The sequence below is a fragment of the Acidimicrobiia bacterium genome (assembly GCA_018057765.1).
In the GTDB taxonomy this organism is placed as follows: domain Bacteria; phylum Actinomycetota; class Acidimicrobiia; order IMCC26256; family JAGPDB01; genus JAGPDB01.
Map to the genome: position 1 here is coordinate 1 of JAGPDB010000007.1, position 57,671 is coordinate 57,671.

A 57,671-nucleotide genomic window follows, 5' to 3' on the forward strand; every position below is an offset into this window, starting at 1 on the left:
GTGGTGGTAGGTCGGCGTATTGTTTTTTGTTTGTTGTAGTAAGTTTTGGTATTTTGTTTTGATGCGTTATGGTGTGGTGCTGTCTACATAGCAAAACCAAATTGTCGAGTGATGTTGTACCGCCGTCTATCCAGTGTTTAATGTGGTGAGCGTCACACCATTTTGTAGGTGTTGTACATCCTTTTATGGTTCAAGTTTGGGTTTCGAGAACTAATTGTTTTTTTAGATGAGTAGGTGCTGTGCGTACTTTTCTTCCTAAATCATAATGGCTTGTTTCTAGTTTTATTGGTGTAGAAATTTCACAGTCACACAGTATTTGTTTTAGTTGATTTTTTGAGTGTGTTGAAACTATTGGTGTTTGTTTCTCTAACATTGCTTTCAAAAATGTTGTTGTAGAATTACCGGGTGTAATGTCGTTGATGTCAAACACGATGTCTGCTGTTAAAGTTGGAGATGAAAGTGTTTTATCGCCTACAAAGTTTTGTGCCAACATTACTAACGCATCGGCACGCATTTGGCTAGGTGAATATTCGTGACGCAATTGTGGTTCTGTTTTATTCCAGAGTTTTTGTGATACTTGCTCTAATGCTTTTTTTATTATCTTTCCACTTATAGGATCGAATTGTCCTTGGATAAAATATTGGCCATCGGCTAATTCACTAAAAAATAATCTGCGTGATTCAAAAGATTGTTGGTCATTAGTGTTATCGTCGCAGACTGCGTCGACCATGTTTTTCCAATGGCGCACAACATTGTTAAAATCTTTAACACTTAAAGTACATGCAATATCGCAAAGTAGTTTATGGTCGTCATCAAAAAACTCTATGTAATTATCACTCAATAGCGGAGTGACTAATTTAATATGTTCGCAAGTAATTTTGCCATCAGAAAGTTTTTTCATATAGCAAGAATATTTAGACAATACTTTCGCACAAGCAATATCAACATCGACTTTTTTACGAGACTGGCCCGTTTCATGAACTAACGCTGATTTACCTGTTAGATAGTTATCGTTAGCCCACGAATCACCATTAACATATTCACTCATTGCTAAAGCACAAACACCATCCAAAGAATCACGTAATTCAACTAATAATTTTACCAAACTCGAATCAACCTGAAAAGAATTTGATTGTTTAGGTTCAGCCAAAAACTCACGCAACAAATTAATATCAGAACGTATATTATCTGTTAAAACTCTAGCATTTACCTTAACGAACATATGTATGTATATTATCAAATAAACTCAACAAATACAAGAGGAAATCCAAAATGTTTATAATATTATTCAATAAAAAATATTGATATATTGATCCACGTCTACTCGGACGTTTCCAGCTAGATAACTTAAGTGAATAAAAGCCGAAAATACTTAAATCTAAAAACCGAAGACTAATCTGTGAAATCACTTAATAAATTATCTTCATCGTAATAACAAGATCAACTGCTTGAGATTATTCACGCTATAAGTCGCATTTGTAGATACTAAACCACAATAATAGTTAAGCACTATTTTTGTTTAACGATTCGGAAGGTAAGCAATTGAACATAAGAACATCAGCAGGATTTAGGCTTTATGTCAGCTTTCATGCAAATGAGAAGCATCACCCAAGCGAACATAATATTTTAGAAGTAGTCATTGAGAGCATCAAAAGCGTAGGGGGCAATATTCGTTCTGTAGATGAGCAAGAAGATTTCGAGTATGTGATGCATATCGATGCAAGTGGTGTCGAGCATCAAGAAAAAATCAAAGAAAATTTTGAAAGCATAGAAGGCATAACTATAGATTCCATTGTAGACGGCGTTGAAGAAATCCACAAAGGTGGAAAAATCGATGTTATTAGCCGTACGGAACTAAAAGATGGTGATGATTTAGCAATGGCATATACACCTGGTGTTGGCCGAATATGTACAATGATTGAACAAGAGCCAGAAAGAGTATGGGAGCTAACGGGTCGTAGAAATGCAGTGGCTGTTTTAAGCAATGGAACTGCTGTGCTTGGGTTAGGAGATATTGGACCCCAAGCAGCAATGCCCGTTATGGAAGGAAAAGCTGTCCTATTTAGAGAATTTGCTGGTATAGCAGCATACCCAATTTGTGTAAATGCGCAAACAGCAGACGAACTAGTTGCTATAGCAAAAGCACTAGAGCCAACATTTGGTGGTATAAATTTAGAAGATGTTGCTGCACCGATTTGTTTCGAAGCTGAAGAGAGAATGAGACAAGAACTCTCAATTCCTGTATTTCATGACGATCAACATGGTACTGCAATAGTTACGCTTGCTGCTTTAATAAATGCTTGTAAAGTAGTTAATAAAGACTTCAACAAAATTAAAGTTGTCATGTTAGGAGCTGGTGCTGCTGGGGTTGCCTGCGCAAAATTATTGATGCAAGCAGGTGTTGGCGATGTTATTGCTTGTGATCGCAAAGGCATTTTGAGTAAGGATAGAGAAGACTTAAAAGACGAAAAATTATTTTTGGCAACAATAGGAAATCTAAATAATATCAGTGGAACAATTAATGATGCACTAGAAGGTGCTGATGTATTTATGGGTGTTTCTGGACCAAATCTAATAACACCACAAATGTTAGAGAAAATGTCAAATGATGCAATAGTTTTTGCAATGGCTAACCCAGTGCCAGAAATTATGCCTGAGATCGTTCCTGATAATGTGAGAGTAGTCGCTACTGGTAGAAGTGATTATCCGAATCAGATTAATAATGTGCTCGTATTTCCTGGCTTTTTTAGAGGACTTTTAGATGCAGGTGCCAGCAGAGTCAGCGAAGAAATGAAACTTGCTGCTGCTTTTGCGCTCGCGGGAGTTATCGATGATGCTGATCTAAATGATGAAAATATTATTGCATCACCTTTTGAAAAGCGTGTATGCGAAGTTGTATCAAAAGCCGTTTACGATATAGCCATAAAGCAAAAATAGATCATGCTTGGCATATTAATTAAGCCAAAATATTTACTAGGCCATATACTCATACTTTTGATTGCTTTGACTTGCTTTCTTTTGAGTTCGTGGCAATTCTCTCGTTTGGATCAACGCAAAGCACTTAACAGTAAAATTTCTTCACGCATGGAGGCAAATCAAAACTCTTTGTCTAAATTGGGTAATGGATACGACAAAGAATTAAACGATATTGATTTTATTAAGGAAAATGAATATCGAAGAGTAGTGATTAAAGGAAAATATAAAAAAGAAGGTAGTGTCCTTATTCTCGGTCGTTCATATGATGGTGACCCGGGCTACAACATAATGACACCTTTTGAAACAGAAATAAATAATTTGCAAAAAATTATTTATATAAACGTAGGTTTTATTCCGACCACCTTAGGTGAAGCAATATCATTTGATGACACTCCCATAAGTGAAGCATTTTCAAAGATTGGAGATGGAAAAGAATATTCCATAGAAGGATTATTGATGCGAAATGAGTCGAAAAGTCTTTTTGGCTCAGATAAACAAATTAAACCGAATAAAACAACCAACAGAATTGATATAAATACTTTTAAGAAACGTATTGGTCGAATAGAACCGTATTCTCTTACGAGTACATTTTGGGTACAGTTAATTAAATACCAAAACAGTCAATCCCCAGAAAGGTACCCGGAAGCATTAAGACTTCCAGAACTATCTGAAAAGAATCATTTCTCATATGCGCTACAGTGGACATTCTTTGGATTTGTTGCAATTATAACCTGGATCATTATTTGTATTAAAGCAGCTAAATCTCCTAGAGTTAAAAGCTAATACAATATAAGAGGAGAATTAATATGGCGAATATACTAGATAAAATAAAGGGATGTCTTACAGGAAAATCAAACAATGCAGTAAAAGCAGATTCCGTGATAGATAAGGCAGCAGATTTTGTTGATTCTAAAGTTGACGATAAACATGATGATAAAATTGAAACCGTTAAAGAAAAAGCAAAAGAAGTAGTAGATAAACTAGATAAATAATTTCTATCAATTTAATGATTAAATTCCAAAAGATTAAAGCCACAACAATAATAGTCATGATTGTGGCTTTTCTTTTTATTCTTTCGGGCTCGATAAAATCAAACGCATCAACAAATACCTTAGATACTAAAAAAATAAAAAACCGTGTACTTGTAGTTTCCTTACCAAGAGTGACCTGGGAAATATTACAAACAGTAAGTACACCAAATATAGATAAATTAATAGATGTCGGTAGTGTCGCTGACCTAAGTGTAAGAACACTAGGAGGTAGTTCGAATGCAGACGAGGGTTATGCCACAATTTCAGCTGGTTCAAGGGCTGTGGTTGATAAATCGCTAGATTCTGATTTCGTTAATAGTGACGAGATTTTTGACGGTATGAAGGCAAGAGAAATTTTTATTGATCAACGTGGTGTAATAAAAAGTAAAAGTCCTGCTGGCTTAGGGTTAGGTTTTGAAAAAACTATTAGAGCAAATTCAAAGAGCTTGAATATAACAGAAGTTGGTACTTTTTCTGATGCTTTATATAAGAACAATAAAAGTATTGCTGTATTTGGTAACGCAGATAGTTGCCTAAGTGATGATCCTAATTGTTTTAATAGGTCAATTGCGTATGTAGGTACCAACTCAAATGGAGTCTTAGTTAACGGCGATGTGACGCGAGGTCTACTAAAAACCGCCAAAAATAATACAACTCAACTCAGTCTTGATAATAATGCCGTTGCAAAAAAAGTTAAAGAATCATTAAAAATACATGATATAAACGTTGTTGAATGCTCAGACTTAGAGCGTGTAGAAGATTTACGTACAACAACGAGAAGGTCTATTTCAGATGCAAATTTTATTAATGCAATAAAAAAATGCGATGAATTAATTGGCTCTATAATGACCTCGATATCGCTTAAGGATGATCAGGTTTATCTTATTTCTGCAAGCTCACCTAAAGCATTGCCAGAGACAACCATTTTTATTGCAGCTGGTAAAGATATTCCAAGAGGATATGCATCTAGCTCAACTACAAGACACATTGGTTTAGTGTCACTTGTAGATATAGCTCCAACGATTCTAAAATCACAAGGAATAGCAACTCCTGATGCAATGGGCGATACCTTATTGGATTTTCACTCAAATAAACTATCGAGTCACGATAGAGAAAAATCTTTACAAAAAATAAACAGTCAAGCAGTTGCAAGAGATGCTGCTTTAAAACCTGCGGTTTGGACTTTATTAATAATATTCATCGCGACTGTTTTGGTTTCATTGATAGCATTTACCCGAGCTGGTAAATGGAGAAAAGTAGCAAAGTACCTATCACTAATTACATTAAGCTACCCTTTGTCTACTTATATAATGCAACCATTTACACTGGTAATTAATGGTGCATATGGTTTTTTAATTGCAATTGGATTAGTGTCAATATTATGTGCAACATTATTAGGCTGGCTGATGTCAAAATGGAACCTGATCAAAGTAATCTTATTTTTAAGTACAACATATTTAGTGGTTCAAATAGTAGATATTCTCTTCGATGGAAAACTTCAATTTAATTCCATATTTGGTAATGCAACAATCAATGCAGGTCGTTTTGCGGGATGGGGGAACTCAGCTTTCTCTTTTGTTGCAATATTTTCATTCATATTTGTAGCAATGGTTAAAGAGTCAACTCTGAAAAATAATACCAAGAATTATATCAACTTATATCTAATATTATTTTTAATCATTGTGCTCGCAATAGATGGTGCGCCATTTTTTGGTTCAGATGTGGGAGGTGTCCTAGCGCTGACTCCAGGCGTTTTTGTTTTATCAATGATGTTGTACAAAAAACGCGTCGGTATTAAATCTATAATTCTTTCAACACTAATAACATTGGGAGCAATTTCAGCGTTTGCTCTTATAGACTTATCTAGACCAATTTCACAACGAACTCATTTGGGGCGATTTGCAGATAGTTTGATTCAGGGAGAAGCATTAATCACAATAGAAAGAAAGATGGCTGCGAGTATTAAGAGTTTTAATATGCCTACCCTCTATCTGACAACAATAGTCGCATTACTATTTGTTGTTTATATAACATTATCTAAACAACAGCTTTATAAAAAAATGGTCAATAAATATGATGGTATTAATTTAATCATTTTGCCAGGCATAATTGTCGCAATCTTAGGTATGTTATTAAATGATTCAGGTCTTTCTATACCTGCATTGATGCTCACGATTTTTGTTCCATTTTGTTCGTTGTTTGTACTAGAGACAATTGAAAATGAAAATTAAACAGTCCTCATATAAAATATTTTTTATAAGTATTATCTTTCTATCTCTATTTATTGATTTGGCACCAAGTTATTCGTCCGAAGAATCTAATCCTAAAGTTGTCATTATTTCAATACCTAGAGTTACATGGAAAATGTTAGATAATATTGAAGTACCAAATATTAATTCTTTGATTGAAAATGGTTCTACTGGATCACTAAGTATCCTAACTCCTGGCAAAGCAAGATCACTTGAAAATGGATATATCTCTATATCTGCTGGTAATCGAGCAAACGCAGCCCCAGCTTCGTTATCTACTTTTTATAGTCCCGATGAGATTGTAGATGGTCAAGTTGCGAGGAATATATTTATAGATCAACGTGGTTCAATAAAGCATAATAATACAGGTGCAATTGCACTTAATTTTGAATACACTATTGTAAAAAATTCAAAGAGTTTGTACGAACCCGATGCTGGAGCATTTGCTACAGCTTTAAAAGCAAATAATAAGACAATATCAGTAATTGGAAATGCGGATTATTGTTCTAAGTTGATTATGTCTTGTAATCAACGTGCAATTGCATATTTAGGTAGTGACAATAATGGTGAAGTAGAAAATGCGGAGATCTCACGAAAAATATTGAATGATGATTTGACAATAAACAATAAGATTGTCAAAGAGAAAACAATTGAATCAATAAAGAATCACGATGTCACTGCAGTTGAATGTTCAGATTTAGAAAAATTAGATGCGAAAAGAATATCAACATCAGAAGAATTAGCTAATGAGCAAATGTACAAAGCAATAAAATCATGCGATGGTTTAATAGGATCAATCAAAAGTGAATTAAACCTAAATAAGGATCAGATTTATATAATATCTCCCGTCTCGCCAAGGATAAAGGAGCAACTAACAGTATTTGTTGGTAACGGTAAAGGAATAAAGGCTGGGTACGCAACAAGCGGTATAACAAGACGTGAAGGAATAATTTCATTGGCTGATATAGCGCCATCGATATTAGATTTTTATCACATTGAAATACCAAACACTATGATTGCCACACTGTTAAATTATAAGCCAAGCAGCGACACAGTGGCCGAAAAAAAAGACATGTTAATAAGTGTGAATGAACACGGATTATTACGGGATAGCTCATTTGTATATGTTGCAGGATCATTCATATTAATAGTATTTCTATCAATTGTATTTTCAATAATTTCATATAAGAAAATTCCAAAACTTCGAAGATTTACAAAATATTTATTATATGCATCAATCTCGATGCCTACTATCACATTTTTAATTGCACCATTTATGATGATGTTAGAAAAACCAGTATATATTTATATTGTTTTTGCATTTTTAACTGTATTTTCATCTATGCTCGCGTATCATTTTGCAAAAAAATATAAAAGCCAAATGGTCATACTTGTCATATCTACTATTACTTTAGCCGTGCAGTTATTAGATATTATTACAGGTGGAAATTTACAATTAAATTCATATTTTGGTTATTCGACTGTTGTTGCTGGAAGATTTGCAGGTTTTGGTAACCTTGCGTTTTCGATTGTGGCAATATCTTCAGTAGTTATTGTCGCAATGGTCAAGCAGTTAGCAAAATCAAAACAAATATTGAATAAAAGATGGGTAAATATCTTTTTATTAAGCATATTAATGTTTGTATTGATAATGGATGGGCTACCATATTTAGGATCTGATGTCGGTGGCGTTTTAGCATTAACACCAATGGTTTTTACTGTTGGCTTAATGTTATTCAATAAACGCATTGATTATAAAACAATTTTTATTTCAGGCTTTATCACAATAATAACACTATCGATATTTTCGCTATTTGATTTATCTAGACCACTTTCTGAAAGAACACACTTAGGCAGATTCATTGAAGTATTAATTAATGGTGAAGGAAAAACAATAATTGAACGCAAAATACTATTGAACATAGAAATACTATCGAACTCTTTAATAGCAACATTAGTAATTTTTATAACAATATATATTATTTTCTTATTTTTAAAACCAGAGAGATTTATAAAGAAAATGATACTAGAAAACCCTGCATATAGATATATAGTGTATCCTGGGCTCATAGTTGGAATATTAGGTATGCTGTTAAATGATTCAGGTGTAGCAATACCAGGTATGATGCTTTCAATTGCAATGCCGCCCTTGGCATTGTTAGCATTTGAAAAGCCTGTAAAGCTATAGCAGTTTATTAATTGTAAAATTAGCTTAGGTACAATATTGATTTGATTTAAATAATTATTGATTCAGAATATAGTTGAGAACATCTACAGCACCATAATGTCCACGATTATCTCCGAGTGTAGAAATCATCTCTGTTAAATCATCACCAGATGTCACCAATGTAGATTCAGGAGTGCCATTGCGAAGTTGACCTAAACCAATATTGCTCATCAAATGATTACACAAACATTTTTTACCTTCTGTTTGTTCAGTTGTTCCACCTTTTCGTAGGAAAGTGCTTAGAGGCTCAGCAGAACACCTATACCCTACGCTACCATCTTCTTTTCGGTAACAAGATCGGAGATAACTTAAGTCACATACCCGTTTACGCTTTAAATATACTTCTTCTACAGAAGCAGTACCATCAAGTTCTACAACCTTAAAAGGAAACCCGCTAGGTGATGCAACAGGATCGGTAAATACTTTTACTCCACCATTCTCAACTTGTTTAAACACTTGTTGCTTTACTTCTTTGCTGAATCCTGATTCATCAGAAAATGCAAAAGCAGTACCAACTTGAACTCCACGCGCTCCTAGTTCTCTAGCTTTTTTAAGCATCTCTGGCTTACCCCAACTTCCTGCTATCCAATATGGCAAACCAGCATTAGTCATTTGTTCAAAGTTTGGATGATCACGATCTCCATAAATTGGTTGACCTAACTCATCTAGTTTTAATACACCGCGAGGTGACGCATTGTGGCCTCCAGCAGTAGGAAGTTCTACAATCAAACCATCAGGGCGTGTTTCGGGATCTTTAATTAAATAAGTTGCAAGAGTATTAGAAGTAATGATGGCTATAAAAGCTGGTTTTTTAAGCACAATATCTGGACCTAATAATTTAACTGGATCTTGACTAATAATAAATTCTTCACCAGCCAATGCCTCTTCAACTGTTACCTTATATTCACCGACTTTATTTTGACTTAAATCTCTTATTAATTTCGGCATTTGTTTCGGGATACCTGCACCCATAATAATTGCATCAACACCAGCAAGCATTGCGCCAATAGTTGAACAAACAACAGGTAGCTGAATTTTTTCAAGATAATTAATGCCAACAGGACTATCGTGGCCTTCTTTGGCAAGAAAGACTTCTCCAAAATTCGACACTATACAAAGTTCAATCAAAGATTCAGATGGATCAACTGCCCATGCAGGTACGTTTTTATAAGGTTTCCCTTCTTCTCGGCCACCTTCTATGAAGTATCTATCTAAGACTCGTTGTGCCATCTCGGGAACTGGAAAATGTGAATATGCTCTACGCAAATGACCGCCAGGATCACCATCACCAAGTATACGAGTATGCACAACATCGATAACAGTGCCAGAAACAACACCCATTTGGCCAGCTTTACCTACAGCATTTGCGAGCTTCCAACCAGAAACAGCAATACCCATACCGCCTTGGATGATTTCAGGGAAATTAGAAATACTTATACCCGAATCTGAAGGATCAGTTACGGACGAAGTCATAATGATTACGCACCTGTAGAGTGAAAACCACCATCAACATGAATCATTTCACCAGTTGTTGAAGGGAAAAAATCTGAGAGTAGGGCCACTGTAGATTTTGCGACAGGTTCAGTATCAAAAACGTCCCAACCCAATGGAGCTTGAGGGTTCCAACCATCTTCAAATTGTTGAAATTCTGGGATTGACTTTGCAGCTATAGTTTTGATCGGTCCTGCAGCAATAAGGTTAACACGAATATTTTTTGGTCCAAGTTGTCGTGCAAGATAACGTGAAGTTGATTCTAAAGCAGATTTAGCAACACCCATCCAACCATATGCAGGCCATGAATTCGTCGCATCAAAATCTAGCCCTACTATTGAACCACCATTTTGCATTAAAGGAACAACTACATCGGCAAGTGCTTTGAGTGAATAAGTCGAAATATGTATAGCCGTACTTACATCTTCCCAATAACAAGCCATAAAATCATCGCCAAGACATGCAGGTGGCGCATAACCAATAGCGTGAAGCGCTCCATCTAGAGTTCCCCACTTTTCTCGCAATTTATCACGAACTGATTCAATATGTTCTGGGTTTGTGATATCAAGTTCTAACACGTCTGGCGCTGTTGGAAGTTTACGAGAAGTTCGTTCAGTAATACTCAAACCTCGACCTGCACCTGTTAATACAATTTCTGCACCTTGTTCTTGAGCTAATCGTGCAACACCGAAAGCTAATGAAGTATCAGTTAGTACACCAGTAATAAGTATACGTTTTCCATCTAAAATTCCCATTTTACCAGGCTACTTCAGAGTGTATATTGGGGGCCTATCCAATGATAAATATTGCAAGCAAAATTAAATTGTATAGATTTTTACCATAGTTATTAGTAACCTTCGAAAAGTATGTAAAAACACAATAGGATACGTGATCATATGTCAAATATGTGTAGAATATTAAATCGATAAAAACACCTGGGGGTGTAGCTCAGTTGGCTAGAGCACCTGCTTTGCAAGCAGGGGGTCGTGGGTTCGAGTCCCATCTCCTCCACAAAATTTTGTCATGCTCCTAGAGCACTTGCTAGTGTACTTTTAACAAGCAAGGGTCGTGGACTCATTCCCATATCCTCCACAAAATTTATATTTATTGTAACGGTCTAATGAGTTAGGTTTTTTAAATGAGAATTGCTTTAGGCGTCATAGCAGTAATTTTAAATGCTATTGGTTACTACCCGTATTTGCGTGACATTATTCGTGGCATAGTCCAACCTCATCGCGTAACGTGGGGTATCTTTTCGATTTTGACAGCTATAGCATCAGTTAATCAAATAGAAAATGGTGGAGGGTATTCTTCATTATTTTTTGCAAGTACCTTTATATTGGTTTTTATAACATTCTTGTTCTCAATTAAAAAAGGGCATGGGGGTACATCAAAGATAGATATAACTTGCGTAGTGTTAACAGTATTACTTTTGGTTTATTGGGTAACTGCTAAAGATGTCAGAATTTCAACATTACTTGCAATAATGATTGATGTCATAGCTGTTATACCTACATTGATTAAAACATACAATATTCCAAAGTCTGAAATATATCCACCCTGGATGCTTGCAGGAATCGGAGGCCTTATTTCGCTTTTGGCAGTTCCAAAATTAGACTGGGTTCTAATTATTTATCCAGCATATATTTTCGTTGCTAATTATATTATTGTGTTTACAAAATTTTATAGTGAACGAAAACAGATAGAAGAATCTAATTAAAATAGAAATATTATTTTATAATTAATTAATTAATTGCTTTAACATTAAGATCGCCTTGAGCAACACGATTCATATTGCGAAGTACACCAAGTGCCCCTGCACCACAAATAGTTAAGGTAATAGACAAGAATGAGTTCATCTGGAAAAGCCCCATGATGTCATGTCCGGACCCAAACATATCTGAAATACCACCAATAGCTAATCCACTTACACCTATAAAAACAATTACTGTAGAGCTAATAGCCACACTCCTTGAGTAAATTCCTGTTAGGTCATCATTTCGCCAACGTTCATATTTCCAGAATATTGGTACAATAAATGAAAGAACTACCATATAGCAACCAAGTACAAGTGCTCGAGTAGCCCACCAAGTACCAGAACCAACAATGGGTTCATTGATATTTAATGCCAATCTCACTACAGTAACTAAAGCTAAAGCACTTTGATGCCAACAGAATATAGTTAAGATCATCGAATTTACTGCTACCGTAATTTTCCACGGTTTTGGTCTTTGTAAAAATTTTTGTAGTCGATCTCTAAAAACTATTACTAATCCAATTTGTGTAATTGCTAAAAACATTATTGCAACAGTAGGCGGATTCATATTTGAAATTTTGTCGCTCGAAAGCCCAACCATTGATTGTGGATAAGGAAGATGATCGATATGTAAAAAGTGTGTAATATTTTTGAGGAATTTATATTCAGGAAAAGCTTGAATGCCTGAACAAAAGAATAACCCTGTTGCCCCGATTATTGTAACGAATAGGCCTGTGAATTTTTTCCACAATTGAGTTAGGTTTTTTACTTTGTCAACCGCGCTACCCATTAAAGTTCCATCTGCATAAGCAAAACCTAATTGGTGTACCCATATCCAAACAAATATATTAAAATATCCAAGTACTTTTATGTTTAGGCCAATACTTAACCAATCGATTAAAAATGGAATTGCCGAAGAAAAGATAAGGAATTTTGCGCCGTACTTTAAGTGCAAATTATACATTGGCCATGCTAGAGCAGTTACGAGAATATAGACAGCGATGAACCACAACGGCTGAGTGACAATTTTGGACAGAAGATTTGCAAATTTTTCGCTACGATAATTCATTAAATCTATAATAAAATTTACTGGGATCCAAATAAAAAGTAATGTTATTACTGGCTTTAACATACGTCGAATACGAGAAGTTAGAAATGCTGCGTAGCCTAAATTCCTTCTACGAAAACTTCTTACACCAACAAAATTCGCATATCCTCCGACAAAAAAGAAAATAGGCATAACCTGAAATAACCATGTCAGTAGCCATCCGAAATGGAAACCATTAATTTCCATAAATGGAATGGCATTGTTACCTTTTATTTCACCTTCACTATTTTGTGTAATGTAAGAGATAAGCCAATGTCCAACAACAACACTTAATATAGAAAAAGCTCGTAAAAAATCGACAACTCTTTCGCGATCTTTGGGTGTCGCATCTACAATTTCAGAGAAAGACTGAGCTTTATTAGTTGTTTCTTTGACAGAGCCAGACGAAGCCCTCACTTGCTCATCGTTTGCTTGCTGTGTTGGGACTTTCTTAGATATTTTTTTCACTCAATTAATTTAATGGAAAAAGTCGTTCTTCATCTGGTAATAATGTTAATACTTCTACTCCGGACTCAGTAACTAAGAGTGTATGTTCAAACTGTGCCGATCTTGAAAAATCTTTGGCTTGAACCGTCCAGTTATCTTTCCATATAACTGACTGCCATTTACCTATACAAAACATTGGTTCTATTGTAAAAGTCATTCCGGGTGTCATGATAACATCACATTGTTCTGAATCGTAGTGCAAAATTGTAGGAGTGGTATGGAACTCTTCGCCTATACCGTGGCCGGTATAATCTTCAACTACACCATAACCATTATCTTTACCGTATTGCTCAATAACTTTACCAATTTCTCTGGTATGTCCACCGGGATGAACTTTACTGATACCTAGCCATAGCGCTTCATTCGTGACACGTATAAGATCTTTGCTTACCTGATCAACTTTGCCTACTTCAAAAGTATAATTATGATCTCCGTGAACACCATTTAAAAATACAGTTACATCTAGGTTAACAATATCCCCATCTTGTAATTTTCTAGAATCAGGTATTCCATGACATATTATTTCATTCACAGAAGTACATACCGATTTAGGAAAATTATGATATTGCAATGGGGAAGGATATGCTCCACGTTCAACAGTGGCCTTGTGTACTGCGGCATCAATTTCATCAGTAGTGACACCAACTCCAATTGCTTTTTGTGCTTCTAGCATTACTTCACGCGCGCAGATTCCAGCTGTTTTCATACGATTAATTTTTTCTTGTGCAGGAATAGGTGATCTTGGAAGTTGGCTAGCGCCTGGAACATAGTATGGTCTGGGTATATTCTTAGGCACTTCTCTTAATGAACTAACAACACCAGGGAATACGCTCTGTGCATACTTTGATTTTTTCGTAAATGTTAACGGGTGCGATTTCTTCCTAGGCATTTATATATTCTACTTTGAATATCCATTCTGAATACAATAAAGAATCCGGATCTTTCGCTCTCTATAGGGTTGTGTCTAGTGTTAGTATTATTATCGTGCAAATAACGTTAGTGGCTGTATTAATAGCATTGTTTTTAGGTATTAGTTTTTATCTTATGTTTGCATCTATTTTGAAGAAGTTTTGGGTTGCTCCACCAGCAGAACCCGACCCAGATGACATCAAGCCTGTGGATATCTCGTATTACTGTGGAGTATGCGGGGCACAAGTTACAATGACTATGGCGCCAGAGGGCGAAATGCCTGCTGCGCCGAGACATTGTAGAGAAGATATGATCATTTCCACACCGATTAAATAAAGTTTTCCACTGTTTGTGGATAACTATGTGGGTAAACTACACATTTGTAATTCGAACTCGAAGTTACTCCCTTTTGGCGTAAAGAGGATAAATCACTTTATCTGTGTGGCTGCGATTAGCCCTAATGACAAAAACAACACACCAATAATAGAAAATTGCGTTTGCATAGTTTTCCCAGGTAAAACTTCCAGAAAGTTCAAGATTACAACACCAATTCCCGTGATTATAAATACAAATGTAGCAACAGGGATATATAATGGCGTCTTATCGTGTTTAGTTTGAGCAACAGCCTGAGCTTCTTGATCTGCCTTTTTGGCATTCTTTTTACGTGTTGCTTGTTTTTTTCTAGGTGCTTGTGAAACTGGCATAATTAAATTATAGTCCTAAATTCTGTTGACTGTTGCTATCTTTATAAACCTATGTGGTCGTTGTTGTACAAACTGCACCACAACTTACACTAATAGAAACACTAGTTGCTGGCGATTTATTTACCAATGTACCTGCAGCAGGATTTTGAGATATTACAATACCGTTAGGTACCGTTGGAGAACTTGACGAAGAAATTATTAACCCAAAACCAGCAGCTTGTAAAGTATTAGTTGCATCAGCTCTGGTCTTTCCAACAACATCAGGCACAGTTACTTGAGCCCTGCCACTAGAGACATACATCGTAACTGTAGATTCTGCTTGAACTTCAGTATTAGAAGCTGGATCAGTTTTTATGACTTTCCCAATAGGAACGCTATCGCTAGCTTCATTAACTGTAACAACATTAAATCCTGCCTTACCAAGTTGTGCAGCAGCTGTTGTTGAATCAATATTAAGAACATTAGGTATAGCTACTGTTGTAGAACCTTTCGAGAAAAATACATTTATTGTTGAACCGCGCTTTTGTTTAGTGCCAGCTTTAGGATCAGAGCGAATGGCTTTACCTTTTTCAACAGAATCTGAGAATTCTTCAGATGCTTTCATTGTGAATCCTAAGTCCTCCAAAATTAGACCAGCGTCAGTTGGGGTTTTCCCGACAACTTTTGGAACTTTTTCTTCACCAATACCAGCACTAACTTTTATAGTTACTTTATTGCCTTTTCGAAGTTTCGTTCCAGACTCCGGATCTTGTGAAAACACCAAACCTTTCGCAACAGACTCATTGATTGTATTTACCACAACAACTTCAAAACCCAGGTTTGTTAATTGACGTCTGGCATCTCCTAATGTTTTATTGAGAACATTAGGTAGAGTTATTGTTGAACTAGGCGAAGATTTTGTATTGGCAACTGCAAATAAAATACCGCCAACAGCTAAAACTAAGAGTACAACCATAGTTGTAACAATTACCATAGGTCCCTTACGATTCTTATCAGCAAACTCATAGCCATTTCCATTACCAGGAGGTTTTGACATATCGCTTTTAGTACTTACAACACCTACAGCTTGTGTAGGATTAGCCAATGCTTGTTGATTAGCCAATGTAGGATCATCCATCAGAACTGCTGCATTTACCATAGTCGCATTTTGATCATCTAATACTGAGCTAGTTGTATGAATGGGTCTTCTTCTTAAATACCTTGAACAGTCTTCATAAAGCGCATCTGCATTCTCATAACGATCATCAGCATCCTTTTCTAAACATTTACAAATTATTCTTTCAAAATCAGGAGAGATATCTTCATTTCGTTGACTTGGGGGTACTAATTTTTCACTAACTTGTTTAAATGCCACAGCTATAGGAGTGTCTGCAACGAATGGTGGAACGCCAGTTGAAAGCTCATACATAACAATACCCAATGAATAAATATCACTACGACCATCAACACTATAGCCTTGTGCTTGTTCAGGTGAAAAATATGTAGCTGTGCCCATAACAGAACCTGTTTGAGTTAATGATTCAGAAGTACCTGCACGCGCAATACCAAAATCGGTTACTTTAATTTTACCATTCTTTTTTATTAAAATATTTCCTGGCTTAATATCGCGGTGAACAATCCCATTTTGATGCGCATAAGCAAGAGCCGAAGCAGCATCTGCACAAATTTCAGCCAATATATCAGAATCTATTGGCCCATCTTCAATAAGTTTGTCTCTAAGTGAACTACCTTCTACATACTCCATGACAATAAAATATGAATCTTTGGATTTACCCCAATCGTAAATCGCAACAATATTAGGATGATTCAAATTGGCTGCTGCTTGGGCTTCTCTTCTAAATCTTTCAACAAAACTCTCTTCGCGAGCGTATTCAGGAAAAAGAATTTTTACAGCTACACGCCTATTGAGCATATTGTCATGAGCTAAATACACCTCAGCCATTCCACCACGAGCTATCAGTTTCTCGAGCTGGTACCGATCATGTAAAAGTTCTAGCTTGTTATCGATGTTTTTATTCTCAGACATAGGTTTCACTTTACTTTAAATTAAATAATTTTTCATATATTGACTTTGCTATAGGTGCACTTAATCCTCCACCTGTAGCATTTATATTTGTTGATTTTGATGTCTCTAGAAATACTGTGACAATGTATTTAGGATCTTCTGCTGGAGCAAAGGATGTAAACCACACATTTGGTGAATCAAAGCCGTCTACTTGAGCAGTACCAGTTTTACCAGCAATTGTCAGTCCATTCGTTTTTGCACTAGTTCCAGATCCTTGGTTAACAACATCTACCATGTATCCTTTAACCTTTTCTGCAATAGTAGGCGAGATAACATTCTGTTTAAAAGGATCGGGATTGATACGTTTTAGGATTGTTCCAGATCCATTCTCTGTATGGTCTACTACATGAGGATTAGGGATGGTGCCATTGTTAGCTATTGCACTTGTCATAAGGGCAACACTAAGCGGGCTAAGCGATATTAGTTCTTGACCAATTCCTGCATAACCAAAACTTGGTTGGTTCTTACTAAAAGAATTCTCTAAAGTACCCGTTGCTCCAACTGCTCCAGCTATATCCAATTTAGGTGGTGATCCTATATTTTCTGTGCCGTTAAATTTCCCACCAACTCCAAATCTTTCCATTATTGGCGTGAATTGATCACCCATTTGTGTTGAAAGAGAAGCAAAAACAACATTACACGATTGTTGAAATGCACGTTGTAATGTTCCTCCACATGAACTCTTTCCAAAGTTGTAAATTGTTTTATCTGTTTGAGCCATTTTGAAAAAGTTCAAGGCACCAAACTTATAATTATCGTCTGCCTTTCCAGTCTCAAGTGCTGCACTAGCTGTAATTATTTTAAATGTTGAACCAGGCGCATAACGTTCTGCAAATGCACGTGACACAGAGGGCTTTGTTTCATCTGTTATTAAATTAGTAAAGCTCTGCTGTGCTTTAAATTGATCATGGCTTGTCAATGGATTTGGGTCATATGAAGGATTAGAATACATACCGACAATTGATCCTGTTTTTGCTTCCATAACTACAATAGAGCCTTTTTGGCCATTAAGAGATTCTTTGAGAAATGATTGAATATCATTGCTAACTGTAAGTATCACCCTTGGTACATTTTCTTCTCGACCTCGTTCACCTTGTAAAGAAGAATTATAGGTATCTTCTACACCAGTGTTGCCAAACCTAAAAGATTGAAAACCAGAGATGTGCCCAAATAATTCACCGGTAGGATAAACACGTTGAAATTTCCATTCGTCATCGCTTGGTGTAGATGTTGCAACGACAACTCCATCAGCACTAACTATATCGCCTCGTGGTTTTGTAAATTTATTTATAATGGTTCTAGTATTTTTTGGATTATTCTCTAAGTTTTTTGCGTCGACGACCTGTAAATAAGTTAATTGTAAAATTAGAATAAAAAAGAGAGCATATATAAATTTTGCAACTTTTCTAATTGGCATTTCAACACTATCCATTATTCTCCTTTCGATCTTGCAAACTTTTTAGATATCTTTTGTGGAATTATCATTGTTCCATTCTTAATATTATCCACAGCAGTTTCATTAGAAATTCTTAGTAGTAATGCTACAATTACATAATTTGCAACCAGTGATGAACCGCCATAACTTACGAATGGTAAAGTTAAACCAGTTAGTGGAATGACTCTTGTGACACCACCGATAATAATAAAAGACTGTATACCTAGAATTGTTGTTAGTCCAGCAGCAAAGATTTGAGAAAAACCTTTATTCGCTCTTATTGCAATTCTAAATCCGCTGGCAACTAGTAAGAAAAGTGTGATTATTATTGCGCAACTTCCTAAGAACCCAAGTTCCTCTCCAATGGCTGCAAACACAAAATCAGAACTTGCAAGTGGGATTTTTTGCGGTGTACCGAGCCCTAAACCTGTACCTTTTATTCCACCAGTCCCAAAAGAGAATAGTGATTGGATTAATTGAAAGCCACCCTTATCAGATTTTGGCCAGGGGTTAAGCCAAGTATCGAATCGCGTTTGAACATGCCCAAAGAGTTGATATGCTATGACTGCAGCGCCCGAAAACATCAATATACCAAATGCTAAAAAGCTAGCCCTATTGGTAGCAATATATAACATTGCACTAAAAACAGCAAAAAATAGTAATGATGAACCTAAATCTTTTTGCCTAACCATTACTAAAATCGAAGTTCCCCAAGCAACAAGCAAGGGACCAAAATATTTAATGTCGGGAATATTTATAAAACCAAATTTTTTCCTAGAATTACTGAGCAATTCTTTAGTATCAGCTAAATATGATGCAATAAATATAGTCAGAAATACCTTAGCCACCTCACCTGGTTGGAAAGTAAAACTTCCAACTTTTATCCACAGCCTTGCGCCGTATATTTCTTTTCCAAAAAAAGGTAATTCTGGTAACAATATTGAAAATAAACCAAGGAAAGCAAAAGTGTACCTATATCTGTGTAATAGAGAAACTTTTTTTACGACTAATAATGTTCCAATGAATGCAACTATGCCTAATGCTGTCCAAAGTGCTTGTGCTTGTGCTTGATCTTCGTTTAAACGCGAAATAATAATAAAACCTACGCCATTGAGCAATATTGATAGTGGTAAAATTGTTGCGTCAGCTCGTGGTGCTAAAATCCAAGTAGCAGCATGCGCTATTAAAACTAAAATCACCATGAACATTAATAGTGTAGGTGCTTGTTCTGGAATATAATCCTTGTCAACTAAGGAAGTCAATATATATCCACTTATAGTTATAATAGCTCCGAAACTACATAACAAAAGTTCAGGTAATCTTGTACGAACTTTCGAACGTGGGATCAAAATATATTCCACATCAGATGTAATACCCGACGCGTTTTCATTTAATACTGAATTAGCATTTAACTCCATGCTTACTGTCCACCTACATTTGTTGGTGGAGGAATTACTATTGCATTTGGATCAGCAACTACAGTGGTCGTCGTTGAAGTAGTCGTAGAGTTTAGATAATCAAAAGGGTCTTGTTGGGATTTAGTTTTCCCGCTATCTAATCTTGCCTTCTCAACCATTTTAAGCGCGTCTTTACGTGTATTAAAGCGTGTGTGTCTTGTAACTAAAAGTTTGTCAGATGGTGTTAAATTTTTATAGTCAATACCTGTCTCGGTATCTAATTCAGGTTCCCAAATTAATACACCACCTATACGACCAGACATTATTACCAATTGACCATTCTTTTGATCTAAAAAATACCCATTATGTGCGTATGAAAACACAGTTTGATAGATACCTATACCTAAGGCTGCAACAACAATTAATGATATGACTATTCTTGTGATAAATGGGTAGCGTCCTTTTCGCAAAACAGACTTAGGGATATTATTATCTGGTGTAGAAATTGATCTAGCTACTTTTATTTTCTCTGGTAATTCTACTTTTGGATTTATAACGTCAAGGACAATAACTGTGATGTTATCAGTTCCACCTTGTGCATTCGCTTTAGCAACCAGCTCGTGGGCGCAATCAATTGGTGACTCGTATTGTTTTAATATTATTAGTATGTCATCATCTCGAACCATTGACGTAAGACCATCGGAACATAGTAGATAACGATCATTTTTCAAAAATGCTATTGGTGTAACATCAACATTGACTTTATCTTCAATGCCAAGTGCGCGCGTTATAACACTTCTTCTTGGGTGAACATTTGCTTCTTCTTCTGTTATCTCGCCAGCTTGGACTAATTCTTCAACGAGTGAATGATCTTTTGTTATTCGTTCTAGTTCTCCAACAGGCTTTCCATCGTTATCTCTATGTAAAACATAAGCGCGAGAATCACCTACATGCGCAATGGATAGTTCGCTCTTGTCTGAGAATCCAAGCACAGTTATTGTCGTGCCCATTCCGCTTAGGTCAATATCGCTTGCAGCTTTATTCCTTACAGCAGTATTGGCCCTCTTAATTGCTTCTTCAATATCGATACCACTTGCAGTTGTTGCTCTAATAGTCTCAATCGCAACTGCGCTAGCAATTTCACCTGCATTGTGTCCGCCCATTCCATCAGCTACGGCGAACACAAATAGATCACCGTCAACAAGAACTGAGTCTTCGTTCGCTTTACGAACTTTTCCAACGTCGGTTATAGCGCCAACTTGAACTTTCATCTTATTACCTCAAAAACAGATCTGCCAATTTGAACTCTGTCACCCTTTTTTATGCGTGATAATGCGTTAACTTTTTTTCCATTTAACAATGTGCCATTTGTTGATTTGAGATCTTCTAGAAAAAAACCTTTACCTTGGCGAAATAATCTCACGTGCACTTGAGATATTGCTGTATCGTGTGTGAGTGTAACCGTACAGCCTGGTGCTCTACCAATGGTCGATTCTTCGTCAATTTCAAATTTTTCACCAGCGATATTTTCTGGACTCAAACCTAGAAGTGAGAGTCTCGCATTTTTATTTTTTAATTTTGAAGATACCACATTTTTTGATTCATTTGGAGCGTTTGCTATCATGACAGGTTGTGGTTTTAACTCGCGCGCCGCTACTCGCGTAACAATAAAAAGAAAAAAGTAAATTGCAGCTAGTAAGAAGTAATTTAATAATTTTAGGAGTGATTCACTCAAAGGATTAGCTTTCTATTCGTGTGCTTGGAATTCGAATGTGGTATTTCCGAATGTTATTTTGTCACCTATAACTAGTGTGTGAGAGGCTATTGTTTCTCCATTAACTTGTGTTCCATTAGTTGAACCTTTGTCAATTAGCTCGTAACCTTCAGCATTCTTTATAATTTCTGCATGTAATCTTGAAACACGTGAATCTGTCAAAGACACACCACATGTTGTAAGTCTACCAACAGTTGTAGTCTCATTAGAAAGTTCAATTTTTTCATCATTTGGGCCTAGAAGTACCCCCTTATTAGCGCCCCTTCCCTGGTCAAATGCAGTTTTTATTTCTATTTGGCCTGGATCGACTGATGAGTCAGATATGAGCGTTACATTTATTGGTCCAACTAATCTATAATTTTCTGAATTCGCATGATCGCGAACGATGATACAAAGTTCATCGGCCAAGTTTCCTAATATTCCATCTAGCTGTTCAACGTCTTTATTTGAAAGGTGTACAGTTATATTATTAGGTACCGTTGCCCCTTGTGTTGTAATTGTTCGTTGAGTCTCGAGTCTTCTAATTATTGCGCGACCAATTTCTACTGGTTGAACACGTGATGAAAAGGTTTTAGAGAAGACACCTTCAACTAGACGTTCAAGACGCCTTTCGAATCCTTGTAAAGCCATTCCACTAGGCTACTTGCTTTTAATGCTTTTTTATCGCATTTTACTGATGTTATATTTGTATTGTTATATGATTAGTCTAAGTTCGATTATATAAAGGAAATCTATGTCAGAAAATGAATTGATCAAAAACGGAGAAAAAAGTAAAGCATATGTTATTCATAAACTTATGGCAGTAGTTTTAGACCTTTTAGTTGTAGCCATTTTTGTTGGTATAGGTTCACGAGAACATGATATTGAATATACTTTTGGATTCGGATTGCTTACTGCATTGCCTTTTATAGCAGCTTTCTTCGTAGTGCAAGCTGTCGTTGCGTCTGATTTGCGAAGTATAAAAAGTGCCGTTATCTCGTCGGTCATTTCTGTTCCAATTGCTATTGGTATTCGTGTATCTTTACCTAGATTGGCCGGTCGTGAAGCATTTGAATTTAAACCTGTTTTTGCTTTAATTTCATTTTTGTTCTTAACATTTGGATGGGTTATTTGGAGATTTGCTCTTGGTAAGTTAAGACCATCAACATCCAAATAAGACTATTGTTTCGTACATATTAAAAGACATTATTATTTAAAAATAAAAATTTTAAATGGGCGGTGATTAAATGGGACTATTTACAAACCCCTACTATGAGCGTAAAAAAGTGATGATTGACAAAGATCGTGCACTATACGGTCGAGACGAAGTAATGAACATAACGGGTGTTCATTACGTAAAAGGTACGCCTATCAAAGGACCGTTTGATAGAAAATATGAAATTGCCTATTTCGCTTTGGGTTGTTTTTGGGGCGCTGAAAAGCTTTTCTGGAAAATAGATGGTGTTTATACAACTGCTAGTGGTTATCAAGGTGGATATACAAAAAATCCTACATATGAAGAGGTTTGTACAGCTAAAACGGGACATACTGAAACTGTAATGGTTGTTTTCGATCCTCATATAATTTCATATGAAAATTTGGTCATAAAATTTTTTGAAGGTCACGATCCAACTCAATATATGGGCCAAGGAAACGATATTGGTACAGAGTACAGAAGTGCCATATTCCCAACATCAGAAATTCAATTTGAAATTGCTATGAAGATTAAAGATTCATACAATAAGACATTGAATTTGAGAGGAATCGGGGAGATAACTACAGAGTTATATTTCTTACCAACACCTACGTTTTATTATGCAGAAGAAGTTCATCAACAATTTCTAAGTAAAAATCCTAATGGTTACTGCAATTTAAGAGGTACAGGTATTGCTTGTGCAATTAGCTAATTCTACATTGAGTGAAATAGGCTATCTACATGGCAATATTAAGCAAATCGCTTGAAAGCAGTAAAAGTCCTAAAGATACTACATGGGGCAGTTTTTCAAACCGAGCACCTTGGAATTTGAATGAACAAGAGTGTCTAGATTTTGACGCCAAAACCAATGAAATACGAGCAGAAGTTCATTACGAAGCAAGTAAACTGTTGGAAAAAAAACATTTTGTGCCAATTGGCAGAATGATAGTAGCTGTATTGAGAATTGGTGTAGCTGTTTCAAGTTGGTATATATTTGACAAAAGAAAAGGTAGAGAAAAATCTTATAAATCAATATCAAGAAAGCTTAGAAAGCAATTCGTACATTTAGGTTCTACCTATATAAAACTTGGCCAAATTATATCTTCCGGTGAAGGCCTTTTTCCAAATGAATTAGTTGATGAATTTAAATTACTGCGAGATCAAGTAGAGCCAGAAAAATATTTTGATATAAAAAATGTTATCGAAAAAGATTTTGGCCGTCCCTTAGAAACAATTTTTTCTTCTTTTAATAAACAACCATTAGCGGCAGCTTCGATTGCGCAAGTTCATGAAGCAACTTTGATAACTGGTGAAAAGGTTGTTGTAAAAGTTCAACGGCCTCAAGTAAACGCATTAGTTAAAAAAGATATAAAAGCACTAACTTGGCTGGCGCCAAAAATGGTAGGACGGATACCGGTTACTGCATTGGCTAATCCGCCCGCTCTGGTCGAAGTATTTTGTGAAACAATATCCGAAGAACTAGATTTCCGTCTAGAGGCACAGTCGATGTTAGAAGTTGCGAGAGTCTTTGTTCAAACAAATCAGAATTCTATAGTTGTTCCAAGGCCATATATCTCTATGGTAACAAAACGTGTCTTGGTGATGGAACAAATGTATGGATTTGCGCTTGATGACGTTGATTCCATTCGTGCGGCAGATATTGATACAAAAGAATTTTTAAGAGCAGGATTGATTTCATTTTTGGAGGGCGCATTAATATATGGTGTATTTCATGGAGATCTTCATGGAGGAAATCTGTTTGTCCAAACAGATGGTAAAACTGCACTATTTGATTTCGGTATTACCGGGCATTTTAACGAATTGCAACGCAAAGCGTTTATGAGATTAATCATTGCAGGTATGTCAGGTGACATTGAGCAACAATTGGTAGCATTGCTTGATCTAGGCGCATTTCCTAAAGACACAAATTTAAAAGAAGTGATGGATGACCTTGGGTTAAATGATCCAGTTAAAGATCCAGTTAAAATGTCAAGCGATCAATTAACCGATGAGTTAAAAAACCTCACAAAAAAATTATTAGGTTATGGTGCGCATGCTCCTAAAGAACTTATGTTATTTGTTAAAAATTTAATGTTTCTTGATGGGGCAACTGGGGCTTTAGCGCCAGATCTAGATATCCTTGGAGAAATATCACATGTTTATACATATTTTATGTCCGAATATGGAGCAAAAATATTCGAAGATTTACAAATCGATGGAGATGAACTCAAATTTGATAAAAATGCACTGTTAGATTCAATGAGGGTGGAAGATAAAGTCGATACACTCACATATCAACAATTAAGAACTAGACGTGAAATAATCAAAAAAAGAATGATGGATAAGGTGGATGATTAATAAATGACTTATTTAAAAAATTCACTAATTGGCTATGTTCCTGCACCACCATTCGATTCAATAGGTTTCGTTCGCATTTACGGTCTTACAATGGCGTTAGCTATTGGTGTAGCAGTGCTGATTGCACATAAAAGGTATGCAAAAAGAAATAGCAATTCAACATTAGTTATAGATGTTTTTTTGCCAGTTGTGATATCTGGAATTATAGGAGCACGTATTTACCATTTGTTTACAGGATATAATTGGAGTCGAGATGGAATTGTTGGAACAATTAAATTGCGTAATGGCGGTTTATCCATTTGGGGAGCGGTTATTGGCGGAGCTTTGATGGTTGCATTCATTTGCCATCGAAAAAAAGTTTCATTTTTACGATTGGGAGATTCAATCGCCGTAGCTTTGTTATTTGCCCAAGCAATAGGGCGTTTCGGAAACTACTTTAATCAAGAGCTGTTCGGAAAACCTTCAAATAGTTTTTGGGCCTTAAAAGTTGACCCGATATATCGTCCTGTAGGATTTGAAAATGTCTCAACTTTTCACCCAACATTTTTATATGAAGCGCTATGGTGCATTATTCTTGCGGGCATAATAATTTTTCTAGAGAGAAGAGTCGCCAATTGGCCAAAAGGGGCATCTCTCGCTACATATATTGGTGGATATTGTTTGGGGCGAAGTATATTTGAATATTTACGTATTGATACTGCAACAAAAGTCTTCGGAATACGATTTAACTTAATGTTATCTATAGTTTTATGTCTAGCCGGCTTCTTGTGGTTGATGAAGCTTCTTATTTCCAATAAAGATATAGAAAAATATTCTGAGCTCTCAATACCTGAAGCTGAATAATTTTACTAATTTTCGATAGTCTTGACGCATGACTGTAATTGAAAAAAATCTAGATAAGCCAAACGAAAATAATTCTTCAATTGCCGCTAAAGCAATTCATGTAACAAAATCTTATGGAATTGATGAAGCGCAAATTAATGCACTCGATGATGTAACTGTAGAATTTAATACAGGTGAATTTACTGCAATAATGGGGCCATCTGGCTCAGGGAAATCTACTTTGATGCATTGTATTGCTGGACTTGACCGAATCTCTAGTGGTGAAGTTTGGATTGGTGATATCGATATAACTCGTATGAGTGAAAAGAAACTCACTTTAATACGTAGAAAAAAGATCGGTTTTATTTTTCAATCTTTTAATTTACTTCCAACGCTTAATGCAAGAGAAAATATTGAATTACCTTCGAGTCTGTCTGGTAGGAAGACTGAAAAGAAATGGTTCGACCAAGTTATAGAAATTTTAGGTATTAAAGATCGTTTGTTACATAAGCCGAGTGAACTTTCTGGTGGTCAACAACAAAGAGTTGCAGTTGCTCGTGCATTAGCTGCACAACCAGAGGTTATTTTTGCAGATGAACCAACAGGTAATCTAGATTCAAAAGCTGGTACTCAGGTATTGAAATTCATGCGAGATGCTGTCGATGAACACAATCAAACAATTGTAATGGTTACACATGATGCACATGCTGCTGCTTTTGCAGACCGAATCATCTTTTTAAGTGATGGTAAAATCGTAGATGAAATGCGAGAACCAACAACTCAAAGCGTGCTTGATAAATTAAAGAGTCTTGGTAATTAATAAATTATATAAAAAATTGCGGTATGAAGGAAATTTTTAAATGTTTAAACTCACTCTGAAAAATATATGGGCACATAAGATGCGACTTGTATTATCAATGGTTTCAATTTTTTTAGGAGTTGCATTCTTATCAGGTACTTTGGTTTTTACTTCAACTATACGTACATCTTTTAATGATCTTTTTACTTCAGCTTTTAAATCAACCGATGCAATAGTTGCGGCTAAAGGCACAGATCAAAGTACTTTAGGTCAAGGAAGAACAATAGTAAATATTGATAGAACACTATTGGATGAAATAAATAAAATACCAGGTGTGCGTGAAGCACAAGGTGATATCCGCAACGATGCATCTAAGCCCGTTACTGTCATTGACTCTAAGGGCAAAAGAATTTTTCCACTACAGGGTCCACCTGTTTTTGCAACAGGGCTACCTAAGTCGGCTATTTTAACTCCGTGGATATTGGTCGATAATAAAGGCGAAAATTTCAGTGCTCAAAAAACAATTGAGAAACAACTTGGCGATAATGAAGTAATTATTGATAAAGCATCTGCTGATACTCAAAATCTAAAAATTGGAAGCAAAATCAAAATTGTTACTTCTACTGATGTACGTGAATATAAAGTTTCAGGATTTATGAGATTTGGTACCGCCGACGGATTTGGGGGCAGTGCATGGCTTTTCTTTAATGATAAACAAGCTGGTGATATTGTAGAACAAGTAGATTCGTACGGGTCAATTTCAGTAGCAGCAAAACAAGGTGTTACACAAAAAGAATTATCAAATAGTATCCAAAAACAATTAGATAAAGATCATCCAGGTAAATATGAAGTCAATACTGGCGATCAAATGGTTAAGGATAGCCAAAAACCTTTTAAAACCTTTTTTGACTTCTTTACTATATTCTTATTAGTTTTTGCGGGTATCTCATTTCTTGTTGCATTTATTATTATCGTAAATTCATTTGCAATTATTATGACTCAGCGTAAACGTGAATACGCACTATTGCGTGCGATTGGTGCAACGGGTGCCCAAATACGTAGATCGGTATTAGGAGAATCTCTAGTAGTTGGAATAGTAGCTTCGCTCTTTGGTGTTTTAGGTGGCATTGGATTAGCAACTGCTATACGAGCAATATTTAAGGCTGCGGGAGCTGGTATACCTGCTGGAAAACTGGTAATACCTAATAGCTCAATTTATATTGGAATCATTATCGGTACTTTAGCAACATTTATTTCTGCATTTTTTCCTGCTTGGCATGCATCAAGAGTGCCTCCAATTGAAGCATTAAGAGATAGCGCATTTGAGAAAAACCGCAAAATGCTATATCGCTTTATCTTCTCCTCGTTAATATTAATTATATCTATTATTCTTATTTTTATTGGTTATAACAAAGCAAAATCTGATTCTGGAGACGGTTTGCAAGTTATTGGTATTGGTATTGTCTTTTTATTGTTATATGTTGTTGTAGCTTTACCTATGTTTATTAAACCAATAACAAAAATTGTAGGTTCTAGAGTCGCTGGGGTATTGTTAGTAGTTTTTGGTGGTAGAAGAGCCTTTGGTGTAACTGGTGAAATAGCAAGAAGAAATAATTATCGCAACCCTAGAAGAAGTGCTAAAACTTCTTTAGCTTTAATGATTGGTGTTGCACTTGTTGTCTTCATAACAGTTTTCGCATCTAGCGCTACGGCAACTTTCGACAACTACTTGAAACAAACATATAGTGCAGACTTAATAGTTGGAAGTTTTGGTGGTGGAGGTGGAACTCAACTGAGTCAAAAAAGATGCGATGACATAGATGCGCAGAACTTTATTACGGCTTCAAGTTGTGTTCGCGTAAATGTAATACAGTTTGCGGAAAACGGAACTGATAAATCTTTATCCTACGAAGCATTATTAGGCGCAAAAACAAAAGATCTAGATAAATTATTTACTTTGGAATATACCGGAAGAGTTAATAATATAAATAAAGATGAAATTCTCGTCACAAAAGATTTAGCTAAAAAAAGTAATCTTAAAGTTGGTAAAAATGTCACGATCATTGGTGCTATTGAGAAAAGACAATTTAAAGTAGCTGGAATACTGGACCAGAGTATTTTAGGAGATGGAAATACATTTATTGTTGATATGAAAGCACTTGATCAAATTGTACCAACAGTGCCATCAAACTTATCTTTTGTTTTACTAAAAGATAATGTAAAAACATCAGAGGCGAAAGATAAGCTAGACATTCTTTTTAAAGATACAGGTATAGAAGTTAATGATTTAAAGAGCATCCGTGACCAACAACAAAAATCTTTAAATAATATTTTAGGTATCGTCTATGGCTTGTTAGCGTTAGCAATAATCATTGCTGCGATTGGAATACTAAATACCATGTCTTTGTCTATTTTGGAAAGACGACGTGAGTTAGGTCTAATGAGAGCAGTTGGAACTTCTAAATCGCAGGTACGTGGCTTTATTAGATTTGAATCTGTAATACTTTCTGTATTAGGTACTGCTGTTGGAATGTGTTTTGGTCTAGGTAGCGGTTACTTGTTAATTAAATCGCTTAAAAGTATAGGTTTTACTTCATTCTCTATCAATCCGGTTAGCATGATAGTCATTGTATTTCTATCAGCGTTAATAGGTGTTATTGCGGGAGCATGGCCGGCATGGCGTGCAACCAAAGTAGATATGTTAAAAGCTGTTACTACTGAATAGATAAAAAATTTAAATATTAATTATTTTGAATTTCTTTATCTTTACCGATAACTACTTCTCTTTGGGTAATAGCAAAATTCTCTAACTGGTCTGCAATTTGTTTGTCAGAAACTGCAAGAATCCTTAGTGCTAAATATGCGGCATTTGCTGAATTTCCAATGGCAACTGTAGCTACAGGGACACCCTTTGGCATTTGGACAATGCTAAGAAGTGAGTCCATACCGTCAAGATTATTTGAAGGAACTGGAACTCCGATAACGGGAAGTGTAGTCAATGAAGCCGTCATACCGGGTAGATGTGCAGCTCCGCCTGCTCCTGCAATGATTACCTTTATGCCACGTGATTTTGCATAAGTTCCATAATCATACATAGCATTTGGCGTTCTGTGAGCACTAATAATATGTAGTTCGAAATCAATTTCAAATTCCTTTAAAATATCGATAGCGCTTTGCATGATACCTAAATCAGAATCACTTCCCATGATTATTCCTATTGTTGCTGAATCGCTCACTATTACTGAATCACTCATATTTTCCTTTACTAATTTTTGTTTAATAGAAATTCTATAGCATATTGCACATTAAATTCATTTGAAGACAACAATGGATCTAACATTGATAAAAATTCCTTACACCGCGATTCTTCATCTTTCTCATCTATTATTCCCGACATATAAGCTAATAGTGATAGACAGCTTAAGAAACCCCTATTTCCTGGATAACTTGATTTAACATAACCAGAACCCCGCCAACCATTTGCTCTAAGTGTATCTAAGCCACGATGATACCCTGTTCGAGCGTACGAATACGCACATATCTTATCATGATCAGTTTCTAGCTTTGTCGAGTCTATGGTCAGTAGAGATAATGCAGCCCAACAATATATTTCACGTGGATTTTCACTTGTTAATTTTGCTGCTAATTCGATGTCTTTGCTAGATATTGATGTTTTTAAACTATTGTATAATTGCTCAAAAGGTAATGGAATTTGTGTTTCTGGCGGCTTTGGTGATAAGCCTAAATGTTCTGTCATGGAACTATATTAAGTACGATATATAGATGAACAACAATCCTACAAGAATTTTTTTTATAAGACATGGTATAACTGAGCAAACAGGCAAGATATTGTATGGCCAAAGTTTAGGTATTGATTTAAGTGATGAAGGTATAAGACAAGCAAAATATACAAGCGAGTATTTAAAATCGATTGAAATTGATAGAATTTATTCATCTCCTCTTGAAAGAGCAATACAAACAGCAGAACAAATAGCATTGAATCAAAACTGTGAAATTGAGATTCAACAAAAATTAATTGATACCGATATAGGCTTATTTACTAATTTGTCGCTAAAGCAAGCTGCTAAAAAACCTGAGTGGAAAGATGTGATAAGCAGACCTTCTCAATTTAAATTTGAAGATGGGGAATCTTTTCAAGACGTATTTGTTCGAATGAATAAGCTAGTTAGTGAAATAGTTGAAAAGCATAAGGGGGAAAGTATAGCTATTACAGCACATCGTGATCCAATAATTATTATGATGGCACACTATTTGGGTTTGCACATGGATCTTTTTCAAAGAATCCCATGTGCGCCAGCATCTGTATCAATAGTAAACTTTTCAGGTAGTCATCTAGAAGTAAAAGGTATAGGCATATTGCCACCTGTGAGAATGGAAGAGTAGATTGGCATATATAGAGGTTATTAATTTAAATCCAGTTGATTTTGCTGCAGCGGGATATATAGGTGAACCAGGACATAGAGAATTTTATATTCAAGGTTCAAAATCTGGGATCACTAAGAGTGTATTGGTTGAGAAACAACAGCTTGAACATATTTCTTCGGAAGCTATTAACTTCTTAAATGTATTGTCTAATGATTTTGGACAAGAAGATTTAGCTACACCATCAGATTTTGATAATGCAGAATTGATATATCCAATTGAGACACCTTTTAGGGCTAGATCAATCTCGATAATCTTTGATGAGCTAACACAATATTTAACATTGGTTTTGAGAGAGAGCGATTTAGAAACAGGTAATGAATTCGATGAAAATGTTCAATTTGAAAACGAATTCTCTGTTGTTAAAGAATCTGATATTGACGATAAAGTACTGCGATTGACAATGTCTAGGACGCAAATGAGGGCTCTTGCCGTTAAAGGTAACTTGTCAATCGGCCAAGGCCGTGAAACATGCCAGCTATGTTTTTTGCCAAAAGATCCTACAAATCATATATGTCCAAGAATGAACTGAAAACTAATGTTGCATAGAACTTTTATGATTGAGAGCGATAATCAAGATACGCAAAATCTTGAATTACAATGTGATGTTGTAGAGCAGAAGTTATTAAAAGATGCCATTATGGAAAATAAAATACAAGTTATTGGTCAGCTTTCTAATTCATCGAATGGTGCACTATTGGGCGAGATAACTTTAGAGGATCAAAAGTTTTCAGTAATTATTAAGCCATCTATGTATGAAAATCCATTAATTGATTTTGAATGGGGGACTCTTTCTAAACGTGAAGTTGCTGCCTATGAACTGAGTAGTTTATTAGCTTGGAATATTGTCCCTATGACAGTTTTGCGTGATGTAGAAAATTTAGAATGTTCTGTTCAATTATTCATTCCTCACGACCCTCGCCAGCATTACTTTTCATTAACAAAGTTCTATAAAGAAGATATGGAAAGATTTGCTGTATTTGATTATTTGATAAATAATGCAGATCGTAAAGCTGGGCATATTCTTGCGGAGGAAAATGAATCATTTATCCTGAAATTACAATCTACACAGGATGAATCAATACTTGATCCTATTTCTAATAAAAATCTTTTTGGTATAGATCATGGATTGAGCTTCAACGTTGAGGAAAAATTGCGAACTGTAATTTGGGAATTTTCAGAGCAACAAATATCGCAACACTTGTTAGTTGATATTTCTAATTCTTTTAACTCAATTGAAAGAATATTAAAACCATTTTTGAATAAACATGAGATTGAGAAAACTATTTTGCGTGCCGAACAGCTGTTAATGAACCCGTACCATAAAGCTTTAGATGCAAATTCCAGAGCTTTCCCATGGCCTCTGGTGTAACCATGTCAGGAATATTTGTTGTATGTAATAACTTATTAGATATATCTAAAATTAGTGAATCTCTAAAAGGTGAGCAAGTGAGTATATTTCGTGACCACATTAAATTATGTGGGGCTATATCCAAGGAAATAAATGAAGAAATAGAGATTATTTTGGATTATTATACTTATGAAAAAATTGGTATCAAAAATGTTGTCTCTGATCTTGAAAGAGCTTTAGGTGATACTAATTCGAGTATTAAATATACTTCTTTTGTTCCTCATGAAAAACTTTCTCAATTAAAAATTGATGCACCCAATATTAATTTTATTGCACGCTCAAAATATTTTAGCTTTTTAAATTCTGAATAATATATTGTGGCGGAGGGACAGGGATTTGAACCCTGGGTGACTTGCGCCACAATAGTTTTCGAGACTATCCGATTCGGCCGCTCTCGCACCCCTCCGTGTAAGAGTTTAATTTAAACCTACTGCCAGACTTACATTTGATACAAATCTTAAAATGATTTTATAATTAATTTATTAAACCATTTATTAAGTCGTTTTATGGCTGAATAAGAACAATCCAAATATTATCAACCATAAAGTTGTTGGATATACAATAAATCGTTCAGCACCACCAACGCCTAAGAGTGATTTGAAACCGAAATTACCTATTAGAAATATGATCGATATTAATCCTAATGAACTTAATAAATACTTCAAAGAGTTATTAGTTAAATTGTACGATGAGATTGCTGCAATTTCCACAGTTAAAAAAGTCAAAACTGCAAATATTAGATGTATTGGTTTTATATTAGTATTAAATATTCCTACGCCCATAGTCGCGATACCATGCATTATCAGCAAAACAGAAATAAACTTATTATTTAGATTTGAGTATAGTAAATATCCTCCAAATACAATTGTGGCTCCTCCAATAATCATGGCGGCAAAAAAAATAATTGATGAGACTATTGAAGTATTAACTGGATCAATTCTCTGACCTAGGTCACTGATTGTATTATTTCTTTGGCTATACCCTTTAAAAAAATACTCGCCAGTGAATATTCCAGCAAAAATAATAATGCCTGCAAAAATGAAACAGATAGATGCGGTTTTCATTATATTAATACTAGCCGCGATTGATTAGTAATCTATTTAAATATTAACGTATGTCAATGTTTGCGTAATTGGCTAAAAAAGCTATTTAAGACTTCAGAACAGTCACTTTCAAGTATTCCACCAACAACCACAGTATTATGATTCAGCCTAGGGTCACTTAAGAAATTATATATACTTCCACATGCACCATATTGTTTATCGTATGCTCCAAAAAAAACACCACCAATTCTAGATTGTACTAATGCACCGGTACACATAATACATGGTTCTAAAGTTGAAACTAAAAAATAATTTTCAAGACGCCAGTCGTTTCTCTGCGAAGTAGCTTCTCGTATTGCGCTCATTTCAGCATGGTTTGTTGGGTCAAATAAAGTTTCTGTAGTATTGTGAGATTTAACGATTAGCTTAGGAACTTCATCTATGATTTCGTATATGCCAGCTGCTATTGGAACATCATTTGGTAGAGATAATTTAGATTCAACAATCAGATCTTTCATTAACTCTTCTAATATATTTGTATTAGTAAGTATTTCTTTAATCATAATTATTTAGCCTACTATTGAATTGTCTTCAAATAGTAGGCTAATTTTTGTAGTGTTTTATTGATAAAATTATTTATTGCTTATTTTATATCATCAATACAAGATTTGCTTTTGTTTATAATTCTATCGTAATCCTCAGGTGTCTCTTTATCGATAGCTTTAGCCATATTGTTTGCACTAGTTTTAGACAAATCATCATATACTTTATCCACTACACAATTTGATAATTTAGTTACTTGAGCTTTAGTAAGACCTGTATCTTCTTTTATCATTATCTTTGTAAATCCAGCTTTCACGTCTTCTTTAGACGCTTTAGAACTTAAAGAAGAGCATGCGCCCAGTGCCATTACAGAAATTGTTAACATAATTATTATTTTTTTCATTTATATCCTTTAAGTAAGTTTGGAAAATATCTTAGAACAAATTGGCATGTTATGCTCGAATAGTAAATAGATATTTTCTAATGATAGAAACTTTAATTTAAACCGACAATGATAATGCACTAGTAAATGCACCTTGCCCGAGTTGTTCTGCTGTATTTTCAGATATTGAAACTGTAGCAATATAGTAATTATTATTTTTTAAAGTGATAAATTGTATATTCCTAACAACGGCATCATCATATTGTATTGAATAATCTAAGAATATTCCTTGATCTTGTAATTTCTGCACTTTTGAAACTTCTGTAACTTCATAATTTAGCATGTCTTCGTCTGCTTCAGTCATTTGCCAAACTGCAGTTTCTACAAAATCTTGACTGAAAATATCCGTGTGATCACCAGCAGACAAAGGACTTACTAAGACAGAACCATCTATAGGTAAATTTTCAACGGTGCTTTTGAATCTTATAATACAAGTTTCGTCAATATTTTCAAAAGTCTGTAAACAGTTTTTTGGAATAAAAATATATTCATTTCCTGATGATGATCTTATGGGTTTAGCTTCAACCGAATCTTTAATAAGGTCTAATTCGCTGTAAACTGCTTCAAATTCATATGCGGTATTCTTATCTTCATTTGTCTCAGCAGCATTTAATTTGTCGAAAAATGATTCCATCTACACCTTCATCTCTAATATTAGAATATATACTAATAGCAATACTATAGCGATGTATTCTTAATTGAAAGAAATATTCTCCTCGTATTGACTGGTTATCCTTCGAATAGCGTCATTTTGCAATCGTAAAAATATATATATAAGAATAAAATTGTTATTACGCAAAATCCAAGATCTCGAAAGATGGGCTCATCATTGCAAAACTATGGATTTAAACATTGCACTCACACCAATAATAACAAGTACATTAAAAACAGCTGATCATATTATTCTAACTGATGCGTATTGTAAATGGCGGAGGAACAGGGATTCGAACCCTGGGAGGGTTGCCCCTCACACGCTTTCCAAGCGTGCCGATTCGGCCGCTCTCGCATTCCTCCAAATCTAAAAATTGCGAAAGCAATAGACTGAGAAGACTATGCGGCCCTCGGCAACCCGACGGCACATAATTCAAAAAGCTGAAAGCTGCTTCGTTCCCGACCTGACTTGATTCACTTAGAAACATTGCGTCGGACCCAGAACCGCATACTCTTCTCAGGCAGACAATATTAATCCATTTTATAGATAAACTCTACCTCGAGTATGTGGTGTTATTCAATATTGGGATTTGTCGGCATATCTGTCTTGTTAAAACGATGGTACCCCAGAACCAAGACAAGGATTAAACTAACACTTATAGCGACAAATGAGTATTTTGAACTACCTGATGAGAATCCAATGCCTAAAGCATAAATTATTGATACAACTCCACCAAGTAATATTCCATCGGCAATGAGTATCATCCTTGTTTCAAAAAATATACTTAAAGCTGCTAAGGCTACAGCACCTATAAGCATGGTTATAGAGACATTACGGTTATAAGGTTCTAACTTCTTCTCCCAAGCTTCATTCTTCATATCGTAGTCTTTTTGTAGAGCTACCTGTTCTTTATTGTTTCCATCAAGGCCATAGTTTAACTCAGCAGGGTAATCGGGTGCTTTAGGCTCAGGATAGAATGTATGAATGCCAACTCCAAGAAAAATTGCTAATAATATGCCTAATAATAAGATATATGATGCTTTTACGAGCACGTTATTTCCCATAGCAAGATATTCTACTAGATGGTTATTCAATTAGTGAGTAAACAAAAACTGACAACTACCTTAAGGTCATTAGGATTAAGGGTATTTTTGATAGTAACCTATATATATGTCACAATCGCTATATCGAAAATATCGTCCTTCGAAATTTAATGAATTAATAGGACAAGACCATGTGTCATTAGCTTTGCAAAATGCCATGAGCGAAGATAGATTATCGCACGCATATTTATTTTCAGGCACAAGAGGTACGGGTAAAACATCAACAGCTCGAATACTAGGTACAGTATTAAATTGCGAGATATTCAAGGATGGGTTTCCTAAAGACGCAAAAGCTATAGAGCCTTGTGGTGTATGTGCGTCATGCATAAGTTCACGCAAAGGCGCATCATTCGATGTAATAGAACTAGACGCAGCCTCTAATAACGGTGTAGAAGACATGCGAGATTTAATAGAAAAAGTTTCGTACACCTCAGCAGCTGGTGGTCAAAAGGTATATATTATTGATGAAGTTCATGAATTAACAGGTAGGGCAGCAAATACATTATTAAAAACATTAGAAGAACCACCTAACCATGTTGTTTTTATCTTGGCAACCACAAATCCAGAAAAAGTATTACCCACAATACGATCACGTACACAACATTTCGAATTTAAAACTGTTGATGACCAAATACTTTTTGCCCATGTCAAAAACTTATTGGAAAAAGAGTCTAAAAAATTAGATGATGATGCTATTGATTATGTTGTAAGAAAAGGTGCAGGATCTGTACGTGACACTCTTTCTTATCTTGATCAGATTTTGGCACAAGACATAACAACACTAGAAGACATATCGCTTGCGAACGGGTCACCAGTCGATGGCATAATTTCCGATTTATTATTAGCTACTGCAACAAAAGATATAGCAGGAATATTTGATTCATTAAGTGAAATAGTATCTAGTGGAAAAGAGCCTCGTGCAATCACTGAAAATATAATTTCGTATGCACGTGATTGTTTAGTCTTATCATTAAATAACGATACAAAGATATTGCTTTCAGGATCAAACTCTAAAGATGAATTAATAAATCTAGGAGAGAAATGTGGAACAGAATTTCTAACACGTTTTATAATACGACTTGGAAAAGCTATATCTGACATGAGGGGAACTGCTTCGATCAATCCTCTTTTGACACTTGAAATTGCCCTATTGGACACAATAAATTCAGTTTCTTGTCAGGTATCGGATCAAGCCTCAGATGATCGAAATAATTCCAGCTCGACTCCGACACGAACACTTTCTTCCACTGCTTCGCAAGTTACAGAAAGTCCTGCACCATTAGTTTCACCACAGGCTAAAGTCGCCGTTCCAAGACCCTTACCTACAAAAAATATTGAAACAAGTGGATCTGTAAGTACAAATGTTTCGGAACGATCATCTCGCTCGCGAGATTCTGGAGAAACATATAACGCGGACGATAAGCTGGAAGTTAAAAGGCCGGCAACACTTGGAGCCTTAAAGAGGTCGATACCTTCTGTTGAAAAGCAAGTTGATTTAGTTGAAGAAGAAAAGAAATTAGTTCCCAAAAATAAAATAGTGTTAAGTGATATTAATGCTTCTTGGTCAAAGGTGATTATGTTGTTATCACCAGCAAGTCAATCAGCAATAAAAAAGGCTGAGCCGATAAAATTAGAAAATGATGTTTTAACTTTCGGAGTATCGCCAGAAAATATAGATGAAGTAAAATCAAGATTTAAAAAAGATGCATCAATAATACGAGGCTTTTTGGAGAGCCTCCATGAACAGACATTTAGATTCCAAATCATCCCTATCGAAGCTAGAGGGAATGATTTTTCTAAAATAAGATCAAGTGATGAAGATAAAGAAATAGAAGAATCAACTGAGTATAACCCTGTTGACCATATCGTAAATAAATTTGGTGGAGAAATAGTTCCTGAATAGTTCTGATTAGATCAACTCAATTTTTCTACACAGAACAGTAAAATGGGTTTAAATTGCGGTTAGAATTATAATATGTCTTCTCCTTATGATGGTGCAGTAGCGCGCCTTATCGATTCCTTTGGGCGATTACCCGGGATAGGTCCAAAATCAGCACAACGTATTGCATTTCATATTTTAAAAGCCAGTTCTAAAGAGGTCAGTGACCTTACCGAAGCAATTGAAGTAGCAAAAAGAACAGTTCATTTTTGTGAAACTTGTTTTAACTTAGCGCAAGATAAATATTGTTCAGTTTGCAAAAGCGCTAAAAGAGATCGAACTATGGTATGCGTAGTTGAAGAACCCAAAGATATGGTTGCCATTGAACGTACAGGCGAATTTCATGGTCTGTATCATATTTTACAAGGGACGATTTCCCCCATCGATGGTATTGGACCAGATCAGCTTCGTATATCAGAGCTTTTACAAAGAGTTGTTAATAATAATTTGCCAGAAATTGAAAGTGATCTAGAAAAAACGGAGTTCGACTTAACTGCATCGGTTAACGAAGTGATAATTGCAACGAACCCCACAGTCGAAGGTGATGCAACAGGTATGTATATAGCACGTTTAATAGAACCCTTCGGTGTGAAAGTCACAAAGTTGGCAAGTGGGCTACCTGTTGGTGGAGATTTAGAATATGCTGATGACATTACTCTCGCTAGGGCATTTGAGGGTCGGCTTGTCTATAAATAAATCTAAATTATTTAAATATTAATAATTGCCTATCTTTGACGATATACTTAATATATGACCCAGACATTTGATACTTTACCAACAGAGCCTTTGTCATATATTTCTGAGCCTGATAACTTGGAAAATTCAGAACGTAATCATAGCGACGTTTCGAATCCAAAACTATTAGCAGTGGTATTAAAGGGCACGCCTCTTTTGACTGGGGCAGTGATAGCTTGTGGTTGTGCATACGTAGGCCTAAATGATCCTGAAACAAAAGCCTTAACTCCAGCTTGTGGATTCTATCTCCTTACTGGGATGTATTGTCCAGGATGTGGAATGACAAGAGCCTTACATAGTCTTCTTGGAGGTAAAGTTCTAAATGCCATTAGGTATAACTTGATATTAGTATTAGCGATCCCATTTTTAGTTTATGGATATATTTGGTGGACAAATTGGGCTTTTACTTCTAAAGAACTTCCAAAAATGAAATTTTCAAAACGTTTAGTTTGGGCTATCTGTATTCTTTCAATTGTATTTGTAATAGGAAGAAATATGCCAGGACAAATCCCAAGCTTTTTTGCTTTAGGTAGATGATATAAAAAAACCCTGTATCAATAATGATACAGGGTTTAAATAATTCTTGATCTTTATTATTTAAGTATTGGTACTCCGAATGGGTATTTGCTTTCTTTTCCGTCATTAACTTTGATGCCATTAATAACTGCGAAAATTGCTGTTACCAGCCAAAGAGCACTACTTAACAAGATGAATAAACAAGCTAAACCGCCATTAGAAGAAACACTGTACCTATAGCCATAAGCGTTATTTGTTGTTGTAGTCTCAAATACACCTGCAGTATATAATAATGATATCAACATAGATACTGCAGAAGGTATGATTGCAAAGTTAAATGCTTTAGCAGCCTCTCTTTTTACAAATGGTGAATCACCTTTGACGAAATAGATGATTAAAGCTGGAATCCAACCAAATATTACCATTCCAAAGTGACAAATTAATGCCATAGTTTTGTTATCGCTGCTTGGAACAGAAGAACCATCTTGTGGCATTGGTGGTGGTGGTGGGGTAGTCATAATAACTCCTATTTCTTATAGATTACGCAAACTTTTTTGCTTAGATATAGAATCTATAACAAATTCTATATAAAACGTGTGATAGTAAGCAATTTTCTAACCTCTAGCATTAGCAACAGCACGAGAAGCAGCGATGCCTTCTAGCACAGCTTCAGCATACCAATCCGTAGGTATGCCGGAAGTCTTTGTGATTACAAGTGAATATAATTTATTAGCCAGATCTAAACGAATATTATGAGCAAGAGTTACGCGTCTATCTAAATACCTTCTAATCAAATATATTTCGTCGTCGCTCACTTGAGATATTTCCCATTTTCGAAATGGAGCATTCATATCGAGTGCAGCATCTTGAACTTGTAATGTTCCCAATATAGATTTTCTATCGGCATGAACAACTATTGTACCTGCAAAAAGATCGCCCAGTCTTTGTTGATTATTAGTCAAAATTATTGATAAAAAAGCGATTGCCGGGAAGATAATACATTCAAGAGGCCAGAAAAATGATCTTACTAAGCATTGCCAAAAAAGTGGTTTTGAACCTCTTAGTGTTACTACCTTTAGGTTAGCCGTCCTATATCCTATGCTCGCTCCATATTTCAGTTCGAATATTGCACGGTACAACCAGATAGTAAAAAATTGAATTAATATTATTATCGCTGTTAATATTCCGCCACCATCTCTATTAGATACTATTCCAGTGGATAATATCATAAGAAATATCAAGAATGAAGCAATTTGAACGATCATTATTATCGCAAAAATAATTAGCAAATCAACCATAGCCGCAAGACTCCTTGATCCTACTCCGGCTACATCATGACTAAATGTTATGCCCTCGGGCGTATTGACACGTACTTGACCTAACATGCGACTAGTTTATTTCATTAACTATGAACATTGATGTATTCCTACGAACAAAAGATGAAGATTGGCGCGAATTATCAAATTTGATGAGAATTTCAAAAGGGAAACTTTCAAAATTAGATAAAGATTCAATTTTAAAGTTTGGTACTTTATACAGATCTGCATGTGCCGATCTTGCCTATGCCCGCCGAGAGTTTGCTGGTGATGCTGTACAAAATAATTTGGAAGTTATGGTTGCTAGATGTTCCAGTATTTTGTATTCAAAAAAAGCAGTGGATATAAAAAAAGTAATTCATTTCTTTACCATAGGGATGTGGGCTTCAATTTCGCTTAGACCTAAATTGGTTTTGGTTAGTTTTATGTTAATGATGATTCCGTGGATTGCGAGTTCATTATATGCGATTCAAAATCCAGAAAATGCTGCTGGACTGGCACCTGCGGGAGTTGAGAGTGTCGTGCAAAGACCGAGTGCAGATTTTGGATTAACACCAGGTGAAAAAGCAGGAGCGTCTTCAGAAATTTTAGCGAATAATATACGCATTGCTATTATGGTATTTGTTGCTGGTGTAACAGCTGGCGTTCTAACTGTTATATTATTAGTACAGCAGGGAGTAGTTTTGGGAGCCATGTTTGGTCTTACAATTCAGGCTGGCAATGCAGCTGTACTTTGGCAATTTGTTGTACCTCATGGTTTTCTAGAAATTTCATGTATTATTGTTTCTGGAGCAGCTGGTTTGAGAATTGGGATGGCAATAATCGACCCGGGATTTCGAACAAGAGCACATGCTATAGCCCAAGAGTCGAAACAAGCATTAGCAACTGCATTAGTTGTAGCAATTTCTTTATTTTTTAGTGGGATCTTAGAAGGCAGTATCTCTACTAGTGGCCTTCCTACTCCTGTGGGTTTAATGCTAGGTGTATCTATTGCGTCATTATGGTGGGGCTGGATTTTCTTTGCGGGTTATTTAGAGAAAAAAGCAATTGCGCGAGGTAGCGTTCTAGAACTTACTAATGCAGATATATAATTTAGATTCGTTCCCTTTGTTTAGCTTCTAAATACCTTTTTACGCATTCAATTGAAAGATCATCTTGATTTACATATACAACTTGCGCGCCAGCCTTTTCAACAAGTGTTACTACTTCTAGGGCTGCCTCTCTCATCTTCTGCGCATTAAATGATAGATAGTGAGCAGCAATATCACTACTGTTAGTAGTTTTTTGCAATAGCGTTTCAACATCATTATCAATTATTGATGCAACTACAACTTTATGCTTTTTTATAATGGATGGCAATGAACGTATTAATGGTCCCGCAGAATTTGGGTCTAAGAAGTCTGTGAATATTATTACAAAAGACCTTTTAGCCTTTCCTATTCTTGAAAATGCTGATTCAAAGTCAGAATCAACCGGTATTGGCTCTGCATCATAAATTGTACTTATGACTGAATCGCTTCCAGAACGTCTTGGTTTTAAATGCTTTCGAATTTGTGAATCGAAACTTATTACTCCGATTCTATCTCCTAACACTTCGCTCACAGTAGAGATCGCACATAGTGCATCTATTGCTACATCTAACCTAGTAGCACCAAGTTCAACATTTAATTCTTCTTCTTGGGTTTTATAATTTATATCTGCTTCTTCGTTCTCATCCTCTAGAGAAAATGTATGCGTTTCAATTTTTTGTGTCAGTGGCGCCATCATCAATCTGCCCGTATCAAGTAGACATATAACATCACGATCTTGCTCGACACGGAATTGGTTCGTCATTGGATAGCCAACTCGATTTGTAGCTGCCCAGTTAACATGTCTCATGTCATCATCAGGAAAATATTCTCTTATGGATTCAAAATTCGTACCTAAACCAAGTGGTCCACGTCTTTTTATTCCTGCAGCACCGAATCTACCTTGTGCAATTGATGTTGCTATACGTTGTGCTGCTGGTAAATCTGGAAGTACGTCAATAGTTGATTGAACGTTACTTGGACGATGCCAAACGCTTAAACCTAAAGGTCCGTATATACGCAAAGCATAGGGTGGTACTTGATACCGACCTCTTCTTAGACCGACTAGCGAACCTTTAAAGAATGTCTTACCTTGTTTTTTTGTTAGTTTAATTTCGCTACACATTGGCTGTCGAGCAATCACTTTAACTAGCGATGAAACATTAAATGATTTTTTTGAATCATTTTCTTTTGTTGATAATGCGTATTCTGCTGGTATGCCTCTATAGATTTGCTTAGGAAAAACTCTTATTACTTTTACTTGTACATGTCCAAGTATTGCATCAAGTATGAATATACCTAGTATCCCTCCAGCAAAAATGATAGTAAAAATTGCCGGCAGAAATAGACCTGCAACTGCACCAATCAAAATAAGTATAGAGCTCATAGGAGTTGGTGAGACTGGCATAATAGAGCATATTAAAGCCAATACTCCCAAACCCAATACTGTTAATAGAAACTGTACAGAATACAAAACGTTACCTAGGAACTACAACACTTGAGAGTACTTGAGAAATAATGTTATCGGTAGAAACTCTTTCTAATTCTGCTTCTGGTGAAAGTATTAATCTATGTCGCAAAACTGATGGTGCAATGAAAGTTACATCATCAGGTGTTACGTATTCTCTTTCAAATAGACAAGCAATAGCTTTTGCACATGCAAGAAGAGTAACGGCGGCTCTTGGTGAAGCTCCGAGTTGTAACGCGGGCATATCGCGAGTTGTTCGTACAATATTACTAACATAAGAAATAACTTCTTCACTTACAACTATTGAATCAACTTTTTGTTTTATACCCAATATCTCTTCACTGTTTCCAACAGGTACAATATCGTTTAAAGTCGATGGAGAAATTCCCGTATGTTTAATTCTTAACATTTCTTTTTCTAGATCAGGGGTTGGATACCCAACGTTTATTTTTAATGCAAAACGATCAATCTGAGCTTCTGGAAGTGGGTAAGTACCTTCATATTCAATAGGGTTTTGAGTAGCAATTACAAGAAATGGTTCAGGTAGACGATGTGTAACTCCATCAGCACTAACTTGTTGCTCTTGCATGGCTTCTAATAAAGCTGCTTGAGTTTTAGGTGGAGTACGATTTATCTCATCTGCCAAAAATATATTTGTAAATATAGGCCCAGGTCTAAACGCAAGATCGTAATTGCCGCTTGCCCCTGGTTTTAATGTGGTAGTTCCTGTTACATCACTTGGAAGCATATCGGGTGTAAATTGACTTCTTTTAAAATCCAATCCGAGCGTCTTAGCAAATGCTTGAGCAACTAGGGTCTTTGCAGTCCCAGGTGCACCTTCAAGTAAAACATGGCCGCCAACACTTAATGCAATAATACATGAGTCAATAACACTATTTTGTCCGACCACTACTTTATTTACTTCATTTATGATTCTGTCTCTTAGCTGTTTCATATTTTTCCTTTTCTAGTAATTAACTCTAACTATTTTGATTTTTTCATTGCTAGTGCGAGCGCGTGTGCAAATTGAATTCTTCGGGGTCCTAAACTTCTTGGTGGTTCTTCACCCACACCAAAACGTCTTGCTCTCGAGCTTCCAAAAATTATGAAAGCAGCAATCAATCCCAGGATTGATATCTTCCAAGATTGTGGCATGGCATTAAATCCTTTAGCGCTTGAAAAACCATGTATACCTTCTGCAAAGGTAACTTTATTTCCTGTTTGGCCTGCTATTTTTATTGATAATAGCGCATTGTCGGCTCGAACAATTCCCTCATTTGATACAACACCAGTATCAATTAAAGCTATGACATCGCCCTTACCTAATTGAATCATTGCCGAAATTGAATAATTACCAAATCTATCTGATCTCTGTGGTGTATTTGAAGATTGAATTAGCGCCTGTGCATTTAAACTGTTGGAAAAAGCAATCTCTCCTACTCCTGATCCCTCAAGTTTATTAATATCTTCTGTTCCATTAATTTTCGAATCACTGATCTCTTGTGATTTAGATCCATCTAGACTTATTTCTATTTTATCATTAAAAATTGAATACAAAATATCAGGATTATCTGTTATAAGGCGTCCTCCGCTACTAACAAACTTTTCTACTTGTTTAAGTTCCGTATCTGGAAGCGATCCACCCAATATGACTACTATTGATGTTTCACGTTTTAAATCTAACAAGTCGCTATTGCTTGAATATGTATCAATGTTATCTAAAACCGGAAATGTCACTGAACCCTTATCTCTAACTACTTCATATCCAGATTTTTCTAGAAGTTGGCTCCAAGCATTTGTTCCGTTTGCTATTGTTGCAAAACTTGAACCATTGTCCCCACTTGGGGCATTTGATGCAAAGTAATTCTCTGCAATAAATATTGCACCATATATTGTTACTAATAATAAAGTTGAAAAGAGAATATATTTAAATGTTCTTTTTTGGAAGGATTTATCCCTTGTTAATGTTGAGTAATTTTCCACGAGTACTCCCTTCTTGTTCTATCTCATTAATGCTAAGTGCTATATCAAAGCCTTCATGTTCTACTCTTGCATTGAAATAGTTTATAACGAGAATAAAAGAATAAATTACACAAATAAATGAAACAATAAATGAAAAAATAATATTAAGCATCGCGAGTTGGCCTATTTGACCGCGGATAAAATCTTTTGAAATTAAATAATTTAAGCTTCCCAACATTGGAATTGCTAAAATGATTACTAGTAGCCAACAATAGCTAAATGTTCCTAATAATGTTCCTGAACTATATTTATTAAGAATTTTTGTTCGCGCTTTAAGATCTTTACCAACTATTTGTTCATTTACAGAAATCTGAATAGCAAAGCTTTTTCTCAATGTTAACCATGACCAAATACCAACAAAAAGTATAAGTAAAAATGCTGACAATTTATTAGCTGTTGAATTAGCGAATAATTTTCCGAGGAAGAACCTAGTTAATATACAAGCCACTAATATTATGATTTGGTAAGAAAATTGGATCAAAAATATTTTTAATCTGTCGATCTTGAATACTGCTGGATATTCTTTTCCAATATATTCTTTACAATATATTTTAGAAACCTTTGAAGCAAATACATTCGAAGTAAAAACGAGTGCAGCGCCAACAATAAAACATTGAAATATTGCTGCTAGAAGTGATGTTCTTCCAGAGATATCATTCGATGCATTGGCGGCCGTTACTTCAATACTCCAAGCAATGATTTGGAATGGAAGTATGAAAGCAAAGGAAAGTAGAAATAATTTTATAAAAGATTTTTTACTCAGTATAAACGCAGTATCAAGTATTTGGATCGGTCTAAGCGGAAATATACGTCTCAATTTAATTACCGCTAGTCTTATCGCTTGAAGCAATTTCAATGTTAGATTTTTCTTGTAACAAAATGATCCAGGATTTTCTTGCTGTATCATTAATAATTAAATCACATGATACTTTTCCATAGGTCACATCGTTAAATGATTTAACTAAAGAGTTAAAAGTGACGTTATTTAAAATTAGTTGGTAGTTATTATTTGTAATGCTTGGGTGAAATGATATTGCATCTATCTTGTCTAGTCTAAGTAATCCAGCTCTAAATCGATATCGAAGTGCAATATCATATTTACCTTCAGCTAATGCTTTGTCAGCAAGATTATCTAATACATCAGCATCATCGATTGTTTTTAATATATTTTCTTCATCATCCCATTCGATATCTTCATTAAGTTCATCTTCCTTAACTTTCTCTTTCTTTTTTATCTTCTTGCGCGATATGATTTTTACTACAAAAAAACCAATGGCTCCTACTACAAGCGCAATTATGATTATTAATAATATTGTTCCAACACCACTTAAATTTGGTAAAGATAAATTAGATGGTTTTGATTGTTGTTGGGTCTGTTGTATTCTTTTTTCTGTAGATATTCTTTTTTGTGAACCTTTATTTTCTCCAAGCCAATCACTAAGTCTTTTAAAGTCTTTAGAAAGCGGTGCATCATTTTTTTGATTTGAAAATTTCTTTTGCTTAAGAATCTCTTTAGCGCTCTGTCTTGCTTGATCTGAATCATTAGAAGCGAAAACCGGTGTTGAAAATATAGTTATTAATAAAATCAAAGATAATAATAGTGATACTAAAAACTTAATTTTTAGTCTACGAATTAACAATTTATCAAAAAATTAGAACAATGGTGATCGAGGAGGTAGCTGGTATTGCGCATCACTGAAGCCAAGCATTGGTACAAACACATATGGAAGTAGAACTAGCCCAATGCCGTATCCTTCGCTTTTCCCAAATGCTTTTGCTAATTCAAATGTGGTGATAATGTTTAGTATTGGTAAAACACCCCACCACCAATCTCTTCCAACTATATGTGCGATAACAATACTGTTTAAAATCGGTACAAAGGCCATCCAGCCTGGTTGTCCTGCTTTAGTGAAAATTTTCATCAATGGTATGAGGATTAAGAATACAGCTACTACTAAGCCACATATTAACATGATGCAAAATAGGCCAATAGCTATTCCAGCCCCGGTGTCTGAAGAACTCGATTCATAGCTAAAATCTGTATCAGCTAAGAATGGTAGTGCCACTAACAAGAGTGAACTAAATGTTGCAGTTAAAGATGAGAAAATCATATTTGCAGTCTACAATATTAAGTAATGAAAAAAGATGACCTTTTAATAAAACTTGTTGAATTACGAAACCAGGCAAATAATGCTGGTTCAAAAGAGGCAGTTGAGCGACAACATTCACGTGGAAAACTTACTGCTCGCGAGCGAATTGAAGCACTCGTTGATAGCGGCTCCTTTGTGGAATTAGATCAATTGGCGCGACATCGTGCTACTGGCTTTGGTATTGAAAATACTAGACCTCTAACTGATGGTGTTATTACTGGATGGGGTTATGTTCAAGGTAAAAAGATTTTTATTTATTCTCAAGACTTTACAGTATTGGGTGGTTCACTAGGAGCGCGTGTAGCAGAAAAAATTGTAAAAGTTATGGATTTAGCAGCCAGTGTTGGTGCACCAATAATTGGTATTAATGATGGTGGCGGTGCACGTATTCAAGAAGGTGTAGCTGCTCTGGCAGGTTATGGCGATATCTTTTTGCGTAATGTTAAATATTCTGGTGTTGTCCCACAAATTTCAGTGATAGCAGGTCCCTGTGCCGGAGGTGCCGTATATTCACCTGCGCTTACAGATTTTGTGATTATGGTCGAAGGTACATCGCATATGTTTATAACGGGACCAGATGTTGTTAAAGCTGTAACTGGTGAAGAAGTTACTCAAGAAGAGTTGGGTGGTGCTAAAACACATTCTTCTAAATCTGGAGTTGCCCATGTTGTTTGTAAGGACGAGAAAGAATTGTTTTTAAAACTTCGAGAGCTATTAGAGTTTCTTCCTTCTAATAATGGTTCCTCTGGTGGATTTATTACAGAACAAGCTAAGAGTCAAGAAAACAAGGGAAAAAAACGCTCTAAACAACGTAATGATGATATTTTTGAATTGATGCAACTTGATGATTTAGGTATTTATGATGTACGTGAAATAATTGATACTGTTTGTGATACTGATGAATTTTTTGAAATCTCTGGTGCTTTTGCACCAAATATTGTCTGCGGATTTTCAAGGATTAATTCTGAGCCAATAGGTATTGTTGCAAATCAGCCAAGCGTTTACTCAGGTGCTTTGGATGTTGATGCTTGTGAAAAGGCTGCAAGGTTCGTTCGTACTTGTGATGCTTTTAATATACCTATTTTAACCTTGGTGGATGTTTCTGGCTTTATTCCTGGTGTTGATCAGGAAAGAAGTGGAATTATTCGTCATGGCGCAAAATTACTATATGCATTTGCTGAAGCTAGTGTTCCTATGGTTCAGGTAGTTACCCGCCGTGCATATGGTGGTGCTTTTGTTGTTATGGGTTCTAAATCTTTAGGTGCGGATGTTAGTTTTGCATTGCCTGTGGCAGAGATTGCTGTTATGCATGCTCAATCTGCGGTTGATATTATTTCTCGGCGCGATTTAGAGATGTTTGAAAAAGGTTCACCTGAGTTTATAGCAAAAAATCGTGAGTTGGTTAAAGATTATGATGAAAAATTTGCAAACCCATTTTTGGCAGCAGAGCGCGGTTTAATTGATGATGTTATTGCTCCAAATGAGGTACGTTCTAAAGTTAGTTCGTCATTTGCTATGTTAAAAGGCAAGAAAGCAGTAAATGTTTTTAGAAAACATGAGATATTACCATTATGACCGATGCTAAGAACGGAGATCTCCGAATTGTTTCAATGACTGGAAATCCTTCTAAATATGAAATTGCTGCCCTATCATCAAGCATTTCTTCTTGGTTTTTAGGTATTCTTGATAATAATCCACAAGATACCAACTTAGTTGTGGATAATACTGTGGAGAACTATAGGTTGATGTCTTCATATGTTAGATCAAAAGACCGTTTTAATGGGGATCCAACTTTGATCAAGCCTATTCGTTCTGATTCAACATGGCTCTTGGCTCATAGGGTAAATGGTCGTAAATAGTTTATATTACTACGTATTAGACACATATCAATAAAATATAATTTCTTAAATCCATAATATATTACTGTGTAAAAAATTGTGGATAACTTTGTGGATTACCTTGCCTAAGGGCACTAAATCTGTACAATATGAAGAAAAGCACTAAATATATAACTGGACAATACGGAATCACAGAAACAAGGATAGGCTGGGCATATAAGGACATGCCCATTGACGATCTAATCAGCAAAGTTGTTGATGTGGATGCACATATAGATCCAATAGTTGATCAACTTGGTGCTGGTGAAGCACAAAGAGTGGATTCACAAAGGCTTGGTGATCTCCAACAAGGAAAAGATATGCCAAAACTTGCTGGTTGAAAATATCTAGAGGATCCTCTTAGTAACATGTAAATAATGAGAAAATGAATTTATGCAAATATATGAACCGTCACCAAATTCGATAACACCACAAATTTCGCCAGAGGAATTAATTGCTAAATTAGAAGGTAAAACTACACTCGACTATTTTTTCGCAACCGCAAATAATACACCCGGAAGAATAGCGCTTCGATCTAAAACTGATGAAGATGATCAAAATACAGATAAATTTGGTAACTACGAATTAGTCACAGATGATAGCCAAAATACTTGGAGGGAATACACATGGGGAGAATATAAAAATCTTGCATTAAAATTTTCTAGCGCATTAACCGATTTAGAAGTTAAAGATGATGAACGAATAATGATGTTGCTAAGAAATGTTCCTGCATTTCATATTTGTGACGTTGGATCAATGTGTCACGGTGCAACCCCAGTTTCAATTTACCACTCCTCATCGCCAGAGCAAATACTATATTTAATTGAACATAGCGAAGCGAGTGTAATAATTGTCGAAAACCCAGCATTTGCTGAACGAATAGCAGTAATCGCAAAAGATATTCCAAGAATTAAACATTTAATAATGCTTGAGGATCCAGAAACACTTTCGAGCGGTATTAAAACAAAAATTGTTGCAGCTAATATCCAAATACACTATTTAAAAGTTCTTTTGGAAAATGCTTTGCCTGTCGATGAAAAAATTGCTTTAAATTCAACAACACAAGATGATTTAGCAACAATCATATATACATCTGGAACAACTGGAACACCAAAAGGTGTTGCTCTAACCCAAAGAAATATATCATCAACTGTTGAATCGCTATATACTGTTGCCGGCTTAGATTTGGATGCATATAAAGTAGTTTCATATTTACCAATGGCGCATATAGCCGAACGAATGGTTAGTCACTATATAGGTATGAGATTCGGTTGGACTTTAACATGTTGTCCTGATGCAACATTAGTATCTCAGTATTTAGGGCCAACTAGACCAGATGCACTATTTGCTGTACCAAGAATATGGGAAAAAGCGTATGCAACTATCAATGCCTTCATAGCAAAAGATATGAGGGAAGAATTTGGTAAAGCACTCGTCAAAGGATCAGAGATTGCTGACATGCGAGCTAATGGAATTGATATTCCAAAAGAAACACTAGATGAATTTGCGCAAGTGGATGCGAAGCTATTGGCCCCATGGCGAGCATTATTAGGATTAGACAATTGTAAAGTGGCAGTGAGTGGTGCAGCGCCATTGCCAGTTGAAATACTTACATTCTTTAGAGGCTTGGGCATACCTGTCTCTGAAATATACGGCCTAAGCGAGACATGCGGTCCATTAACCTGGTCACCAAATGCCCAGCGTAATGGCTTTGTAGGCGAGCCAATACCTGGAGAGGAAGTCGCATTGGCAGATGATGGCGAAGTGTTAGTACGCGGCGCAAATATTTTTAGTGAATACCTAAAAGATGAAGAAAAAACGAGCGAAGCTATAGATGGTGATGGCTGGTTTCATACAGGCGATATAGGTATTTTCGATGACGGTCAATTAAAAATAGTTGATCGCAAAAAAGAACTAATAATTACTGCAGGTGGAAAAAACGTCTCGCCAGCAAACCTAGAAGCACACCTTAAAACATCACCATATATATTTAATGCTTTTGTTGTTGGAGACGGGCAAAAATATTTGGGTGCCTTAATTATTTTAGATCCCGAAGCTCTAGATTTTTTTGCCGGTATGAATGGACTTAGTGGAAAAGATGCAACATTTGCTGAATTATCAAAACATGCTGGTATAAAAGCTGAAGTTGAAAAAGCAGTTGAAACAGCAAACTCTCATGTCTCATCGGCTGAATCAATTCGAAAATTTTTTATTTTAGATCATGAGTGGTTGCCTGACTCTGATGTATTGACTCCAACAATGAAACTAAAGCGTAAAATCGTAAATGAAAAATATGCAAATGAAATAGCGTCAATGTTTTAGAGTTAAGGTACAGATGCAATTTCTACTTGGTCGTCGCCTCGAGATTTCGCATTACTAAGTGCTTCTTTTGAAGTGTATATAAGTTCTGCTGAATCTAATGCATGGCTAGGATAACACGCAACACCAGCACATACTGTTACTTTTCCAGATAGAACTCCAGTGTGCAATACTCCACGTACACGTTCTGCAGCCCATACTGCTCCAGCTTCTGAAGTATCATCCATCACTGCAGCAAAGGTATTTGCAGAAATTCTAAATGCACAATCGCTTTCACGTAAAGTTCGTATAACCACTTCACCTAAAGATGATATTAAAAAAGTTCGTTCTTCTTTAGAACTGATTTGATCTTCATCTAAGCCATCAATTTCAAAAGTAACTAAAGATACAGGCCGAAGTGTTCTTCTGGCAGCAGAGATTCTTTGTTCTATAAATACTGGAAAAAATTCTGCATCGAATAGTCCCGATTCAGTATCTCTATGTGAACTAGCACCTAGTTCGTCATTTGATACAATCGCAATTTTTGAATTCCCTGGTTCATTTAAATCGAAATCTTGTTTTCTGGAATTTGGGCGAGTTGTCACTTGCTGAAAGTAAGTTCTTGTGAAATAATATTGCGAGAGTAATTTAATGACTAATACTGTCATGCAAATTGATGCCAATATAGAAGTGATACTTTTGTTAAATACGAGACTGCTTATAAAAGTTCCAGTGCAAAAAATAAATAGAACAATATTTGATATTAGACTTATTTTCTTCTGCATATAAATCCTTCGGCATATTCGCCATATGACTTTATATATAATTACAAAATATGCCAACTTATCATGGTAATATGACCCATATGTCTAGTTATTGAGTGGGTGTTGTCACCACATTAGGAACAGTTGTTGATGTTGAAGTTGTTGTGATATTTGCGTAATCTCCAACTTTAATTGCTTTTCCGTCTTTGTAAACCGTGATTCTAATTATTTTCGCAACTTTTAAAGGCTTAGGCTCTGGTGGAATAATATTACCTTTTTCATCAACTTTTGGTTTACCAGTAGCTGGATCAATTTCTTGAGGTGGCGCTAAAGCTTCAATTTTCCTAGCGATATCAATACCTTTTGTTATGTATCCAATATATCCAAACCTATAGCTAGCTTTTTGTTCTTCGTTTGCTTGTGTCTTTTGGTTAATTCCATTTTTACCAAAAATTTCAGATTTTTTTGTTCCAGTAAGGAAAGTAAATGATGATCCTGCTTGTAAAGGTGTTTGTGAAGGATCTGGGGACCATATTAAATCTCCTGATTCAAAATCTCGTGGAGGTCCTTCAACTTGTTCTGTGTTGCCATATGAACCAGATCCATCTGCGTTCAATGAACCGGCGCTAATATTTCCGTCTTTCACTACTTGAGTAAACTCAACACCATTATAAATTCCATTACTCGAGAACTGAATAAATCGTTTGACACTCTTAGGAGCGTTGGGTTCATCGAGTTTTACATCAATTGTTCCAATTTCTTTATCATCTATAGAAACTACAATTTTTGCTGTATAACTTGAAGGAGTTGTTGCGCTATTTACAACCATAGAAATTATTATTACTATTGGCAATATAAGTATTACACCAAGAATAGAAAATGCCTTAATTCTTTTAGCTCTATTTTCGATTCTTGCTCGCTCAAGATCTTTCATCATCTTGTTAGCTTTTTGTCGTTCTCGTTTTGTCGATTTACCCATGGCGAATTATGTTAGTCATTTTTGAAACCGAATACTAGCTAAACAAATCAAAATTCTTAACTTTCCGATAAAGTAGCTTTAGTTATTGTAACTTTCTCAGCTGGAGTTTCAGCTTGTCCTAATTTCACATTTTCAATTTTAGTTACAATATCCATTCCGCTTGTTACACTGCCAGCAGTACCGTACTGGTTAGTTAATGATTGTGCAGCGCTATCGTCAGTAACAATAAAGAACTGTGACCCTGCAGAGCCATTAGGTGCATCTCCTGTTTTAGCCCAAGCGAAATCGCCTTTAACATAAGCTTTTGTTGGTGCTTCTGAAATTACTGAGCAATCTGATGAGCCAGATCCATTACCTTGGGGATCTCCACCTTGAATTACAAACCCTTTAACTATTCTATGGAATGTTAAATTATTATAAAAACCAGAATTTACCAAGCTGGCTAGATGCGCTGAACCTATTGGTGAATTTTTTGGATCGAGTGTAACCACAAAGTCCCCTAAATTCGTAGAGAAGGTTACTTTCCAGTTTTTATTAATATCTAAATAGTCTTCTCCGCATGATGTTTTACCATCGATGGCTTGTTGAGTCTTAGTATTATTAGTAGTTTGGCCTTTAGTCGTTGTAGTTTTTAATGTTGTTGTAGGTTTAACAGCCGAGGATGTATTAGTGCTGTCGCATGCACTAAATGTAAAAATAAAACTAGTGATTATTAATAAGGATAATATTTTCTTGATCATTTCTATATTATAGTCAAATAAATTTTGAGAGTATTGATTATAACTTCGCGAAAGTTAACAGATTTTTAGTAGCATAATTATGTTCTATGTATAAAAAAACTGAAATTAACCTTGACCCAAACCTAACGCTACCTATAGATATTCAAGAACGACTTATTGTACAAAAATTTGGTGGCACTTCTCTAGGGACTCCTGAAAGAATTAAGGCTGTAGCTGAGCGTATTTCCGAGAATGTTCAGCGTGGACACAGTGTTGTTGTAGTCGTAAGTGCAATGGGTGACACTACAGATGACTTATTGCTTTTAGCTAAACAGTTAACAAAGAAAACACGCGGTCGTGAGATGGATATGTTGTTAACTGCTGGTGAAAGAATATCTATGGCATTATTGTCCATGGCTTTACATGAATTAAAAGTTGATGCTATCTCATTTACTGGATCTCAAGCTGGTGTTCTGACAGATACTGTTCATGGTAAAGCAAAGATTGTTGAGATACGGGCAAAAAGAATTGTAGATGCATTAAAGGAAAATAAAGTCTGTGTAGTTGCTGGTTTTCAAGGCATGTCTTTAAGTGAAGAATCTATTACAACTTTGGGTCGAGGTGGTTCAGACACTACTGCTGTTGCTTTGGCTGCAGCTCTTAAAGCTACTGCTTGTGAGATATATACAGATGTAAGCGGCGTATATAGTGCTGATCCACGGATCGTTCCAAAAGCTAAAAAGATAGATCAGCTTTCATTTGACGAGATGTTAGAAATTTCTGCAACAGGTGGACGTGTTCTAGTATTACGTTCAGTAGAGTTTGCAAGAAATTTCGATGTACCAATTCACGTACGTTCTAGTTTTTCACCAGAAAATGGAACGTGGATATATGATCAGGAGACAGATATGGAAGATGCAATTGTTAGTGCAGTAACGCACGATATTAGTGAAGTGAAATTTACATTAGAGGGGGTTCCCGATAAACCTGGTGTTGCGGCAAACATATTTCGTGCTTTGAGTAAAGATAATTTAAATATTGATATGATTGTACAAAATGTTTCTTCGTCTGGCGTGACTGATATTTCATTTACCATTCCAGAGGATGAAAAGATGCGTGCTATTTCTACTTTGGAGGATATTTCTTTTGAGATTGGGACTTTAGACTATAAATGTAACGATAATGTCGGTCGAGTTAGTGTTGTCGGTGCTGGTATGAAGTCTAACCCTGGAGTTGCAGCAAAAATGTTTGAGACATTAGCAAGTGAAAATATTAATATTCAAATGATTTCGACATCAACGATTCGGATTTCATGTGTTATTTCTAGAGACGATATGGTGCAAGCTGTAAATGCGCTACATACTGCTTATGAATTGGATGCTTAACAGGGTCCGTCCCTGCAAAATATAGACAAAAGGGATAATGGAAGGTAGATTATGAAAGTTGCAATACTTGGAGGCACCGGACTCGTCGGTACGGAAATGATTTCTATACTCGAGCAAAGAAAGTTTCCTGTTTCAGAATTAGTGATTTTTGCTTCTCCACGAAGTGAGGGAAAAGTCTTAACCACTCCATTTGGTGATATTACTTGTAGAGTTGCGCGTACCATTGACGATTTTACTGATTGTGATTTTGTAATAGTTGACGTCGATGATCCATACGCACTGACCCTTGCGCCAATGGCGGCTGAAGCTGGTGCAAAAGTTGTTGATAACTCTGCTGCTTTTAGAATGAATATTGACGTTCCATTAGTTGTCAGTGAAGTCAATCCTGGCGATATAGAACTTGCTGATAAAGGCATTGTAGCTTGCCCTAATTGTACGACGATGATTCTGATGGTGGCACTTGCCCCGTTACATGAAAAGTTCAAGATAGATCGTATGGTCGTCTCAACATACCAGAGTGTATCTGGTGCTGGTCAAAGTGGTATTGATGAACTTGAAAGCCAATGGAAAACTCGTGGTTTTGACAGTGATATACAATCATTGATTCGTGCTAGCGAAAGCCCGCAAATGTTGTTGGGTGGCGAGGTCTGGTCAAAAGCCATTGCTGGTAATGTCATACCTTTGGCTGGTTCTGTTCAAGAATCAGGCTATACGTCCGAGGAAGAAAAACTTGTTTATGAAACTCATAAAATCCTACATGACGATACTATTCGTGTGAGTGCTACTTGTGTCCGTGTTCCAGTTTTTGTTGGACATGCTCTGAGCGTAAACGTTTCGTTTCATGATTCTGTTGATGCTTCTATGGCGGCAGATATTTTAAGTAAAGCCCCAGGTGTCATCTTAGATAACAATTTGGGTCATGAAAGTGCATTCCCTACTCCACTTGAAACAGCAGGTGGCGATGCTGTACATGTCGGAAGAATTAGAGATGATTTAACTCAGGCTAATACTTTAGATATTTGGGTGACTGGAGATAATTTGCGAAAAGGTGCTGCACTTAATGCTGTACAGATTGCTGAACTCTGGGTGTAATGTCAAATGGTACAATAATATAAGATCCATATGAAGAAATTGTATGAAATAGTCTTCAAAAAAGAATACCCTTTAATATTTGCAATTCGAATATGGCTAATATCAATATTTACTTCATTAACTGGACTTTTCGTTGCTTCACGATTACAAAACAAATCGTTTACGAATATGTTCACTCGGTGGGACTCTTTATTCTATGTTGACATAATAAAAAATGGTTATATTTCGAAACTTCCAATCAAGGATGGAAAAATATTTGCGAATCGTGACGCATTTTTTCCTGGGTTTCCAAATGTTATAAGAATATTTGACACACTCTTACCGGGCAATCACATGGCAGCAGGATTATTGTTCAACGCAATTATAACCTTAGCAAGCTTTTATATATTGTATAAAACTCTTTTAAATTTATGTGATAGATCAAAAGCAAAACTTACATTAATGCTATTTGCATTCTTTCCAGGTTCATACATATTCTTTTGGTTTTATGCAGAAGCACTTACAACATTTCTTATTGTTTGTGCTTTCTACTTTTTAAGCAATAAAAGAATATTATTAAGCTCTATATTTGTTGGGCTTGCAACCTTTACAAGACCAAATGCTGCGCCATTTATATCAATGGTACCTATCTATATTATTTGGACAGAGATTGATAAAGATTTTTATAAACTTAATTTACTGCGCACCAAAAAATATCTTTTTGTATTTTTAAAATCTCTTACTACGTTGTTTATCTCGGCTTCAGGAATTTTAGCTTTCCTATTGTATCTAGACCGAAAAACTAAAATATCAAACTCATGGTTGAGGATAGAGCGCGAAGGTTGGAATGAGTCAAAGCAGCCATTCTATCGTACATATAAAAACATGACACAAATATTTTCTTCTCAATTCCCTTATAATAATTCTCTAATAATAATCTATGCGTTACTAGGTATTTTGTTAATAC

59 protein-coding genes, 3 tRNA genes and 1 other RNA gene (1 of these 63 running past the window's edge) are annotated in these 57,671 nt (G+C 35.7%); 29 read left to right on the forward strand and 34 right to left on the reverse strand.

Features of this window, described 5'->3' with window-relative positions:
* On the reverse strand, positions 1-187 hold a 187-nt coding region (locus KBF89_03550; GenBank protein ID MBP9115398.1), incomplete at its 3' end, for an HNH endonuclease.
* Between the two features lie 3 nt (positions 188-190).
* Positions 191-1,222, reverse strand: a complete 1,032-nt coding sequence (locus KBF89_03555) for a DUF222 domain-containing protein (protein MBP9115399.1) — start codon at positions 1,220-1,222, stop codon at positions 191-193.
* Positions 1,223-1,542: 320 nt separating this feature from the next.
* Here KBF89_03555 and KBF89_03560 point away from each other — a divergent pair, with 320 nt between their 5' ends.
* Genes KBF89_03560 through KBF89_03580 form a run of 5 tightly spaced genes read left to right on the forward strand, consistent with a single transcriptional unit; the run spans position 1,543 to position 8,444 of the window.
* Positions 1,543-2,937, forward strand: a complete 1,395-nt coding sequence (locus KBF89_03560) for an NADP-dependent malic enzyme (GenBank protein MBP9115400.1) — start codon at positions 1,543-1,545, stop codon at positions 2,935-2,937.
* A gap of 3 nt (positions 2,938-2,940) precedes the next feature.
* Positions 2,941-3,759 (forward strand): SURF1 family protein, encoded by an 819-nt coding sequence (locus KBF89_03565; GenBank protein ID MBP9115401.1) that lies wholly within the window; start codon positions 2,941-2,943, stop codon positions 3,757-3,759.
* Between the two features lie 23 nt (positions 3,760-3,782).
* Positions 3,783-3,968: an antitoxin gene (locus KBF89_03570; GenBank protein ID MBP9115402.1), complete on the forward strand. Its 186-nt coding sequence runs from the start codon at positions 3,783-3,785 to the stop codon at positions 3,966-3,968.
* Between the two features lie 14 nt (positions 3,969-3,982).
* Entirely contained in the window at positions 3,983-6,238 is a 2,256-nt protein-coding gene (locus KBF89_03575; GenBank protein MBP9115403.1) for a hypothetical protein, read from the forward strand.
* Positions 6,228-8,444, forward strand: coding sequence for a hypothetical protein (locus KBF89_03580; protein MBP9115404.1), 2,217 nt, complete (start codon positions 6,228-6,230; stop codon positions 8,442-8,444). The genes KBF89_03575 and KBF89_03580 overlap by 11 nt, the downstream gene beginning before the upstream one ends.
* Before the next feature lie 54 nt (positions 8,445-8,498).
* Here KBF89_03580 and KBF89_03585 read toward each other — a convergent pair whose 3' ends face one another.
* Together KBF89_03585 and fabI are read right to left on the reverse strand one after the other, a co-directional pair.
* Positions 8,499-9,956 (reverse strand): nitronate monooxygenase, encoded by a 1,458-nt coding sequence (locus KBF89_03585; protein ID MBP9115405.1) that lies wholly within the window; start codon positions 9,954-9,956, stop codon positions 8,499-8,501.
* Between the two features lie 5 nt (positions 9,957-9,961).
* Positions 9,962-10,729, reverse strand: a complete 768-nt coding sequence (gene fabI / locus KBF89_03590; protein MBP9115406.1) for an enoyl-ACP reductase FabI — start codon at positions 10,727-10,729, stop codon at positions 9,962-9,964.
* Between the two features lie 182 nt (positions 10,730-10,911).
* Here fabI and KBF89_03595 point away from each other — a divergent pair.
* Together KBF89_03595 and KBF89_03600 are read left to right on the forward strand one after the other, a co-directional pair.
* Positions 10,912-10,985, forward strand: a tRNA-Ala gene (locus tag KBF89_03595).
* A 127-nt stretch (positions 10,986-11,112) separates the two neighbouring features.
* Entirely contained in the window at positions 11,113-11,694 is a 582-nt protein-coding gene (locus KBF89_03600) for a hypothetical protein (GenBank protein ID MBP9115407.1), read from the forward strand.
* A 25-nt stretch (positions 11,695-11,719) separates the two neighbouring features.
* On the opposite strand, the gene KBF89_03605 is transcribed toward KBF89_03600, so the two are convergent.
* Both KBF89_03605 and map read right to left on the reverse strand, forming a co-directional pair.
* Positions 11,720-13,285, reverse strand: coding sequence for an acyltransferase (locus KBF89_03605; protein ID MBP9115408.1), 1,566 nt, complete (start codon positions 13,283-13,285; stop codon positions 11,720-11,722).
* A gap of 4 nt (positions 13,286-13,289) precedes the next feature.
* Complete coding sequence (gene map / locus KBF89_03610) at positions 13,290-14,213, reverse strand: type I methionyl aminopeptidase (GenBank protein ID MBP9115409.1); 924 nt, start codon at positions 14,211-14,213, stop codon at positions 13,290-13,292.
* Between the two features lie 95 nt (positions 14,214-14,308).
* On the opposite strand from map, the gene KBF89_03615 reads away from it, so the two are divergent.
* Positions 14,309-14,569, forward strand: coding sequence for a hypothetical protein (locus KBF89_03615; GenBank protein MBP9115410.1), 261 nt, complete (start codon positions 14,309-14,311; stop codon positions 14,567-14,569).
* Between the two features lie 92 nt (positions 14,570-14,661).
* Here KBF89_03615 and KBF89_03620 read toward each other — a convergent pair whose 3' ends face one another.
* The 7 genes from KBF89_03620 to KBF89_03650 are packed head-to-tail and all read right to left on the reverse strand — an operon-like array spanning position 14,662 to position 22,238.
* Entirely contained in the window at positions 14,662-14,937 is a 276-nt protein-coding gene (locus KBF89_03620) for a hypothetical protein (protein ID MBP9115411.1), read from the reverse strand.
* A 49-nt stretch (positions 14,938-14,986) separates the two neighbouring features.
* Complete coding sequence (pknB, locus tag KBF89_03625; GenBank protein MBP9115412.1) at positions 14,987-16,963, reverse strand: Stk1 family PASTA domain-containing Ser/Thr kinase; 1,977 nt, start codon at positions 16,961-16,963, stop codon at positions 14,987-14,989.
* A 10-nt stretch (positions 16,964-16,973) separates the two neighbouring features.
* A complete protein-coding gene (locus KBF89_03630; GenBank protein ID MBP9115413.1) occupies positions 16,974-18,434 on the reverse strand; it encodes a hypothetical protein in 1,461 nt (486 codons plus the stop codon).
* Positions 18,434-19,855, reverse strand: coding sequence for an FtsW/RodA/SpoVE family cell cycle protein (locus tag KBF89_03635; protein ID MBP9115414.1), 1,422 nt, complete (start codon positions 19,853-19,855; stop codon positions 18,434-18,436). The genes KBF89_03630 and KBF89_03635 overlap by 1 nt, the downstream gene beginning before the upstream one ends.
* 2 nt (positions 19,856-19,857) lie before the next feature.
* Positions 19,858-21,105 (reverse strand): Stp1/IreP family PP2C-type Ser/Thr phosphatase, encoded by a 1,248-nt coding sequence (locus KBF89_03640; protein MBP9115415.1) that lies wholly within the window; start codon positions 21,103-21,105, stop codon positions 19,858-19,860.
* Positions 21,102-21,569, reverse strand: coding sequence for an FHA domain-containing protein (locus KBF89_03645; GenBank protein MBP9115416.1), 468 nt, complete (start codon positions 21,567-21,569; stop codon positions 21,102-21,104). Before KBF89_03645 ends, KBF89_03640 begins: the two co-directional genes overlap by 4 nt.
* 12 nt (positions 21,570-21,581) lie before the next feature.
* Positions 21,582-22,238: a DUF3662 domain-containing protein gene (locus tag KBF89_03650; protein MBP9115417.1), complete on the reverse strand. Its 657-nt coding sequence runs from the start codon at positions 22,236-22,238 to the stop codon at positions 21,582-21,584.
* Between the two features lie 103 nt (positions 22,239-22,341).
* Between KBF89_03650 and KBF89_03655 the strand changes: the two genes are divergently transcribed.
* The 6 genes from KBF89_03655 (at position 22,342) to KBF89_03680 (ending at position 29,486) form a co-directional block, all read left to right on the forward strand.
* Positions 22,342-22,764 (forward strand): DUF3054 domain-containing protein, encoded by a 423-nt coding sequence (locus KBF89_03655; GenBank protein MBP9115418.1) that lies wholly within the window; start codon positions 22,342-22,344, stop codon positions 22,762-22,764.
* A gap of 70 nt (positions 22,765-22,834) precedes the next feature.
* Positions 22,835-23,494 carry a peptide-methionine (S)-S-oxide reductase MsrA gene (gene msrA / locus KBF89_03660; GenBank protein MBP9115419.1) on the forward strand — a complete coding sequence of 220 codons (660 nt, stop codon included), beginning with the start codon at positions 22,835-22,837 and terminating at the stop codon, positions 23,492-23,494.
* A 29-nt stretch (positions 23,495-23,523) separates the two neighbouring features.
* On the forward strand, positions 23,524-25,140 hold the full coding sequence (locus tag KBF89_03665; protein MBP9115420.1) for an AarF/ABC1/UbiB kinase family protein: 1,617 nt from the start codon (positions 23,524-23,526) through the stop codon (positions 25,138-25,140).
* Between the two features lie 3 nt (positions 25,141-25,143).
* Positions 25,144-25,983, forward strand: coding sequence for a prolipoprotein diacylglyceryl transferase (gene lgt, locus KBF89_03670; GenBank protein MBP9115421.1), 840 nt, complete (start codon positions 25,144-25,146; stop codon positions 25,981-25,983).
* Between the two features lie 79 nt (positions 25,984-26,062).
* Positions 26,063-26,782, forward strand: coding sequence for an ABC transporter ATP-binding protein (locus KBF89_03675; GenBank protein MBP9115422.1), 720 nt, complete (start codon positions 26,063-26,065; stop codon positions 26,780-26,782).
* A 40-nt stretch (positions 26,783-26,822) separates the two neighbouring features.
* Positions 26,823-29,486: an ABC transporter permease gene (locus KBF89_03680; GenBank protein ID MBP9115423.1), complete on the forward strand. Its 2,664-nt coding sequence runs from the start codon at positions 26,823-26,825 to the stop codon at positions 29,484-29,486.
* 16 nt (positions 29,487-29,502) lie between these two features.
* Here KBF89_03680 and purE read toward each other — a convergent pair whose 3' ends face one another.
* Together purE and KBF89_03690 are read right to left on the reverse strand one after the other, a co-directional pair.
* Complete coding sequence (purE, locus tag KBF89_03685) at positions 29,503-30,015, reverse strand: 5-(carboxyamino)imidazole ribonucleotide mutase (protein ID MBP9115424.1); 513 nt, start codon at positions 30,013-30,015, stop codon at positions 29,503-29,505.
* 11 nt (positions 30,016-30,026) lie between these two features.
* Entirely contained in the window at positions 30,027-30,518 is a 492-nt protein-coding gene (locus KBF89_03690; protein MBP9115425.1) for a DUF3151 family protein, read from the reverse strand.
* A 26-nt stretch (positions 30,519-30,544) separates the two neighbouring features.
* Here KBF89_03690 and KBF89_03695 point away from each other — a divergent pair, with 26 nt between their 5' ends.
* The 4 genes from KBF89_03695 to KBF89_03710 are packed head-to-tail and all read left to right on the forward strand — an operon-like array spanning position 30,545 to position 32,926.
* Complete coding sequence (locus tag KBF89_03695; protein MBP9115426.1) at positions 30,545-31,165, forward strand: histidine phosphatase family protein; 621 nt, start codon at positions 30,545-30,547, stop codon at positions 31,163-31,165.
* A gap of 1 nt (position 31,166) precedes the next feature.
* Positions 31,167-31,736: a DUF3090 family protein gene (locus KBF89_03700; protein MBP9115427.1), complete on the forward strand. Its 570-nt coding sequence runs from the start codon at positions 31,167-31,169 to the stop codon at positions 31,734-31,736.
* Positions 31,737-31,760: 24 nt separating this feature from the next.
* Positions 31,761-32,576 carry a hypothetical protein gene (locus KBF89_03705; protein MBP9115428.1) on the forward strand — a complete coding sequence of 272 codons (816 nt, stop codon included), beginning with the start codon at positions 31,761-31,763 and terminating at the stop codon, positions 32,574-32,576.
* Positions 32,561-32,926 (forward strand): hypothetical protein, encoded by a 366-nt coding sequence (locus tag KBF89_03710; GenBank protein ID MBP9115429.1) that lies wholly within the window; start codon positions 32,561-32,563, stop codon positions 32,924-32,926. The genes KBF89_03705 and KBF89_03710 overlap by 16 nt, the downstream gene beginning before the upstream one ends.
* A gap of 7 nt (positions 32,927-32,933) precedes the next feature.
* On the opposite strand, the gene KBF89_03715 is transcribed toward KBF89_03710, so the two are convergent.
* The 8 genes from KBF89_03715 to KBF89_03750 form a co-directional block, all read right to left on the reverse strand.
* A tRNA-Ser gene (locus tag KBF89_03715) sits at positions 32,934-33,021 on the reverse strand.
* Between the two features lie 88 nt (positions 33,022-33,109).
* Entirely contained in the window at positions 33,110-33,679 is a 570-nt protein-coding gene (locus tag KBF89_03720; protein ID MBP9115430.1) for a DUF998 domain-containing protein, read from the reverse strand.
* Positions 33,680-33,732: 53 nt separating this feature from the next.
* The gene (locus KBF89_03725; GenBank protein MBP9115431.1) at positions 33,733-34,176 is read right to left on the reverse strand and encodes a nucleoside deaminase; all 444 of its coding nucleotides are present in this window, start codon (positions 34,174-34,176) and stop codon (positions 33,733-33,735) included.
* Between the two features lie 125 nt (positions 34,177-34,301).
* Entirely contained in the window at positions 34,302-34,586 is a 285-nt protein-coding gene (locus tag KBF89_03730) for a hypothetical protein (GenBank protein MBP9115432.1), read from the reverse strand.
* Between the two features lie 115 nt (positions 34,587-34,701).
* The gene (locus KBF89_03735) at positions 34,702-35,277 is read right to left on the reverse strand and encodes a hypothetical protein (GenBank protein ID MBP9115433.1); all 576 of its coding nucleotides are present in this window, start codon (positions 35,275-35,277) and stop codon (positions 34,702-34,704) included.
* A 292-nt stretch (positions 35,278-35,569) separates the two neighbouring features.
* Positions 35,570-35,657, reverse strand: a tRNA-Ser gene (locus KBF89_03740).
* A 41-nt stretch (positions 35,658-35,698) separates the two neighbouring features.
* Positions 35,699-35,798: signal recognition particle sRNA small type (ffs, locus tag KBF89_03745), an RNA gene on the reverse strand.
* A gap of 69 nt (positions 35,799-35,867) precedes the next feature.
* A complete protein-coding gene (locus KBF89_03750) occupies positions 35,868-36,359 on the reverse strand; it encodes a hypothetical protein (GenBank protein ID MBP9115434.1) in 492 nt (163 codons plus the stop codon).
* Positions 36,360-36,465: 106 nt separating this feature from the next.
* On the opposite strand from KBF89_03750, the gene dnaX reads away from it, so the two are divergent.
* From dnaX to KBF89_03765, 3 genes are all read left to right on the forward strand, one after another.
* Positions 36,466-38,301, forward strand: coding sequence for a DNA polymerase III subunit gamma/tau (gene dnaX / locus KBF89_03755; protein ID MBP9115435.1), 1,836 nt, complete (start codon positions 36,466-36,468; stop codon positions 38,299-38,301).
* A 72-nt stretch (positions 38,302-38,373) separates the two neighbouring features.
* Positions 38,374-39,033: a recombination protein RecR gene (gene recR / locus KBF89_03760; GenBank protein MBP9115436.1), complete on the forward strand. Its 660-nt coding sequence runs from the start codon at positions 38,374-38,376 to the stop codon at positions 39,031-39,033.
* 54 nt (positions 39,034-39,087) lie between these two features.
* Positions 39,088-39,609 carry a DUF2752 domain-containing protein gene (locus tag KBF89_03765; protein ID MBP9115437.1) on the forward strand — a complete coding sequence of 174 codons (522 nt, stop codon included), beginning with the start codon at positions 39,088-39,090 and terminating at the stop codon, positions 39,607-39,609.
* Positions 39,610-39,665: 56 nt separating this feature from the next.
* On the opposite strand, the gene KBF89_03770 is transcribed toward KBF89_03765, so the two are convergent.
* Positions 39,666-40,106: a DUF4870 domain-containing protein gene (locus KBF89_03770; GenBank protein ID MBP9115438.1), complete on the reverse strand. Its 441-nt coding sequence runs from the start codon at positions 40,104-40,106 to the stop codon at positions 39,666-39,668.
* 96 nt (positions 40,107-40,202) lie between these two features.
* Entirely contained in the window at positions 40,203-40,973 is a 771-nt protein-coding gene (locus KBF89_03775; GenBank protein ID MBP9115439.1) for an RDD family protein, read from the reverse strand.
* Between the two features lie 23 nt (positions 40,974-40,996).
* Here KBF89_03775 and KBF89_03780 point away from each other — a divergent pair, with 23 nt between their 5' ends.
* Positions 40,997-41,995 (forward strand): stage II sporulation protein M, encoded by a 999-nt coding sequence (locus KBF89_03780; protein MBP9115440.1) that lies wholly within the window; start codon positions 40,997-40,999, stop codon positions 41,993-41,995.
* Between the two features lies 1 nt (position 41,996).
* Here the strand turns inward: KBF89_03780 and KBF89_03785 are convergent, their stop codons facing one another.
* From KBF89_03785 to KBF89_03810, 6 genes are all read right to left on the reverse strand, one after another.
* Positions 41,997-43,379 carry a DUF58 domain-containing protein gene (locus tag KBF89_03785; protein ID MBP9115441.1) on the reverse strand — a complete coding sequence of 461 codons (1,383 nt, stop codon included), beginning with the start codon at positions 43,377-43,379 and terminating at the stop codon, positions 41,997-41,999.
* A gap of 70 nt (positions 43,380-43,449) precedes the next feature.
* A complete protein-coding gene (locus tag KBF89_03790) occupies positions 43,450-44,394 on the reverse strand; it encodes a MoxR family ATPase (GenBank protein MBP9115442.1) in 945 nt (314 codons plus the stop codon).
* 29 nt (positions 44,395-44,423) lie between these two features.
* Entirely contained in the window at positions 44,424-45,422 is a 999-nt protein-coding gene (locus KBF89_03795; protein MBP9115443.1) for a DUF4350 domain-containing protein, read from the reverse strand.
* Complete coding sequence (locus KBF89_03800) at positions 45,391-46,278, reverse strand: hypothetical protein (protein MBP9115444.1); 888 nt, start codon at positions 46,276-46,278, stop codon at positions 45,391-45,393. Before KBF89_03800 ends, KBF89_03795 begins: the two co-directional genes overlap by 32 nt.
* A gap of 1 nt (position 46,279) precedes the next feature.
* Positions 46,280-47,050, reverse strand: coding sequence for a hypothetical protein (locus KBF89_03805; protein MBP9115445.1), 771 nt, complete (start codon positions 47,048-47,050; stop codon positions 46,280-46,282).
* 63 nt (positions 47,051-47,113) lie between these two features.
* On the reverse strand, positions 47,114-47,434 hold the full coding sequence (locus KBF89_03810; GenBank protein ID MBP9115446.1) for a signal peptidase I: 321 nt from the start codon (positions 47,432-47,434) through the stop codon (positions 47,114-47,116).
* 162 nt (positions 47,435-47,596) lie between these two features.
* Between KBF89_03810 and KBF89_03815 the strand changes: the two genes are divergently transcribed.
* The 4 genes from KBF89_03815 (at position 47,597) to KBF89_03830 (ending at position 51,810) form a co-directional block, all read left to right on the forward strand.
* The gene (locus KBF89_03815; GenBank protein MBP9115447.1) at positions 47,597-49,186 is read left to right on the forward strand and encodes an acyl-CoA carboxylase subunit beta; all 1,590 of its coding nucleotides are present in this window, start codon (positions 47,597-47,599) and stop codon (positions 49,184-49,186) included.
* Positions 49,183-49,470, forward strand: coding sequence for a hypothetical protein (locus tag KBF89_03820; GenBank protein ID MBP9115448.1), 288 nt, complete (start codon positions 49,183-49,185; stop codon positions 49,468-49,470). The genes KBF89_03815 and KBF89_03820 overlap by 4 nt, the downstream gene beginning before the upstream one ends.
* A 128-nt stretch (positions 49,471-49,598) precedes the next feature.
* Positions 49,599-49,829 (forward strand): hypothetical protein, encoded by a 231-nt coding sequence (locus tag KBF89_03825; protein MBP9115449.1) that lies wholly within the window; start codon positions 49,599-49,601, stop codon positions 49,827-49,829.
* Positions 49,830-49,881: 52 nt separating this feature from the next.
* Positions 49,882-51,810 (forward strand): AMP-binding protein, encoded by a 1,929-nt coding sequence (locus tag KBF89_03830; GenBank protein ID MBP9115450.1) that lies wholly within the window; start codon positions 49,882-49,884, stop codon positions 51,808-51,810.
* A 2-nt stretch (positions 51,811-51,812) separates the two neighbouring features.
* Here KBF89_03830 and KBF89_03835 read toward each other — a convergent pair whose 3' ends face one another.
* The 3 genes from KBF89_03835 to KBF89_03845 form a co-directional block, all read right to left on the reverse strand.
* Complete coding sequence (locus KBF89_03835) at positions 51,813-52,391, reverse strand: GGDEF domain-containing protein (protein MBP9115451.1); 579 nt, start codon at positions 52,389-52,391, stop codon at positions 51,813-51,815.
* Positions 52,392-52,659: 268 nt separating this feature from the next.
* Positions 52,660-53,529, reverse strand: a complete 870-nt coding sequence (locus KBF89_03840) for a peptidylprolyl isomerase (protein ID MBP9115452.1) — start codon at positions 53,527-53,529, stop codon at positions 52,660-52,662.
* A 56-nt stretch (positions 53,530-53,585) separates the two neighbouring features.
* Positions 53,586-54,269: a peptidylprolyl isomerase gene (locus tag KBF89_03845; GenBank protein MBP9115453.1), complete on the reverse strand. Its 684-nt coding sequence runs from the start codon at positions 54,267-54,269 to the stop codon at positions 53,586-53,588.
* 86 nt (positions 54,270-54,355) lie between these two features.
* On the opposite strand from KBF89_03845, the gene KBF89_03850 reads away from it, so the two are divergent.
* The 3 genes in view from KBF89_03850 to KBF89_03860 are tightly spaced (at most 51 nt apart) and all read left to right on the forward strand, a layout consistent with a single transcriptional unit that may run on beyond the window.
* The gene (locus KBF89_03850) at positions 54,356-55,633 is read left to right on the forward strand and encodes an aspartate kinase (GenBank protein ID MBP9115454.1); all 1,278 of its coding nucleotides are present in this window, start codon (positions 54,356-54,358) and stop codon (positions 55,631-55,633) included.
* A gap of 51 nt (positions 55,634-55,684) precedes the next feature.
* Positions 55,685-56,725 (forward strand): aspartate-semialdehyde dehydrogenase, encoded by a 1,041-nt coding sequence (locus KBF89_03855; protein ID MBP9115455.1) that lies wholly within the window; start codon positions 55,685-55,687, stop codon positions 56,723-56,725.
* A 30-nt stretch (positions 56,726-56,755) separates the two neighbouring features.
* Positions 56,756-57,671, forward strand: partial view of a hypothetical protein gene (locus KBF89_03860; protein ID MBP9115456.1) — the 5' portion only. Its footprint extends 263 nt past the window's final position; 916 of the gene's 1,179 nt are visible here — the first part of the coding sequence; its start codon is at positions 56,756-56,758; the stop codon falls past the right edge of the window.

Coding starts and splice junctions, on each gene's coding strand:
- KBF89_03765 (MBP9115437.1), top strand. CDS start 39,088: ATGACCCAGACATTTGATACTTTACCAACAGAGCCTTTGTCATATATT.
- KBF89_03690 (MBP9115425.1), bottom strand. CDS start 30,518: ATGACAGAACATTTAGGCTTATCACCAAAGCCGCCAGAAACACAAATT.
- pknB (MBP9115412.1), bottom strand. CDS start 16,963: ATGTCTGAGAATAAAAACATCGATAACAAGCTAGAACTTTTACATGAT.
- KBF89_03640 (MBP9115415.1), bottom strand. CDS start 21,105: ATGAAAGTTCAAGTTGGCGCTATAACCGACGTTGGAAAAGTTCGTAAA.
- KBF89_03620 (MBP9115411.1), bottom strand. CDS start 14,937: ATGCCAGTTTCACAAGCACCTAGAAAAAAACAAGCAACACGTAAAAAG.
- KBF89_03735 (MBP9115433.1), bottom strand. CDS start 35,277: ATGGAATCATTTTTCGACAAATTAAATGCTGCTGAGACAAATGAAGAT.
- KBF89_03570 (MBP9115402.1), top strand. CDS start 3,783: ATGGCGAATATACTAGATAAAATAAAGGGATGTCTTACAGGAAAATCA.
- KBF89_03720 (MBP9115430.1), bottom strand. CDS start 33,679: ATGAAAACCGCATCTATCTGTTTCATTTTTGCAGGCATTATTATTTTT.
- KBF89_03680 (MBP9115423.1), top strand. CDS start 26,823: ATGTTTAAACTCACTCTGAAAAATATATGGGCACATAAGATGCGACTT.
- KBF89_03820 (MBP9115448.1), top strand. CDS start 49,183: ATGACCGATGCTAAGAACGGAGATCTCCGAATTGTTTCAATGACTGGA.
- KBF89_03695 (MBP9115426.1), top strand. CDS start 30,545: ATGAACAACAATCCTACAAGAATTTTTTTTATAAGACATGGTATAACT.
- KBF89_03565 (MBP9115401.1), top strand. CDS start 2,941: ATGCTTGGCATATTAATTAAGCCAAAATATTTACTAGGCCATATACTC.
- lgt (MBP9115421.1), top strand. CDS start 25,144: ATGACTTATTTAAAAAATTCACTAATTGGCTATGTTCCTGCACCACCA.
- KBF89_03705 (MBP9115428.1), top strand. CDS start 31,761: ATGATTGAGAGCGATAATCAAGATACGCAAAATCTTGAATTACAATGT.
- KBF89_03855 (MBP9115455.1), top strand. CDS start 55,685: ATGAAAGTTGCAATACTTGGAGGCACCGGACTCGTCGGTACGGAAATG.
- KBF89_03770 (MBP9115438.1), bottom strand. CDS start 40,106: ATGACTACCCCACCACCACCACCAATGCCACAAGATGGTTCTTCTGTT.
- KBF89_03650 (MBP9115417.1), bottom strand. CDS start 22,238: ATGGCTTTACAAGGATTCGAAAGGCGTCTTGAACGTCTAGTTGAAGGT.
- KBF89_03655 (MBP9115418.1), top strand. CDS start 22,342: ATGTCAGAAAATGAATTGATCAAAAACGGAGAAAAAAGTAAAGCATAT.
- purE (MBP9115424.1), bottom strand. CDS start 30,015: ATGAGTGATTCAGTAATAGTGAGCGATTCAGCAACAATAGGAATAATC.
- KBF89_03575 (MBP9115403.1), top strand. CDS start 3,983: ATGATTAAATTCCAAAAGATTAAAGCCACAACAATAATAGTCATGATT.
- KBF89_03630 (MBP9115413.1), bottom strand. CDS start 18,434: ATGGATAGTGTTGAAATGCCAATTAGAAAAGTTGCAAAATTTATATAT.
- KBF89_03665 (MBP9115420.1), top strand. CDS start 23,524: ATGGCAATATTAAGCAAATCGCTTGAAAGCAGTAAAAGTCCTAAAGAT.
- msrA (MBP9115419.1), top strand. CDS start 22,835: ATGGGACTATTTACAAACCCCTACTATGAGCGTAAAAAAGTGATGATT.
- fabI (MBP9115406.1), bottom strand. CDS start 10,729: ATGGGAATTTTAGATGGAAAACGTATACTTATTACTGGTGTACTAACT.
- dnaX (MBP9115435.1), top strand. CDS start 36,466: ATGTCACAATCGCTATATCGAAAATATCGTCCTTCGAAATTTAATGAA.
- KBF89_03580 (MBP9115404.1), top strand. CDS start 6,228: ATGAAAATTAAACAGTCCTCATATAAAATATTTTTTATAAGTATTATC.
- KBF89_03725 (MBP9115431.1), bottom strand. CDS start 34,176: ATGAAAGATCTGATTGTTGAATCTAAATTATCTCTACCAAATGATGTT.
- KBF89_03585 (MBP9115405.1), bottom strand. CDS start 9,956: ATGACTTCGTCCGTAACTGATCCTTCAGATTCGGGTATAAGTATTTCT.
- KBF89_03815 (MBP9115447.1), top strand. CDS start 47,597: ATGAAAAAAGATGACCTTTTAATAAAACTTGTTGAATTACGAAACCAG.
- KBF89_03840 (MBP9115452.1), bottom strand. CDS start 53,529: ATGGGTAAATCGACAAAACGAGAACGACAAAAAGCTAACAAGATGATG.
- KBF89_03775 (MBP9115439.1), bottom strand. CDS start 40,973: ATGTTAGGTCAAGTACGTGTCAATACGCCCGAGGGCATAACATTTAGT.
- KBF89_03600 (MBP9115407.1), top strand. CDS start 11,113: ATGAGAATTGCTTTAGGCGTCATAGCAGTAATTTTAAATGCTATTGGT.
- KBF89_03780 (MBP9115440.1), top strand. CDS start 40,997: ATGAACATTGATGTATTCCTACGAACAAAAGATGAAGATTGGCGCGAA.
- KBF89_03830 (MBP9115450.1), top strand. CDS start 49,882: ATGCAAATATATGAACCGTCACCAAATTCGATAACACCACAAATTTCG.
- KBF89_03785 (MBP9115441.1), bottom strand. CDS start 43,379: ATGCCAGTCTCACCAACTCCTATGAGCTCTATACTTATTTTGATTGGT.
- KBF89_03555 (MBP9115399.1), bottom strand. CDS start 1,222: ATGTTCGTTAAGGTAAATGCTAGAGTTTTAACAGATAATATACGTTCT.
- KBF89_03825 (MBP9115449.1), top strand. CDS start 49,599: ATGAAGAAAAGCACTAAATATATAACTGGACAATACGGAATCACAGAA.
- KBF89_03750 (MBP9115434.1), bottom strand. CDS start 36,359: ATGGGAAATAACGTGCTCGTAAAAGCATCATATATCTTATTATTAGGC.
- KBF89_03845 (MBP9115453.1), bottom strand. CDS start 54,269: ATGATCAAGAAAATATTATCCTTATTAATAATCACTAGTTTTATTTTT.
- KBF89_03850 (MBP9115454.1), top strand. CDS start 54,356: ATGTATAAAAAAACTGAAATTAACCTTGACCCAAACCTAACGCTACCT.
- KBF89_03635 (MBP9115414.1), bottom strand. CDS start 19,855: ATGGAGTTAAATGCTAATTCAGTATTAAATGAAAACGCGTCGGGTATT.
- recR (MBP9115436.1), top strand. CDS start 38,374: ATGTCTTCTCCTTATGATGGTGCAGTAGCGCGCCTTATCGATTCCTTT.
- KBF89_03730 (MBP9115432.1), bottom strand. CDS start 34,586: ATGTTAACAATTTCTGTAATGGCACTGGGCGCATGCTCTTCTTTAAGT.
- KBF89_03710 (MBP9115429.1), top strand. CDS start 32,561: ATGGCCTCTGGTGTAACCATGTCAGGAATATTTGTTGTATGTAATAAC.
- KBF89_03790 (MBP9115442.1), bottom strand. CDS start 44,394: ATGAAACAGCTAAGAGACAGAATCATAAATGAAGTAAATAAAGTAGTG.
- KBF89_03810 (MBP9115446.1), bottom strand. CDS start 47,434: ATGTTAATATGTGGCTTAGTAGTAGCTGTATTCTTAATCCTCATACCA.
- map (MBP9115409.1), bottom strand. CDS start 14,213: ATGCCTAGGAAGAAATCGCACCCGTTAACATTTACGAAAAAATCAAAG.